The following is a 57671-nucleotide window of genomic DNA, read 5'->3' as shown; positions in this document are numbered from 1 at the left end:
ACGGCACGGTTCCTGTCTGTCACAATCTGGGAAGCCATCCTGTTTTTCAGCTTCTCTTCCAGATCGGCCGCCCGCTGCCTGTTTTCCCTCACCTGACGGCGTGGATCAAAAAGTTGAAAACGGAGCCTGAACTGCTCCGTCTGATAGCGGTAACGTTCTAATTTTCTGGCCACGGATTTCCCCAGGGCGTCCCGGTATAATTCCACCTGGCCTTCGAACTGGCTGTAATCGAACACCGCCAGTTCCGCCGCCGCGGACGGTGTCGGCGCTCTCATATCCGCCACATAATCTGCGATCGTCACATCGGTCTCATGTCCCACCGCCGAGATCACAGGCGTCTTACAGGCAAAGATGGCGCGCGCCACGATTTCCTCATTAAACGCCCACAAATCCTCGATGGAGCCGCCGCCTCTTCCCACGATGATCACATCCAGTCCCAGGCGGTCCAGCGTCTCGATTCCCTTTACAATGCTGAATTTTGCGTTCTCGCCCTGAACAAGGGCCGGATAGAGATAGAGCTGAACATACGGATTCCTTCGTGCGGAAATGTTCATAATGTCCCGGATCGCCGCGCCTGTCGGGGCTGTTATGATCCCGACCGTCCTGGCGTAGCGCGGGATGGGCTGCTTGTACTCCGGAGAAAACATCCCCATCTCCTCAAGCTCGTCCCTCAGCTTCTGGAACCGTTCGAATAAATCTCCGACGCCCTCCTTTGTAATCTCCTGAGCGTAAAGCTGGTAACGGCCATCCCGCTCATAGACCTCGACGCTGCCCTTTGCAATCACCTTCTGGCCTTCCTCCAGCTTAAACGTAAGCCCTTTCCGCTGACCGGCAAACATCACACACGCAATCGCCGCGCCCCTGTCCTTCAGGGTAAAATAAATATGGCCGGACGTATGATACTTACAGTTGGACACCTCGCCCTTAATGGATATGCGGTTCAATGCAAAATCCTGGGCAAACATATTCTTAATATAAGCATTGACCTGTGAAACGGAATATACACTCGCCATAGGCCATTACACCATTTTCGCCAGAACTCCGTTGATAAACGCCGGGGATTCATTCCCGCCGAACCGTTTCGCCAGTTCTACCGCCTCATTGATCGCTACCTTTTCCGGTACCTCTTCGTCGTATAAAATCTCATATAACGCAAGGCGCAGAATCGTCAGCTCCGCCTTGCCCATTCTCTTCGTCTTCCATCCTTCGGCCACAGCATCGATCTTCTCATCCAGCTCCGGAATCTTCCGCATAACGGCTTCCGTCTTGGCTTTTAAATAGCTTTCATCTTCCGGACTCATCTCTACATCATGAATAATCTCATCTACCCCTTCCGGAGTCGTCTCATCTTCCTTCGGCTCGTCAAAATACCGTTCTATCTGCTCCTCTTTTTCTTCTGCCGGATAAAAATCGGCACAGAAAAGCATCTTAAAGCAGTGCTCACGCAGTTTACTCCTGGTCATGGGTTATGGTCCTCCTGTATAATAATTCGTTCGTTATTTCTTACTATCTTACCGCGTTCAAAGTTCACAATCCCCGCCCAAAGCGGGAATTCATTCCTTAGCGTATTGGGTTCATTATACCTTAATGCGCATTTTTCTACAATACTTTTCGGGGATTTTATCCCCGGGGGAATCGACGCTCTAATCAGTTTTCCGGCAATTACTTCCATTCTCAGTTTTTATCAGAAAAATTATACATAAAAAGCGCATAAAAAAGACAGGCGGAATGCCTGCCTTTACTTTAACTCAAAATACCAAAACGGGGTTTAGAGGCAAATACCAAAGTATCCGCCCCTTTTAATAATGAAGTATTTGCAAAAACAGTCCTTCGTCCTGACGAAATGGAAGTCTATCCATCTCCGCTTTGTTTCTGTAATTATCATTATAGTTTAAATTCCCATAAATAACTATTTCATTTCCGCCCTTTTATATCACAATCCTGCCAATCAGCTACCGTTCACTGCCCGTCACTGCCACAGCTTACAGGTCTTGTTCCGTCCACCATATACTCTTTGATATTATCCAGCACCTTTTCACTCAGAAGGCCGAATGCCTGTTTCGTCCTGCCTGCGGAATAGTTGACGCAGAATACTCTCGGATGGTTTAAAAGCGCTCCCGTCGGATCGCCGATGGCTCCGGCCGTATCACAGGCAAAGTAGTTATCTCCACTATCCAGCCAGTTCTTTAAATCTTCCGCTTCAAAGGCAGGCCCGATGGATGTGTTGAACAGGATCTTTCCATCGCCCAGCGCTTTGAATTCCTCCTCGTGCATGAGAATCACGTTCTTATTTAAGCAGGCAAATACCACCTCGGACTGCTCCAGCAGCTCGGTAAGCGGACGGTATACCATGCCCTCTGCGTCGTAAGCCGGCTTTCTGCTCCTGCTGTAATAGGAAACCTCGGCGCCCATAAATTTCATGGCCTCGGCGATCATTCCACCGGACACGCCCATTCCCACCATGCCGACCTTGAGTCCCGCGATCTCCACCGGCATCTCCCTCCACATAGGGCGGTCATAGCCATGAAGAAAGCGCACCAGCTCGCAGATCACGTATTCCACGACTCCTCTGTCGCCATAGTCCCGGATTCCTTTCACGGTAACGCCGTGCTCCTCCGCCCAGGCGATGTCCACGTTGGCGCTCTCTTTGGAATACAGGCTGCAGCACATGCCCACATAACGGACAGCGGGACAATGTTCAAATACATAGCTGTTGATTTTTGATGTATAGCTGAGCAAGACGCCATCCGCATCTCCGATTCTCCTGATAATTTCATCATCATCCGCCGGCACGTCATCGTACATAATGACATTCTCCGCATACTGATGCAGTTCTTTTTCCGCCTCTCCCACCAGGCTTACCGGCTCGATGGCCACTAATTTCTTAAACATATCCTCATCCTCCTTATTTCGTTAAAATACGATCGGTGATACCAGATTGCGAAGAACGGCCACGACACTCCAGCCCGCGATCGCACTGGTGTCGGAGTAGATATCCACGACCGCTTTTACCCCTTTAATCTCCGCCGTAATCTTATGGTCATCACCCACAAATCCGGGGATGCTGTGAATATTTACCTTCGTGTGTTCCGGACCTGTTGTAGCCAAAGAAGCCGCCACTGCCACATTGACCTTGGTCGGCAGAAGAGCGATCGCTTCCTTCGCATTGCCCGCGAATACCTCTGTGCCCTCTGTGTCTGTCATCAAATGGTCTTCAAACAGAGGCGTATTCTTCAGCGATTTCGGCCCCTTCCTCGTCTCAATACCGGAAACCGCATCCCCCATCAGAGAAACTGTCCGAAGCACATCAAAACCGCCCACCGCGCCGGACGCAATATGTACCTTTGTCCCATGCTCCAGGGCTGTACGCTTTACTTCCTCATAGAAATCCGCGTCCGCAAATGCACCGATCGACAGCACAATGATGCTGGTTCCTGCACAAAGAGCCTTGACGGCCATCCCTTTTACCGCGGCAACAGAGGCCGCCTCGGCTATGTAATCCGGTTTCAGCGCCAGAAGCTCGTCCACATCCGCGCACGGCCTGCATCCTGTTTTTTCCGCCAGAGACTTCGTCTTCTCCTCACTGCGGCCCGCGATTCCCACCAGCTCGTACTCGTCCAAATAACCGTTTTTCCACGCGTCTGCAATAATTCCGCCCAGATACCCACTACCCAGGATTCCAAGTTTTAATCTGCTCATGATAAACTCCCTTCGGCCGCCTGCTCGGGCGGCAGTCTTTACCAGCCCAGTATACCATGAAATTCCAGTTCAAGGAACCTCTCTTTTCCTGAGATGACCCAAATAAAGGAAGCTTACACGCCCTCTCCGTCCGTCTTCACAAGTCCCTCCGGCGTCAGCTGATAAACGGCAGTACAGACCTCTTCGATATATTTCCTGTCATGAGAAGTGCTTAATATGGCTCCCTGATACTGGCGCAGTATCTTTCGAATTACCGGCCCCGACAGCGGGGAGAAATTGCGCGTCGGTTCATCCAGGATCAGGACATCGGCCCCTGACAGGCTCATTTTCAGAAGAAGTACCTTTGCCTTCTGGCCGCCGGACAGCTCCGACATCGGATGATTCATTTCATCGACGGTGTATTTCATCGAGCCCAGATACGTCCGGATGCGTGTCGTCTCTTCCTTGTCACCGGTCACGGACAGAAATTCCACAGGCGTACGGTCCAGCTCCAGAAGGTCCTCATAATTCTGCGGCATATAGCAGGCCCGGATATCGGTCCGGCTTAAAAGCTCCTCCATCATCTGTTTCAGCAGCGTCGTCTTGCCAGCGCCGTTTTTTCCGGTAATACAGACCCGCTCTCCGCCTTTTATCCGCAGAAATACATGTTCCGCCAGAAGACGCGGTTCCTCTTCTCCCGAGGATGGCGTAAGGAGCCGGTCCAGGGAATATTCCAGAACGGTTTTTCCAGCGGGCATTTTTACCTTTTCACCCAGCTTAAAAAAGATCGCATCCTCAGTCTCCGGTATCTCCGTTTTGTCTAGAGCCTCCCGTTCATACCTCTTTTCCAGAGATTTCACCGCTTTCATCTTCTTTTTCAGCAGGTATCCGCCGTGTGGGTTCTGACGGCTTATGCTGTTCAAATCGTGATCCACCGCCTGCTCGATTCTGCGGAATTTCTCCTGCCGTTTCTTCTCTTCCCTGCGCTCACTTAACGCCTGCTGTTCCTGACTGGCCAGCTGCGCCGCACGGTTTGCCGCATACTGGCGGTAGCTGGTTTTTGCTATGCTGTAGCGGCTTTCCGTTTTACGCTTCAGCTGTTCGATATGGATTACCACATTGGCGGTCCGCTCAATCAGCGTCTCATCGTGGGAGATAAATAACACGGGCTGTACCGCTTCGAGAATCAGCTTTTCCAGCCATTCCAGCGTCTCGATGTCAATGTCATTGGACGGCTCATCCAGAAGCAGGACGGTGGGCTGTGCCATGAGAAGCCGCGCCATCTGCGCTTTTACCTTTTCACCGCCGGAAAGCGTGCTCATCTTCTGGTCCCGGTAGAAGAAATCCGTGGGCAGCTTCAGCTGTCCGGCCAGATGGGTCAGCTCTCTGGGCGTCTGCATCCCAAAGCCATCCTCCCCGCAAAAATATTCATAGACTGTCTTTTCTTTCTCCTCTGCTGGCAGTTCCTGGGGCAGATAGCCCGGATGCTCTCCCGTACAGATCCGTTCGCCCTGTGCCTCCGCATAGCCTTCGATCAGTTCGGGATCGTAAATCCATTTTAACAGGGTGCTCTTTCCATTTCCCTCTTCCCCGATCAAAACTACCTTATCCCCGGGGTTCAGCACAAAGCTGAAATCCTTTAATATGACTCTGAAATCCTTTTTATGCGTTATTGTCAATTGTTTTATCTGTAACATAAAAATCCCTCCCGGCCAATCGTCCGGAAGGGATTAAAGATTCTATACGTATGAGGAAACGCGCGCAGAACAAAGCCTGCACAAACTCATGTCTGTACGGAATTTTCCCTGATGACCGGACGAAATGGCATAGAATACATGGCACCGTCTCCGCACTTACGCGGGGGAGCATGCCTGTTACCTCAGTGTTTCTCAGCCTTTTCTTCGTCATTATTTTGTCATCATCTTCCGACAGAGCCTTCTTTCCTGTTTTTATTTTTTAATTGATGCTATCCGCAGTATACGATAGGGTGGAGAATTTGTCAAGGGGGAGTGATGGAAAGTTACACTCCTGGGCCTGCGGAGAGGGTAAACGAGTGGAAACTGATATTTTTTGTCCCTCTGTACCGAAAGTATAACGCATGGACTCCATCCGGGATTCGGAGATCGGCTTTGTGGGTTTTCCATTCGTTGGAGCTGGTTACCGGGATTTCTCCGAGGGGATTTCCGTCCCAGAATGTTAAGAGTTCAAGGGCTCCGTTTCCCATGGCGCGGGTGGTTACGGAAATTTGTTTTACGGCGTCGCAGGAAAAATATTTAAAGCCTGCGGCGGCGCCGTCCCGCAGGTTGGCTATGTAGCCCTGTGCTTCGGAACCGCCGCATCCGTCCTGGGTGATTTTGGGGAAGCGGCAGTCCATCCAGTCACCGGGGAGGGCGGTGAAGGCGGACTCAGCCCGGCAGTATAGGTTGCAGGCGATGTATGCCGGGTACGTACCGTTTCCCGGGAGAGGGCCCTGGTTGGGGCCGCAGGAGGTCATCTCAGCCTGCGGTATGGAGCCGTCGCCGCGGAATGTGATCGGTTCTATACAGCCCTGTCTGGAGAAATTGGTTCCGTTGGTGTGACGGTGGTAAAAGACGTACCACTGGTCCTGAATTTCTACGATGCTTCCGTGATTATTGCCGCCGTAGTACATGGGACGTTCTGCAGGCTTATAGGTACTGATATAGGAATCGTTGTTGCTCACGATTACACCGCCGTATGTGAAATCGCGGTTGGGGAATCGGCTGACAGCATAGCAGAGTTCGTGACCCAGGATCGAGGAATAGATCAGGTAATAAAGACCGTTCCGCTTTCTGATGGAGGAAGCCTCGAAGAACTCATGGCCTTCAAAGCCGGTCCCCTGGCTGTGGAAGGCGTCGGGGATCAGGAAGTCCGGCCCCTCTTTGACTGTGACCATGTCAGGCTCCAAGGCACATACCATGGAACCGATGCGTGACGGATCATTTTTCCTGCAGAATCCGGTGTAAAGCCAGGTGGTCTCTCCTTCTGTCAGGACTCCCGGATCAAACTGAGGCTGGTCACCGGGGCGTTTTCCCAGAAGTGTGCCGTCCGGGTAGTGAACGTATCCGTAAAACCGATAGGTTCCGGCAGGCGTGTCACAGACTGCCGCCGAGACTATGGGGAGACGGTCCAGTACGTAATAAAGATAGTACCTTCCGTCCGGGCCTTGTGTGACGTCCGGGGCGTAGAGACACATTTCACCGTCGCCGTTTTCCGGGTCGTCAGTCCGTTTGTAGATCACTCCCTCACAGGTCCAGTCCGTCAGGTCGCAGACAGGGGCCGACCAGCAGACGTAATCGCCGGGACAGTAGACGTATCCGTTAAAATGGTCATGGGAGCCGTAGACGTAAACGCGGTCGCCAAAGACGTGCGGCTCGCCATCCGGTACGTATTCCCATGATGGAAGATATGGGTTAAATCCTGGTTTCTTCATAGTATGTATACTCTCCTTTTACTTGGACGGTTTTAACCCTTTAATCCGCTGGTGGCAATGCCTTCGACAAAGTATTTCTGCGCCATGAAGAACAGGAGGATCAGGGGCAGTACGACTATGAAGGAGGTGGCCATGATTTTGCCCCAGTTGATCACGGATTCGGAATCCAGGGATAAGCGGAGCGCCAGGGATACGGTATATTTCTTCCCTGAATTGATAAAAATCAGGGAATTGAAGTAGTCGTTGTACGTCCACATGAACTGGAATAATGCCGCAGAAAACAGGGACGGCTTCATGAGGGGCAGGATAATCTGCATCAGCGTGCGGAATGTGCCGCATCCGTCTATGTAGGCCGACTCATCCAGATCCCGCGGGATTCCGCGTAAAAACTGCACCAGCATGAAGATAAAAAACGGATAGCAGGCCAGAGCCGCCAGTGCGTAAAAGGGGATATACGTATCAATCCAGCCAAATTTGGCAAACAGCGTGTAACGCGGAATAATAATGACCGCATTGGGAAGCATCAGCGTCGCAATCAGAAGGGAAAACAGCGCCTTCTTGAATGGAAAATTGAATCTGGCAAAGCCGTAGGCCACAAGGGTGCTGGACACCAGCGTCAGCAGAGTGACCGGAATCACCAGCCGGAATGTATTCCAGAAATAGACGGCGTATGTCATGGTGCCGCTTCCTCTCCAACCGTCTATAAAATTCTGAAAGCTGTAATGGGTGGCCAGCAGTTTCGTGGAGCCAAATATTTCATCGTTGGTCTTGAATGCCGCAAAAAACATCCAGAGAATCGGATACAGCAGCACCAGTCCGATCACCGCAATTACAAGATAGGACAATATGGTATTCACAGTCTTTTTCGTCGTTTTTCTATTCATATTCATCCCTCTTCCATCAGAAACTTCCCTCGTCGTCATAGTGAACCCAGACAGACGAGGATCGGAACAACAACATGGTAACTGCCACGATCATGACAAAGATCGCCCAGGAAATGGCGGAGGCATACCCCATTTTAAAATAGGAAAAGCCCTCCTTGTACAGCTTCATACCCAGCACATACGTGGATTTCACCGGGCCGCCCTTGGTGATGACAAAGGCGGAGGTGAAGTTCTGCAGCGCCTGAATCGTCTGCATAATCAGGTTAAAAAATATGATCGGAGTGATCTGGGGAAGCGTGATCCGGAAGAAACTCTGAAGCTTTCCCGCTCCATCGATGGAGGCGGCCTCGTAAAGCGACGTGGGAACCTGCTTTAAGGCAGCGAGAAACATCACCATGGAGGAACCGAACTGCCAGATTTCCAGGGCGCAGATGGTCTTTAGTGCATATCTCGGATCGCCCCAGAACTGGATGGCCGGCAGACTTAAGCCTGTAAGCAGGGCGTTGATCACGCCGTTGTCGATGAAAAGCGCCTTCCACAGGACAGAGACTGCCACGCTTCCGCCAAACAGCGACGGTATGTAGTAGAGCGTCCGGATCAGGTTAATCCCCTTGATATTGCGATTTAAAAATACAGCGACCGCCAGGGCCATCACCAGCTTGCCGGGTACGGTATACAGGGTATAGACCACAGTTACCTTCACCGAATTCCAGAACTCGGTGTCCCTGGTAAATAGATAGCTGTAATTATCCAGGCCGCTCCAGATTGGACTGGAGCTGACCTGATAATTGGTAAATGAATAATAGAAAGAACATAAAAACGGATAAATCTGAAGGATAAGCATTCCCAAAATCCAGGGCATCAGGTAGAGAAATGCCTGATAGTCCCGCTTCTTATATCGTTTGGTTTTTATTGCTGTCTGGTTTGCTGCCATAATAGTTTCCCCCGCCGCCGTTTACTGAATGCCGGAAATGTAATTATTCAGCAGGCTGATGGTCTCCTCGGAAGCGCTTTCCGGAGTTGCCACTCCGAATCCAACCGCCTCCACCTCATCGGTCAATATCTGCTTTGCCTCCGCAGCCGAAAAATACTTGTCGTCAACCATTCCGCTGTAGCTGCCGGCTACATCCGCTGCCTCCGCCAACAGCTTGCTCAAAGAACCGTCCGCCGTACAGATTTCTCTGGCCTTTGCAGTTGGAGGAACACTTCTGGTGCATCCCAGTGTCTCCATGGCCTTCTCATTGTTAAAGAAATAATCTAAAAATTCCACTGCCGCTTCCGGATTTTTGGATTTGGCGTTGATCGCTATGATCTGCGGGCAGTTTGCATTCCATGCATCCACATCGGAGCCCTGATAGAGAGGGAAGAGACCGGCTGTGTATTCTGCATCCGCATTGGCAGCTGCCAGAGTTTCCATGGTGGACATGTAGGTAAAGCTGCAGACGTATTTTCCGGCAATCCAGTTTGGATCGGACTGCATATTGTCTCCGGAGTATGCGGCCGAATAGGAAGCCGGAGCGATCACTTCCTCATCGTACAGGCGTTTCACAAAGGTGTAGACCTTCTGCCACTGCTCGGAGGTTAAGTTAATCTCCTTCGTTTCCTCGTTGATAAACGTCTTGCCGCTTAACTGCTTCGCATAGTTGTTGGCCAGGATATTGGCCACATAATCCTTGTTGGAGCAGATTAAGTACATGGAATCGTCGTACTCTCTCACCTTTTTCGCCCAATCAAAGATGTCGTCCCAGGTATACTGTGTGTGGAAATCGATACCGATCTGATCCGCCAGTCCCTGATTTACCAGAACCGCGCCGCCGGATATTCCGGTCGGGATTCCGAGCTGCTTTCCATCATAGAAGCCGTTGATTCTCAGCTTATAGTAGTTTTCGTCAAAATTGGAAAAATCGAAGCTGGAAGTATTTAAATCCAGAAAGTAATTGGTCTCATTAGAAACCAGCGCCGGCATGAGGCCCGGATCAATCTGGATGATGTCGGGAGCCGTTCCGCTTGCGAGCTGTGTTGCCAGTTTGTCCGCATAGCCGTCGGAGCTTCCGTATTCCGGTTCGATCTTAATATTGGGATTCACCTCTTCAAACTGCTTAATCACATCGAGCGTGGCCGCAAGGCGTTCCTCACCGCCCCACCAGGAAAACCGCAGTGTAATCTGTTCCGATCCGCCATCCGCTGTTTTGGCGGTTTCTTTTTCCGCCGCCGCGGTCTGGCCCTGTTCTGCCTTCGTATCCGCAGCGGTCGTCTCACCTTTTCCGCCCCCACAGGCTGTTAATAAACTTGCTGCCAGACAGAGCGCCGCTGGTATTGCTAAATATTTTTTCATGAAACCTTCCTCCATTTTCTTGTTTGGACGTCCGGACCGTCTCTCCTTTTGATACTCCTATTTTATAATGAAACCAGGAGAAATAAAAGGCGCCCGTCTTTCTAAAATTCTTCTTAAATTGCGATATCTGCAAAAAATGGTATCATTCCTTTTGATAACCGAAAGGAATGATACCATCTCTTACACTTTCATCTTTTCACAGGGAATATAGAAGCTGACCGCGGTTCCCATCCCCTTTTTCGACCAGACACGCAGGGCGCTATCCTCTCCATACCGGAGCACGAGTCTCCGGTACAGATTAGCCAGTCCGATTCCACCCGCGCCATCACTCGAAAAGCGGCTCTCCAGACCGGCCTTCTCTTCTCCGGTCATCCCCGCTCCGGTGTCCATCACACAGCAGCGCAGGCGTTCTCCCCGTTTCTGAATGGATACCTTGACGTAGCCCTTCTGCTTCGATCCGCGTATCCCATGGAGCAGGCTGTTCTCCACCAGCGGCTGTAAGAACAGCCGGAATACCGCGGCGTCCATCACCTCATCATCCACCTCATAGTAGATGATAAACTGGTCGCCGAACCGGAATTTCTGAATGGCCGCGTATTTTTTTAAGTACTGGATCTCCTCCTCCACCGTGACCGGCTCCCCGGGGTCGCTCAGCGCATATTTTAAGATATCCGAGACGCAGCGGATTACCGTGCTGATCTCCTCGGGACTGGCCTCCTGCTTCCGCACCTCCATGTCCACGGTCTGAAGCGTATTGAACAGGAAATGGGGATTGATCTGAAGCTGGAGCGCCATCATTTCCGCGTGTTCTCTCTTGTATTCATTTTCCTTTAGCTGGGCGTTTAAATGGTTTGTGTTCAGGAACAGATAGATGATATTATTCATGATCACATCGTATTCGTCCCGGTTGCTGTTTTCCGGCTTCGCCACCGGCAGCCCCTTTTCCGCCTCATTAAACACAGAAATCATATAGGAAATCTGGTCAAAGGACCGCTTCGTCGTCAAATACGCCAGGAACACCACCACACAGAGATCCAGGACCAGAAACGCCAGAAATGACTGCAGCATAGCGAAAATACTCTCGGTTCTGGCCTTTGAGGAGATCGCCGACACGTAATACACTTCCATCGCATCGTAGCTTCCCACACTCAGGAGGCAGGTGCCGTTCTGAGTCCTGACCCAGGTCCCGTCCATCCCCTTTAAACGCTCCTGCCAGCCTTCCCCATACTGTTCCTTCAGCCGTGCAAAATACTCCCGGTCCCCGTTCTTACCGCTTCCCGCCGACTGTTCTGCCAGGACATCGCCGTCCCTGTTTACCAGATAGACCGTCTCCTCATGGCCGGAAATCTGCTTTGCCAGAATCTCCTCCAGCTTCGCCACATCAATGTTTACCACAATGCATCCCTTTTGTAAAAGAAGGCGTTTGTAAATACTCAAAACAGGAACCACCTGATCCGCTCCCATGGATATCTCCCGCGGCGCAATGTAACTGCTGCTGTCCTTTGCAATCTCCCGGTAGACATCGAGCCAGGAGGAATCCGTACTCTCATCTATGGTATGAATCCCCTTGTCCGAGGAAAAATATCGGGCCGCGCCGTCGGTGTAGAGATAGATGGACTCCACATACTCATGGGAATCCTTGATACTCCGCAGAATGGCCAGAAGGCTGTCGATGTTGACCGCGTCGCCGTAAGCCATTTCGCTCTGGGACAGAATTCTCTTTAGCGACAGATTCATCCGGGTCGTGCTGGTCAGCAGATCGTTCTGGTAGAGGACATTGCTCAGGACCAGATCAAAGTTCACATCCACCGCATCCACGGTCTGTCTCCCCTGTCTCTTTAAGTCCCGGTCTATCGTCCGCAAATTCAGGACGCAGAACGCCGTAAACAGGAGCGTCATCGGCAGGAGCATCATGCCCAGATAAATCGCCACACGCTTGAAAAAGAACTTTTTCTTCACTGCCCTTCCTCCGTCTTTGATTTCCGGTATTCCATCGGAGTCATTCCATAGTATGACTTAAACGCCCTGGAGAAGTTCTTCGGATTGTCGTACCCGATATAGTAGGCAATGTCATAGCTCTTATACCGAATGTCCTCCAGCATCTCCTTCGCCTTCTCCATCCGAATGGAAAGAAGCGTATCCGAAAAGCTGGTCCCATTTTTCTCTTTGAAAATCTTAGATAAGTAAGCAGGGCTTAAATTCACCGTCTCGGCCGCCCTCTCCAGGGAGGCATCCTGATAATGCTTCCTCAGATACTCCCTGACGCCGGACACGATCTTGTCGTAATACCCTTTTGGAAGCTCCACCTTCTTCTGGCTTCTGGCATCCAGCTGCTCCTTCACCCGTCCCAGACATTCCAGAAGCATGGCGTAATCCACTGGCTTCAGCAAAAAGTCCTCCACACGGTTCTGAATCGCCGCCCGGAAATAGTCGTAATCCTGGTGACTGCTGAATAAAACCACCTTCACATCTTCCTTCTCTAACAATCTGCGGCTGAGCTCGATGCCATCCATATCCGGCATCTCAATATCGCTGAGCACCACGTCCACCTGATTGTTCTCCATAAATTCCAGCGCTTCCACCGCGCTGGTGAAGAGGCCCTCCACGGAAAATCCTATGGTCTTCCACGGAAAAAGCCTCCCCATCCCTTCTACGATTTTTTCCTCGTCATCGATAATAATCAATCGGTACATATCCCTTTACCCCCCGTTAAAATCAGCCTTACGGCTTCCCGCTTCACCAGCTGGAAGCGTTATTTCACACGCACCGCCACCTTCACAACGTAATCCGCGGTATCCCTGACCGTCAGTTCATCGAGGAGAAGGTCCTCATACCACATCTCATCCAGACGGATCCCCTGTTGTTCAGCGAAATCCCGAATAACCGGATACGCCTTCCCCATGTCTCCGTCGTACCCCCGGTAATAAAGTTCCACGTAGGTTCCCGCCGGCTTCACATACGGTTTCAGTGCCGAAATGCGCTTATCCAGCCGCGTATAGACACTCCGGTAGCGGTCGTATTTCCCCGCCTCTAAGTCTCTGCCCAGACAGACTGCGCCCACGGCGTTCATGCTGATATGGTACTGCTCACAGACCCTGACATGGTGTGCAATCTCCTCCGCCAGCTTCCGTTCCCCCGTGATATTCACCTCGGAAGAAAATAAGTATTCCTGGCCTCTCTCCGCCAGCTTCGGCTTATCCACCTCGGCCTCCAGCGCCTCCTTAATCGTCGTTCTCTCCCACTCCATAAAACGCTTCATATTTTTCAGACGTTCAATCTCCTGGTCGATCTCCGCATCCTTCTGATCCACCAGCGCCAGAAAATGCTCCGGCGACCGGGTCTCCATATACTCCCTGATCTCACTGAGAGGCATACCCAGCTTCTGCAATGCCCGAATCACCTCAAACGTATCCATCTGCCACACAAAATAATACCGGTAATTATTCTCCTCATCCTTCACCGCCGGCGAAAACAGACCAATCTCATCATAGTGAAACAGCGTATGCTTCTTAACCCCTAAAATCTTCGCAAACTCACCTGTTGTAAAATATAACTCCGACTGTTTTTCCATATTTTGATTCCTCTGTTACAGTTCACAGGCCTGCAACATTCCTTTCTATATCCAAAGTTTTTCTGCTTGACTATCGGCCTACCCTATACCCTATGATAATCCATGCGGCTGAAATTTACAAGAAAATCAGGAGAAATAGTATGAATTATTCACTGGCAAAAAAATTTACATTTGGTTCCCTCATGATGTTTGCACTGCCGACGACCATCATGATGATTTTTACCTCCCTTTATACGATTATTGACGGAGTCTTTGTATCGCGTTTCGTCGGGACCAATGCGCTTTCATCCATCAATATCGTCTATCCCGCCATTAACATCGTGCTCGGCATCGCGGTCATGTTCTCAACCGGCAGCTGCGCCATCGTTGCAAAAAAGATGGGCGAAGGAAAAGCAGAGGAAGCACGGGCTGCCTTTACTTCTATTATATATTTGAATATCATCGTCGGAGCCGTAACGGCGGTTCTCGGCACTCTCTTTGCTACACCGATCGTACGGCTCCTGGGAGCCAGCGACTTACTCGTGAGCGACTGTATTACTTATATGAGATGGCAGATGGCCTTCGCTCCGGCGCTGATGCTTCAAATTCTGTTTCAGATGTATTTTATCACGGAGGGACGGCCCGGACTGGGACTTTTTCTCACGATTCTGGCCGGCTTAAGCAACGCGGTTCTGGATTATATTCTCATCGTCCCGCTAAAGCTGGGCGTGGCTGGCGCGGCTATTGCAACCGTTACCGGCTACATGATCCCTGCGGTATTTGGTCTGATCTACTTTGCTGTTTCCCGCAAGGCACTGTGGCTCGTAAAGCCCCGTCTTTCTGCGGCAGAATTAAAGGAAACACTGATTAATGGTTCCTCGGAAATGGTAACCAATTTATCCTCCGGCATTATCACCTTCCTGTTCAACCTCCTGATGATGCACTACGCAGGAGAAGACGGCGTCGCGGCCATTACCATTATCCAGTACTCCCAGTTCCTGTTAAATGCATTGTACATGGGATTTTCACAGGGCGTCTCACCTGTCATCAGCTACAATTACGGCAGCCGCAATACGAAGCAGCTGAAGCAGGTATTTAAGACCTCCCTGATCTTTACAGGCATCACTTCGTTCCTCGTATTTGCCACAGCGCAGCTGGCTGGCGGAATTATCGTAACAATTTTCGCACACCCCGGCACAGCCGTATACGATCTGGCCCGCCACGGCTTCATGGTGTTCTCTTTCGGCTACTTATTTTCCGGAGTCAACATCTTTTCGTCGGCCCTGTTCACCGCTTTATCTAACGGCAGGGTATCGGCTGTGATTTCCTTCGTGCGCACGCTCTGCCTGATCGTCCTATGCTTACTGCTCCTTCCTCTTATTATGGGGCTTGACGGAGTCTGGCTTGCCGTTCCGGCAGCAGAAGCGGGAGGGTTCCTTCTCTGCCTTTTCTTCCTGAAGAGGCATTCAAAAACATACAGTTATATTTGATTTATGCATACTGCGCTCATACAAAACAGGCCAGCATTTTCGAAGTTGAAAAACAACTGAAAATGCTGGCCTGTTTACATTACGATCAGTCTCTTCCTATCCCTCCGTTCTTTCAATCCCGCGCTTGTCCTACGGTCAGTTTATACCACCCGATCAGAAGGACTCCCACAAGCACCACTGCGTCCGCAGTCAGAATCGTGGTCACATTTTGCATCATTCCATTCACGTAAAAGATTGTAAATGCTTCTACTGATAATATAACAAAACACAGGCAGTTGGTCACGTAATCGCAGATGGTATCACTGAAGCAGAACAGACGGAGTGTCAGCCATCTCCAAATAAACTGACGCAAAAAAAATCTTATGATGATACAGGCGGCAGGATATACAAAAATAAATGCTTTTCCAATCTGACGGCTTATTTCGCCGTTATTCCACTGTATCGGCACCTGGGACGGCAAATTCGGATATGCAAGCAGCGCAAGCAGGAAGCACACCGCTGTGATTCCGCCCCATGCCAGCAATCCCCCCCACAGATACAGGAAACCGACCGAATCCATCCGAAAGACCTTACTGTTATTTTTCCAGTAATCTTCCAGCTCTGTCACGTATGCTTCCACCTCTAAATCTTCATACGTCATTTCCTTTTCGGTCAGCATCTTTTTACATATATAATGGTATTTCTCCAGATCTGCGATTTGGCTCTCCAGCGCATCCGCTTGTCTTTCAAGGACCACCTGCAGGGATACCTCGTGATCGATTATGCGGTGAATATTTTCCAGTGAAATTCCCAAGGTCCGTAAGTATGCTATTTTTTTGATGTTCTGTACATCCTCTTCCGTATACTCACGGTATCCATTCCTGTTATTTCTGACAGGATGGATCAGTTTTTCTTTTTCGTAGAAACGGACACTGGAACGTACAATCCCTGTTTTTTCTTCCACTTCCTTAATTGTCATGTCGTCTTTTCTCCCTTTTTTGCTGTTTACTATAAGGTATAAACAGGGTTTACAGTCAATAGCTTATGCATAAATTGTTTGAAATACTTATATTTGACGAAAAAAGGAGCCTTCTACTCCTGCCCGGTATGGTCAGGCATGGAAAGCAGAAGACTTCCCGTTATGATGATCAGCGCAGCCGCGCTTGCCGAACAGAACACGGAGGCAGCAAACGCGCGTATCATCTCCACATCCCACCGGGTCTTTGGCAGCATGGCTATGTCAAAGAGATTCTCTTTTACCTGTGTGAATTTTTCCGCATAGAAGGAAAAATCCGACCACCGGGATGGAATAAACTCTCCCGGAAAACGGAAGCCATACCAGAGCAGAGCTGCCGCACCTCCGGCCATCACCGCAAAGAATAAAACTTTCCACAGCCAGTTTCGGTATTTTGCATGTTTTTCCGTTTTACCTCTCCGCCCAGCCTGCTGCATATCAAATTTTTTCAAACGCCGCGAACGCCGCATCAAAATCCAGAACCAGATAAGCAGGGCCCATCCGGGCAGCGTGCAGCAAAACCTTACCATGGCATAGTAAATACTCCCATTAATTCTGATTTCATGTCCCGGCAGTCCGAAGCGCATGATCATCTCTTCCGCCTGCCCCTCAAGCCCCTCCTGACCGGAGTAAGAAAAGGAGACGTTGGGAAAAAACTCCGTCTCCAGCCGTTTTGCCGGAAGCATTACCATGGGATAGGAGGCGGCCGTCACTCCCCGAATGACAAAGCGTTTCCCCTTTACGGAGATCCAGCTGCCGGTCACATCGGTGGAGCCGAACAGTTCCCATGCCGTTTTACTGCTGACGACACAGCCCTCCTCATCATCTCCAAAGCCATACGTGCCTGCCACCAGCCGGTCCTTCACGATCTGATCCATCTCTCCCCGAATCATGATGCAGGTGACATCCTGCTTAAAGTTCAACACCGGATTCCTGGCCTCCACATAGTACTCCACATTCCATGCCGCGGTCTCCGGGAAGCTCTCATCTTCAGGCTTTAACCCGGCTTCTTTTATTTGCTCCAAAGCCTGCCGGGACACCCCCTGTCCGTGGTAACGGATCTGGATATCACCGGCGTATGGCTCTATCTTCTCTCCCTGCCACAGGGAAATTCCCCACAGAACCGCCGACAGAAGCACTGCCAGAAACACGGTTTTTACTCTGGCTGCTCTGCCCGTTCTGATCCATGTCTTAAACCTGTTCATCTTTCTCTCACTCTCCGGATATTCTGACACGGTCGCCTGCCTCGATGATCCTGCTGCTGGATACGATCAGCTGGTCCGTATTGCTGAATGCACCCTGTACGGCCGCCTGGGTGCTGCTCTTTTCCAGTAATTCCACGGGAATCTTTTCCGCGGTCAGTTCTTCGCCGAGTATCGTCTTCTGCGGTTTCACCACCAGGATGTAGTAACCATCCGATTCCTGCCTGAGCCCTGCGATGGGAATGACCTGAGTGTACTGCCGGGATGTCAGATTAAGCGAAAATGCGGCCGTTGCCCCCAGAACCCCCGTGTCCTCCTGGACCGATGCGGTAAAATGCGCCTGTTCTTCCTCCGATAAGAAGTCCACGCTGTCCACCACCGCCTCATACGTTCGCCTGGACTCTCCGTACTGCAGGTTTATCTTCGTTCCCGCCGTAATCAGTTCGCCCAGCTTTTTTTCTACCGTTCCCTCGAATTTCAGCCTTCCGTCACCTATGGCCACAAGCTCATCACCCGTCACGGTCTTTCCCGGGACGACGGCCAGCTCTGTCACCACACCGGATACCGGAGCCGTCACTTCACCGGATGCTGCCTCCAGGGCTTCCAGGGCTTTTAACTGCTCCTCCGCCTTTGTAATATCCAGCTGCTTCACCTGGCGGTCCAGGCCGGAGGCGGTCTGCTCCTTTTGATTTTCGGCGGCCGTCACCGCATCCCTGGCCCGCGCGTTGGATACCGCGAGTTCAGCCTGGCTGAGCGCTTCTTCCAAATTCCTCACGCTCTTCTCTCCGGCCTTGATCTGCGCCTCCACCGCTTCCACCGAGGACTCATAGCTGCTCTTTAGCGCTTCCGCCGCGGTTCTCCTACCGGCACTGACATCGCCGTAATCTTCCTCCGCGCTGTTTAAGGCCGCTTTCGCCTCCTCCACGTTAAGCGACTGCTCTTCCCGCACCTCTTCCAGATCCTCATTTGCCCGGTCCAGAGCTTTTCTGGCTTTCAGGATCTCCTCGTCTGAAGCCCCTTCTTCTTCCAGGCGGTCAAGCTTCTCCTCGCAGTCGGTCACCTCGCGCTCCGCTTTCTTGACCGCGCTCTCCTTCTTCGCCACAGCCGCATCGTAGGCCCGCTCGGCGGTCCGGTACTGCCGTCTCGTCTCCTCCTCCATCTCTTCCTCGGACTGGGTCATGTTCTGATTGTAGTCCCGTTTGAGCTTTGCAAGCTTTTCGTCGCTCTCCCGCCTCAATTCCTCCAAGTCCTGATATCCGAAATCCAGGGCCCGTTTTGCCGCCTCCAGCGACTGAATGGCCAGCGTCTCCTCCGATATGCCCGGTATCTGTTTCGAGCGGACCTCGGACTGGTTCAGCTCCAGCTTCATCTTTTCGATGGAAAGAGCCAGTTCCTCCTTTTTCTTCTGAATTCCCTCCAGCTGATAGGCGAAAAGCACCTCTCCCGCCTCCACCTTCTGCCCGGCCGTTTTTCCGACGGACTGGACCTTTAACCCTTCCTCGGGATTTAAGTATGTGATTCCGGAGGCGAGAAATTTCCCGTCCCCTTTGATTTCATAATTTACATTTCCCATCTTGCCGTAAGAGGTGCCGACCTGCGGCACCGTCAGGGAATCCAGGCTTCTGGAAAGAACGGTAAAGACCGCCATGGCTCCAAGAAACATAAGGAAACCATCTCTGCACCATTTTCGTATTTTTTTCCTCTCCATCTGTCTACTCCTTTATCCCCGATACCATAATTCCCTGCTCCAAAAAACTCTGTCCGGCCAGAAACAGAAAGAGCGGGGGTGCCATAGCCGCCACGGATGCCACCCACGCCACACTGACCTTATCCGCCGTAATATCCGGAAGATAGAGGGACAGCGGCCAGAGCGTCCGGTTCTTCAAAAATGCCATCGGCGCCTCGATGGCATTCCAGCTTTCTAAAAAGCCCAGGATTCCTGCCGACATGATTCCCGGGAACCCCATCGGTATACCGATCCGAAAGAACACCGCCCCTTCTCCCGCCCCATCCAGACGCGCCGCTTCCAGCAGAGACGGTGGGATCGAGGAAAAGAACTGTGTCATGATAAATACCGGAAATGTGGAAAATATCCCCGGAAGGATGACCGCCAGATGGGTATCTAAAATATGCATCTGGTTCAGCACAAAGTAATCCGGGGTCATCAGAACCTGAAACGGGAGTATCATCAGTATGATATATCCCATAAACAACACCTTTTTACCCGGAAATGAATACATGGCAAACGCCCACGCCGCCGGAACGGCCACCAGCATCTGGCCGAACAGCACAGCCCCGGTCTGGAGGCAGGAGTTCCAGAACATCACGAAAAATCCCGGGGAATCCAGAAGCAGCTCCACAAAGGGACTTAAGGTCGGAAAGTCCGGAAACAGGGTAACTTTCACCGCTCCGGTTCCGCCGTTTAACACAGGACCGAACCGGGACAGCATTTCCCCCCTGGACAGGAAGGAATTTCCCGCCATCATGAGCAGGGGAAGCCAGATAAACAGGCAGATTACCGACAGGATAAGCCTTCTGACGTGCGGGAGAATCTTTTTCTCCGGCATCCGTTCTCTCAACCATTTCATGTTTCACCTCTCCTCGAAGCCAGCCCTTTCGTGATAACCGGCAGTGCCACCACCAGCAAAAGAAGGACGGAGGCCGCACTCATCTTCTGGATATCCAGGGTCACAAACCAGTGGTTAAACAGGTGCTGCAGCATATAGATGCTCTCGTGGGGATACTCCCCTGCGATTAAGTACGCTTCCCGGAATACCTTAAAGGAATTGAACACGGAAAGGGATACCACCAGAAATGCCGTCTTGGAAAGGCCCGGCAGCGTCACGTATAAAAACCGTGCCACGATACCCGCTCCGTCCACTCTGGCTGCCTCGTAAAGTTCATCCGATATGGCCGCCAGACCCGCCACCCACAGAACCACATCGTATCCCAGATTCTTCCACACGTAGGTAAAGACCAGCACGCCAAAGGCCGTGTCTCCATTGATCCAGTCTATCCCCGCCATGCCGAAGAGCGCGGTGATCTGGTTGACCATCCCCTGTGGATGGAAAAACAGCTTCCACAGCAGGACGATCGAAGCCACAGGAATGGCAAGCGGAACGAGGAGACTCGTCTTAAAGACGGTCCCCTCCTCCTTTAATCCCGCGATCAGCATGGAGCAAAACAGTGACACCAGCACCAGAAGCGGTACGCAGATCACCAGAAAGCGGAGTGTGTTAAAAGATGCCAATCGAAACGCGCTGTTGCCGACTACCGTCACATAGTTCTGCATGGCGACGAAACGCCCTCCTGCCGCCTCGAAAAATGACCTGCGGACAACATCCACATACGGGAGCAGGACAAACACGGCTGTCCCCGCCAGACTCGGCAGAAGGAACAGATACGCCTTCCGTGCCAGACGGCCCGACTGTGTTTTATTCCGCATAATACAGCTTCGCCTTGTTTTCAAACTGCCCCGCCGCCTCGGCCGCAGTCTGTTTCCCTTCAAAATATCCCTTAGTTTCACTGACTATCATCTCCAGCAGTATATCGTCAACAGAAATGGGCGTATGGAGCTTATCCAGCATTCCCATAATCTCTTCCTTCTTCTTATCATCCGGGTACTCTGCGCTCATCATATCGCCGCCGTCAAAGCTGAAACCGATGCTCACCATGGAAGTCCGTTCTATCCAGGCACCGGAAGCGGTCTTACTCACAGTAAATCCGTCATTTAAATCACCATTCTGAACCTTCGGTGACAGGGCAAACGCGACAAACTCTCTCGCAGTCTCCTTTTCCTTACCAAAGCTGGTGACTCCCAGAAGTCCCTTCGGATAATAGATATCATTAAACTGTTCCATCTGGTAACCATACTTATCAACGATTGCAACAGGTGTCATGACATCCATCATACCCGCCAGTTCCACCAGAGAGATCTCTGCATTTTTCGTCAGCAGGCCATAATCGCTTAAACCAGTAAATCCTCTCGTATCGGCGGCATTGTATACCCGTCCGCGGCCGCCGTCTTCCGATTCATCGAAGACCACCTTGCTTCCGCTGGCGTCTCCCGCCAGCTTCGCGGTCTCCAGAAGGATTCTGACTTTCTCCGTATCCAGCTGTCCGGCGTCTTTTCCTGCCAGCTCCGGATAGTAGAGATAGATCATCTGCCTCAGAATATTTTCATAGATGGTCTTTGGGAAGAGAGCCTTATCCGGATTCGCCTCCTGCCACGCCCGGAGAGAACCGATCGCAGCCATCTGGCTCACCGCCGTTCCGTCTCCGTACATAATCGGAATGGTGACACGGACCGGGTACTGATAGACACTTCCGTCGGAACCGGTGAAGCTCTCCGCTATGTTGGGGTATAGCTCTCCCGCTTTTACCATGGGAGTGATAATATCACTTAAATCCTCCAGAACCCCTTTTTCAATATAGGATTCGATCGGAAGCCCATCCAGCACCAGCACGTCAGCGCCGTTGCCGTTTAACAGTTCCGCGTTTAAGGAACGGATCGTATCGGATTTTAAGGTACTCCCCGACTCGCCGGCTCCGTCGATCAGTTCGACTCTGACATCGGGATGCTCCATCTGGAAGAGGGCGGCCGCCTGTTTCACGGTCTGGTTTTCCGAAAGGTTTAAGCCGTATACCGTAAGGGTTTTCGACGGTATGGTCGGCATTTCCGGATCATACGTATAGCGGGCCAGTTTCTGTTCCTCACTTTCCGAGTACCATAAGTAAAAATCATTGTCATTTCCGACGAGAAGACGTTTTACGTAAGCGCTGGGCATGCTCATGGAATTCAGGGAACCGTCCACGATGGTCTCCCACATCGTTCCCTGATCCGCCATGTGATGAATTCCTTTAGTATTAGCAAGGTAGAAATCATCTCCTTCTCCACGGGCCAGACTTCCGTATACGTCTGACTCGTCGGTCTGGAACGGAATCACTTCCTTCTCCGCCAGCAATTTTAAATCGTACCGGAGAAATCCCCTGTCTCCTGTAGTCATAAAACTATTAGCTGTCAGCGTGTGGCTGTCACAGAAATTGCTGTGGGAATTCCTCTGAGGGAGCTTCTTTTCCACCACGCCATCCGTACCGACGACGATGACCTGGTCACCGGAGGGAATGAACAGAGTGCCGTCTTCGCTTACGTACAGTCCGTTCAGCAGAACCATGGCATCCTGGGTCCCGGCGGAAATCTCCTGCATGGGCTGCCCTTCTGCAAACTTCACCAGATGCGCCTTATAACTCTGATCCGCGTAGATCAGATAAAGCGTCCCATCCGCGCCGTAAGCGGAATACGTTAAATAGTCGCTGTCCTGAAGCTCCTGCACCGGAGAAGCCGTATCTTCGCTCCAGGAGGAACCGTCGTAGCGGTAGGCCTTCTTTTTCCCATCCACTTCCTGGCCGATTAAGGTGAACATCACCAGCTCCCCGTTCTGGTCCTGGATGATATCCACAACACGTTCCGTTCCAGCTTCAAACGGATATGCAACCGCCTGCTCCACGTAACGCCCCTTTGCGACGTCCGCGGTTCCCGGGTCCGCAGTCCCTGCTTGTTTTGTACTGTCCTTTGCCCCCTCTGTGGCGCCCTCCTTCTGTTCCTTTGCGCCGCATCCGGCGGTCATGACTGCCATGACCGCGGCCAGAGCCAGAGCCGCGGCTCTCTGAATCAAGTGACTGTTTTTCATCTTCTTTTATTCCTTTCTCTCAATTCACTCCTGCATAAATCAAACCATATCTTTATTCTGTCTCCGCACCACCCGGCTTCGGGCCGCATCCTGCCGCCATCACAGTTACCGCGGCCAGTATCAAGAGCCATGCGGCGGCTTTCCGTGCGGTCATTCCTTTTTTTCTGTCCATCCCTTTTTGTCCTTTCTGCCTTTCCGGATTTGCTTTTAGAATAATCATACCAGAGAAATCTCTAAAAAAACTGGAAACGGCTGGTTTTTAGATTTTTTAGAGATTTCTCTGCTATAATAGAGGAAACAACTGATATAAATAAGAAAGAAAGCAGGGATCACAGACATGAGAATCTTACTGGTAGAAGATGATAAAATACTGTGCAGCACGGTAGCCATGCAGTTAGAGCAGGCGGGATATCAGGTCGATCAGTGTTACCGGGGCGACGACGCCCTCTACTACGCGACGGAGTATCCCTACGACGTGCTGATTCTGGACCGGATGCTTCCAAGCCTGGATGGTTTAAGCCTCTTACAGGCCATCCGGCAGAAATCCGTCATGACTCCTGTCATCATCACCACCGCGCTCGACGGTGTGGGCGACAGAATCGACGGGCTGGACGCAGGCGCGGACGACTACCTGGTCAAGCCCTTTGCAGTGGAGGAACTCCTGGCACGGATCCGGGCAGTCACCCGCAGACCCGGACGAACCGCGGACACCACGACTCTGACCTTCGGCAGCCTCAGCCTGGACGCGGTCAAGCATGAACTCACCAGAGAAGGCGCCGCCGCCGAGACGGTTACACTTTCCGGCCGGGAGTCGTCGCTTCTGGAGTTTCTGATGAGAAATGCCGGCCGTACGCTTCCGCGAAATGCCATCCTCTCCTACGTGTGGGGACCGGATTCCGAGGTGGAGGCAGGCAATCTGGACAACTACATCTATTTTTTACGCCGGCGTTTAAAGGCGCTTCATGGAAATGCAAAAATCCAGACGGTCCATGGCGTCGGCTACCGGCTGGAGGAATTCCATGATTAAAGAGCTTCGCAAAAAACTGACCCTGTTGTACACCGTAACCACGGGAACCATTCTGACCCTGGTAGTCGCAGGACTCCTCTTCTACAACCTCCGTGTATCGGAAAAGGACGCGCTGCAGACCTTCCAGAATCAGATCGTAGCCGTTGCGTCGCGTATGCAGTACGGTTCCACCATTTCCGGAAGCTGGCTGGCCCAGACCGAGGCTTCAGAAAAGCTGATCATACATATTGAGGAGAACCGGGAACCATTTCTCTATTCCGGGTCCTGGGTTCCGGCCACGGACCGGCAGACGCTCATCGACCGGGCGCGGGAAGAGGCCCTGAAGGAGAAAGTCAATCCGGCGGTGCGCCCTGTCTCCTCCTCGGTCATTCAGAGCTCGGTCTTCACGGTAAAGGGGGATCAGGGAGACTCCTATTACGGCACAATCCTTGTCTTTCCCACCGCCAAAGGATATCAGAGCCTGACGCTTCTGGGGTACCGGACGCCGGGTATCTCTCTGATCAGAAGTCAGGGGCCGCGCTTCCTGCTGTTCGATATTCTGGGGATTGCAGCCCTCTTTTTCGTCAGCTGGTATTTCGTCGGAAAATCCCTGGAACCGGTGGAAATGAGCAGGAAACGCCAGAACGAATTCATCGCTTCGGCCTCCCACGAGCTTCGCTCCCCTTTGGCAGTCATCGAATCCAGTGTCACCGCCATCGACGCAGTAGCGGCAAGTCACTCTCCCTTACAGTCGGCGGACGGTTCGGACAGTCCCTCTCCCCTGCAATCAGCGGAGTGTTCGGAAAAGCAGGCCCAGTATCTGAAAAACATACGGAGTGAATGCAGGCGCATGGCGGCGCTTGTGGGGGATATGCTGCTTCTCGCCTCCACAGACGCCGGCAGCTGGTCCATCAAACAGGAGACAGTGGATATGGATACGCTTCTCATCGAAACCTACGAGCTCTTTGAACCGGTCTGTCAAAACAGCCAGGTCAGGCTTTTCCTGGACCTGCCGGAAGAGACGCTTCCCCATGTAACCGGCGACGCCTCCTGCTTAAAACAGCTGCTCACCATCCTTTTGGACAACGCCGTGTCCTATACACCGGCCAATAAAAAGATCACCATAAGCGCCGCGGTGAAAGGGAAAGAAATGACGATCTCCGTAGCAGACCAGGGATGCGGGATTCCCGCCGACGTCAGGGCGCATATCTTCGACCGCTTTTACCGGGGCGACACCTCCAGGACGGACAAACGCCATTTCGGCCTCGGCCTCTCCATCGCCAAAGAACTGACCACGCTCCACGGCGGCCGGATCTCGGTGGACGAAACGGAAGGCGGCGGCGCAGCCTTCCGGGTGAAGCTGCCTGTCATGGCGGAAAATGAAGGGCAGAGACTGTAAATGCACCCGGCTCATTGACCAGGGAAATAAAAAAGGCAACAGGCCTGATTTTTAACGGGCCTGTTGTCTTAGATTACAAAGGAATCACAATTCTTATCCTATTACCTGTTCAGCGCCTCCCGGTATTCACTGGGAGTCATCCCGGTAAACTGCTTAAATACCTTGCTGAAATACCTTGGATTCTCATATCCGGCCATCATGCTGATATCGGACACCTTCTTTTCCGGGTCGATCAGCATCTCCTTCACCTTCTCCATACGCACCTCTGTCATATACTCCACGAAATTCTTACCGGTTTTTTCCTTAAACAGGCGGCTCAGATAATTGGGATGCAGATAGAACTGGTCGGCCAGCATATTAAGCGTGATTGTCTCATTGTAATGGCGCCGGATAAACAGCTGGACCTCCTTGATCACTCCGCCGCCCAGCTGCACCTCATCGGTATCATTCAGCTTCTGCACCAGCATGCCGGCATAGCCGGTCATACAGTCAATGGTCATCCGGTAATTGTCGCAGAGCAGAATCTTCTCCAGCATCTTATTCAGCTGGCCGTGCAGATCTATGCCGTCCCCCTTCATGCCCTGCAGCAGTCCATTCAGCTCGATCAGACACCGGATACATACGGTCTGAAACTGCATCACGGTCATTTTCTGCGCGCAGATACTCTCCAGTGCGGATTCCAGCTGGGAAACCGCGCAGCCGCGCTCTTCGGGATTGGCCAGGACGCCAACCAGCTCCCGGAGGATCTCCTGAGTCTCCGGCAGGTCCTGGGAAAACAGGGTTTCTATATTTTTATACCAGATCATCCCCCGCTTCTCGCTGGCCCGATGGTAGCGCAGGGCCTTTCCTGACTCCTCATAGGCTTCTCTCAGCGCGCCGATGCCGTGCTTGAACTTGCTGATTCCGCAGGACCACTCCAGCCCCACCTGACAGGTCTGTTCCAGGATATCCACAAAGTGGTCGGCCTCCGCCTCATTTTTGCAGGGAATGATCGCAAACAGCTCATAGACATTGCAGTCCAGCAGGTACGCATCCGGCACAATGGCCATGATCTTCGCCCGGAGAAGCTTCTTTTTCTCGATGATCTCCTCCTCCGACAGTTCACGGCTTAAGAGCTCCATGGACAGTCCATGCCACCATTCCAGGACGGGCAGCTGGTATTTCTCCTGTTCCAGCCTGGAATAGCCCTTTACAGCGGAAAGGAGCAGGCCCTCAATTCGGTTGTTCCGCACCTCCTGGGCACGCCTTTCCTCCATAAAGTCTTTCCCCAGGCGCCCCAGCAGTTCTTCCACCTCTTTTAGGTTTACCGGTTTGTTTAAATAGTCCACCGCACCATACCGTATGGCCTCCCTCGCATAGGAGAATTCGCTGAAACCGCTGAGAATCACGGATTTGACGCCCGGATACGACTTCTGGATGATCTGGAGCATATCCAGCCCCGTCTTCCCCGGCATCCGGATATCCATAAATACCACATCCATGGCGGTTCTCTCCATCAATGCCAGGGCTTCATCCACGCTGTAGGCAATCCCCTCCACCGAGAAACCGTACTCCTGCCATTTGACGAATTTTGCCAGCCCTCTGCATACAATTTCCTCATCATCTACAATTAAAACTTTGTATGCCATCTTCCTCTCCTTTGCTCTTTTCCATATTCTCCGAATGCTTCCGCACAGGCAGGGTGATCCTGATCTCGGTCCCCTCCCCTAAACGGCTGGTGATGCCTATGCCGCACGCATCCCCGTAAAACAGCCGGATCCGCTGATAGACATTGACGAGACCTATGTTCTCATCAGCCAGATCCGTTCTTTCCATGTTGACAGTCAGCTGGTCCACTTCCTCCCTGGGCATGCCTTTCCCGTTGTCCCTTACGGTTATCTGCAGCTCTGCGCCTGTGATACACGCCCGGATCACGATCCGGTATCCGCTGCTGCCGTCGTCGAAGGCGTGCACGACGGCATTTTCCATGATGGGCTGCAGCATAAACTGGGGAATATAGATGGCTTCCTCATCCGCCTGCATATCAATCTCCAGCTGGATTTTCTCTCTGTGCCGGAAATTAATGACGTCCAGATACGTTCTGGCGTGCTCGATTCCCTCTTTCAGTGTGATCGTATTGCCGCCTGTGCGCATCCCCATGCGGCACAGCCTGCTGAATTTCTCAATCATCCGGGTCACGGCGCTTTCCCCCTCCGCCTCGTACATGGCCTCCCACCGGATAATATCCAGGGTGTTGTACAGGAAATGGGGGTTGATCTGCATGAGCAGCGCGTCCAGGCGGGCATTGGCCCAGCTTATGGAAATCTTCTGCCGCTTGATTTCGGACAGGTACACCTGGTCGATCAGCTGGTCCGTCTTGTCCGCCATCTCATTGAACCGGTCTCCCAGTATGGTGATCTCATCGTGACCGGAGTTCTCATACCGGGCGTTCCATTTGCCGTCCCCGGTCTTTTTCATGACCCGGACTAACTGGCTGACCGGCTCCGAAATACTGCAGGTCACGTAATAGGAGATGATAAAGCAGGCGACAACGATCAGGAGAAGTACCAGAATGCACAGGTTTCTGATTCGATACGTCTCCTTATAAAGGACCGCCAGCTCCGCGATATAGGCTACAAACACGCCGGTATTGGGAATCTGCTCATAGGCCAGTATCACCTTTTTTCCGTCGATCTTCTTTTCCCGGATGCCCTGTCCATCCTGCTTCATCTCCTGGAACAGCAGATCGTCCTTGGGAAATGCGGGGGCGTTGAGGCTGGGATTGAACCACATCAAAACGCCGTCCTCCCCGATTAAAAAGGTATTTCCGTCCTTATATGCCTCATAGCCTTCCATGGCACCGGAAAATGCGTTCAGGCTGACATTCATTAACAATACGCCTAAAAACTCCCGGTTTCCCGGCGCGTAGACGCCGATTCCCAGCGTGATGATATTGGGATAGCCGTAGATGCTCTGCTCATTCGGATAGAAGATGTTCGTCTGCTCCGCCATATCAAACCAGACGGGATACCCCTTCTTCTCCTGGGGAATGAGGTAGATATCCGTCTTATAAAACTCTTCAAGGTTGCGGATGCAGCCGCCTCTCCGGTATCCGTCCGGTTCCACCATGTAGTACTGTTCCCGGGGCGTCACAAACTGGACATTGACGATATACTTCTGGTTGTAGCGCATATTGTACAGCCTGCTCTCCACAAAGTAGCGGTTTTCCTCGTACTTATTTTTATCCGCCTCCGTTTTGAAGGGATACAGCTGCGCATTCTCTTTGAGCGCACGGATCACCTTGCTGTCATCATAAAATGTCAGGGCGGACTCTTCGTATTCCTGCATGGTATCCTGAATCTTTAATTCCACGTTCTGGACTAATAAGGAGCTGTACCGGTCGATGTTGGCTCTGATCTCGGCGGAATATTTGTAAAAGCTGAAGAAGGTCAGGAATATGGCAGCCGTCATAATCAACAGCATAAAGGAGAGATTCAGGCGGCGGAAAATACTGACCCGGCGCAGCACGGCCTTAATGCTGTGATCCCATCTTTGTTTCATTTCTTTCAGTTTCTGCATCATGGCCATACATCTCCCCGTCCCTTTCCTGTTACAGTTTTACATCGTAAGTAATTATTATATCATAAGAATGCCAAAAGGCCAAAAAGTGCAGGCTGTTATCCTCGCACTTTTTGGCTGTTCTATGGATCTGTACTGTCGATCTGTTCTGTCTGTTATCTCTTATTTGCCTCATTGAAAGCCTGTAATGCCTCGCTGGCACAGAGATCCTGCGCTGCGCTGAATTCTTTTTCCGGATCGGCATTCGGATCTACTAAAATTTTCTGTACCGCACGGTCAACGTAGGAACCGAAATCAGATTTTCCGTAGAATTCAAGACGGCCTACGGATTTGGCGGCTTCCAGAACCTGATTGTACTCTTCCGGGAACTCGTAGAAATCCGTTACGCTGATGTCATCTCTTGGAATGATAACCGGATTTAACGCGCCCTTGGTAGCCAGATTCTCAAAGAAGGAAGACAGATACGCCCTGCTCGTATAGAAACTGATATATTCCCAGGCGGCGTCCTTCTTCGCCTGATCGGTCTTGGCATTGATGGCATAGCAGGTTCCTGCGATCGCTGTGGTGCGTTCTCCGGATGGTCCTGCCGGAGGAAGACTTAATCCGATGTCGTCGGGATCGATTCCCTTTTCAGCCGCTTCCGCTACCCAGTCACCGGCAAACGGCATCATGCCGATCTTTCCGAGTCCAAAGTTTGTTACAAGATCGCCGAACTTCAGGGTTAAGTCACTTTGAAGCACGCCCTCGCTGCGCAGCTTCTGATAGTATTTTGCAGCCTCGATGACGGCCGGATCGGTAAAGGTAAGCTCTGCCGTTCCATCTGCATTCTCTTTCGTCAGATCTCCGCCGGCCTGCCATACATAATACTGGAAGAACCACTCGGTCCATTCAGCGGCCAGCGTCGCATATCCGGTAATCTGCTTATCCGGATTGTTGATCTTCTTCGCATCCTCGACTGCCTCATCCCAGGTTGCCGGCGGCTCTGCGATTCCCGCCTCTTTAAACAGCGCTTTGTTATATCCGAACAGCATGGGCGCTACCTGATACGGCAGACCGTAGTAGCTGCCGTCCTTTTTAAACATATCGATGTACTCGCTTGTGAAATTGCCCCATTCATCCCAGTTGTCCGTATACTTGTTCAAAGGCTCCAGGATTCCCGCCGCAATGTATGTATTCATCATGGTGAAGGAGGAATCTACCAGATCCGGTGCGTTGCCTGCGGCTACGGCCTGATAGAATTCGTTGCCGGGGTCCCCCTCTTTTACTACTTTATTTAATGTGATCCATGGATGCTCCTCCAAAAACTGATCTTCCATCTGTACGTACCAGTCGTCCTTGTTGCGGCTGGTAAGCCAGATTGTAAGCTCCACGGGTTCTTTCTCAGCAGTATTCTGCGCTTTGGTCGTCTCCGGAGCTTCGGTTTTCCCCGTCTCGGACGCCTGTGGGGCCGCCGTCGTAGCGTTGGTCTCTGCTGGCTTGCTCCCGCAGCCAGTCATCAAGCCTGCTGCCATGGACATGCTTAACGCTATTGCCAATGTTTTTTTCATGAATGATCCTCCTTCTTGCCTGTCACACCTCATCGCTGAAGTGATTATTTTTTAGATGAATTAATCATAACAGATGAACGGTTTCATGAAAAGAATAGAAAATTAACGGATACACAGAAATATGTCATTATTCTTAACCTGTTTTCCGCCCGGAAGCAAAATACTTTAAGAATAGTGACCTCAATGTTTATTGAATCCATTATAAATAAAAATGATTGCTTTTATAATAAAACCAGTGTTTATATAGAAAGAAATCGGAGGTTTTTGTATGAAGAGACATCTATTTTCAGCAAGTTTCGGCAGCTACTCTTTCAGAAAAAAGATAACACCCTGGTGTATCCTGGCTCTGCCCATGATTTTTACGGTCTGGTTAAAATATTACCCGATCCTCAGCGCCTTTTATATTTCCCTGTTTCAATACGATCCTATCCAATCGCCGGGTACTTTTGTGGGCTTGTCCAACTACGTCAGCATGTTTAAGATGCCTTATTATTGGGAAGCGTGGAAAAATACGTTTATCTTTCTGCTGCTGCAGCTGGCCATGTGCTTTTTTATCCCCCTGATCCAGGCGCTTTTCCTCAATGAGCTGACAAAGCTTCAGAAAAGCCTGACCACCCTGTACATACTTCCGGCGCTGATTCCCACATCGGTAAATGTCATTATCTGGAGATGGATCTGGCATCCCGATTACGGCGTCGCCAACCAGATTCTCAAATTCTTCGGCGGCCAGCCCCAGACATGGTTAAGCGATCCCAATCTCGTAAAGTTCTGTATCATTTTCCCCGGAATCTTAGGGGGCGGGCTGACGGTGCTCCTGTATCTCTCGGCCATTCAGGGGATTTCCACCGATATTATGGAATCGGCTTCTCTCGATGGCTGTACCGGATTTGGCCGAATCATCCATATCATACTGCCGAACATATCTTTTATGATCTTTATTCAGTTGATTATGAGCGTTATCACTACCATGCAGCTGCTGGACGCACCTTACATGTATGCTTCCGGAGGGCCCAGCGGCGCTTCCACCACACAGGGCATCTTCATCTATAATGCGTTTAACCAGGACTTGAACTACGGGCGCGGTTCGGCCGCATCGGTGATTCTTCTGCTCGTCATCGCGGCCCTGACCATCATGCAGATGCATTTTGAAAAATCAGAGAAGGAATAGGAGGAGCCAGACAGAATGAAAAAGAACACAACGACGAAAAAGACGAAAATCAAATACGGGGCCGCCGAACGCAGGCTGAAAATCTGCGCCGTCGCGGTATCCCTCCTCTTTGCCGCTTTGATGCTTTATCCGCTGATTTTCGCGGTATCCAGCGCCATGAAGGACAATGCAAAGATCTATGAAGTTCCCCCGAAGCTGCTTCCGGAGAAGGCCAACAGCCTCGCCCTCGTCATCGACTACTCCGGCATGGAGTTTGCAGACGAAGAACAGATGAAGGACACCATGATGCAGGACAATGTTCTGGCAATGTTCGGCATCAATTACAAGCTTTCCGATGATTCCATCATCGAGATCTCCGTATACGGGGTCAGAGACGGCAAGACGCTGTTTTACTCCAGGGCGCATCAGATGAAGCTGCAGCTGGAAAAAGACTATGGCATCTACGCCCATTCCGCGGTGAAAAAGGAAGTGCTGATCCATGGAGACCGCTATACCAGGGCCTGCGATTCCTTCGGCTATGAATTTGACGTAAACGGCTTATCCCGAACAGCGCCAGCCGGCTCCGGTATGGCCCACACATTTCAGACAAAAGTCACGGAAGTCCTGGCTGAGAAGTACCCCTTAAGCGGCAGTCTCACAACCGTGGGAAATAAAACGAAGCATCTGCTTAATCTGGAAAGTTTCAAATATTACTTACAAATGCCCGCATACATCTACCCGAAGAATGAGGTCATCGCCAGGTTCGGTTTTCTGACCTTTGTCATGAACAGCATCCTTGTCATCGGCTTCGCAATGGTGTCCCAGGTCATTCTATGTTCGGTATCAGCCTTCGTCATCAGCCGCATGCTTTCCAGGAAGGCCGGAAACCTGGTACTCCTGTTCTTTATGGGCGGCATGATGATTCCCTTTGCCAGCATCATGCTTCCGCAGTTAATTATGTATCAGAAAATGGGGGCCTACAACAATTATGCCGCGCTTCTGCTGCCATTTTTGTATCCCTTTGGTTTTTACGTCTATCTATACAAGGGCTTCTTTGACCAGATTCCAGGCAGCTACTTCGAGGCGGCTTCCTTAGACGGCGCCAGCCCATTTTACCTCTATAAGGCCATCTGCATGCCGCTGTCCAAGCCCATTATCTCCCTGATTGCTCTGCAGACCTTTATCGGCAACTGGAATGACTTCTTCTGGGCCTGGCTGGTCACGGAGGATCAGAAGCTGTGGACGCTGAACGTGGCCCTGTATAATATATCCAACAATTCCGGGACGAAGCAGAATGCCCTGATGGGGCTGGCGGTGGTCACGATCACCCCTGTCATCCTGCTGTCGATTCTCTTCTCCAAACAGTTAAAACAAAGTATTATGGCATCTGGTGTAAAAGGATAAACAATAATGACGATTTGAAAGGAACAAGGCATATGAATCAGACAGATATCTCTGTATTTGAACAATTGGAACAGGAACTGGCAGCTCTTCGGATTGAACTGCCGTCCGAAGGCCGCAGCGTCACGGTCACCGACTTTGGCGCGAGGGCGGACAGCAATTTCTGCAACACGGAGGCCTTTAACCAGGCGCTTATGTACTGCCGGAGGGAAAAGGCAGAAAAACTGATTATTCCAAAAGGCGTTTACCGCTTTAAAGAGTGCAGTCAGAACGCGCATCTCATCCTTGACGACATGGAAAACTTCACGCTGGATGGCCAGGGCAGCGAACTGATCTTCGAATCACTGAGTTCCTACTTATCCATTTGCCGCTCCAGCCGCATTCTGGTTCGCGATCTGATTCTGGACTGGAACTGGGAGAAGGCCCCGCTCTCCAGCGTGGGCGTTGTCTCTGAAGCGGCGGAGGACGGCAGTTATATCGAATGTGTCTTTCCAGCTTACGAGGAGATTCCAGAGGATATGACATTTTCCATCGTCGGCCCCTTCGATCCATGCCGCTATACGCCTGGCTGTCCGGGCGGCATGGAATTCCGGCCCTATCAGAATGAACATGTGAAGAAAAGCGGCGATGAAAAGACCGATGCGCAGATGCAGGAGCTGGTTCGTGAGCTGTCCAATGTCTTCCTTCCCAGGCAGGAAAAGACTGCCGCCAACAGGCTGCGTTTTTATACCTCAGACCCGGACTTTACGAGGAGGCATTTCCACGTTGGAAACTGCTTTAACTTCCGCCATTATGAGTATGACATCCTGACCATCCCCATCCAGGATACCCGGGACTGCACGCTGGACAACGTCGTGATCTACTCCTCGCCGGGAAGCGGCTTCGTAGGCAACGGCGATATCCACGGGCTCCATTTAAAGGGCTGCCGCGTCACGGTCCGTCCGGGTACCTCCCGTAGTGTATCGACGGCTACGGACTGCCTCCATGTCTGCAACTCACAGGGAAGCTTCATCATTGAAGACTGCGATTTCGGCTATGCCGGAGACGACTGCATCAACATTCACGATAATTCCTCCATGGGAATCCAGCTTCTCGATTCCCATACCCTGCTGGCCAGGAGGGTCACGAAGGAATCGGTCCTGTTTGAGACCGGCTACCCGGTAGAGCTTCGGAATCCGGATCTGTCCCCCACCGGCTTCTCCTCCCTGCTCACCGCCGTGCAGTACTCGCCCGAGACGAAAACCTGCCGCCTTACCTTTGCGGACGCCCTTCCCGAGGGGCTTTCCACGGATACCGTCCTATGGAACAAACGCTTCTCCACGCAGAACTATATCATACGCGGCTGCCGCTTCACCAACAACCGGGCGCGGGGCGTCCTGCTTCAGGGATCGAACGGCATGCTAATCAACAACGTCTTTGAAAATATTCAGGGCGCGGCCATCCAGATCGAAACCGGATGTGAATCCCGGTGGAGCGAGGGCCATGGCGTCAGAAACCTGATTATCCGCGGCAATGTCATCCGCCGCTGTGACTTAAACGCCTGGCAGATGGCCGTGCTTTATATGGGAGTCTATCTCCCGGGAGGCCGGACGGAGGAACCAGTCTTCCAGAATATCCTGATCGAGCAGAATTCCTTTATCGACTGTCCGAGACAGGCCATGTTCCTGTCCTCCTGCCGGAATGTCATCGTCCGCGGCAATACAGTCATCAATGCGCTGAAGCTGGATTTAGAAGCACCGTGCTACGGCTCCAGCACAATGGAAAAACCGCTTTATGGAGAACACTATGAAGGCGTGATCCAGTTTGAAAAGGCGTCGGACTGGATCGAGGAGAATAACCATATCTTTTCCACACGGATATAAGGAAGCAGTCATGCTTCCTTATACGGTTTTCCTTAGCCGTATTCCTCAGCCGTTTTCCTTGGCAAACTGGCTGTTATACAGCTTTGCATAAAGCCCATCCCGGACCATCAGCTCCCTGTGGTTTCCCACCTCCCTGATATCTCCGCCCTCCATATACAGTATCATGTCCGCGTCCTTGATGGTGGAGAGTCTGTGGGCAATCACGAAGCTGGTGCGGCCCCTCATGAGAACCGCCATGGCCTCCTGAATCAGGACCTCTGTACGCGTATCGACGGAGCTGGTCGCCTCATCGAGAATCATGATCGGGCTGTCCGAGAGGATGGCCCTGGCAATGGTCAGAAGCTGCCGCTCCCCCTGGGCCAGATTCGTCGCACCCTCCTGCAGCCTGAAATGATACCCGCCCGGCAAGGTGTGAATAAAGGAGTCTGCTCTGGCCGCCCTGGCCGCTTCCATCACCTCTTCATCTCCTGCCCCCAGTCTTCCGTAACGGATATTTTCCATGATGCTGCCGGTAAACAGCCACGTATCCTGAAGAACCAGGCCGAATACGGCCCGGAGGTCTTTCCGCGTCATCTCCCTGATATTTATGCCGCTTACGCGGATTTCACCGTCGTTCACATCATAGAAGCGCAGCAGCAGATTGATCAGGGTGGTTTTTCCTGCACCGGTGGGACCGACGATAGCCACCTTGCTTCCTGGCTTCACTTCCAGGCTCACATCGTGCATCAGGGTGTGGTACGGCAGATACCCAAATTTTACATGGTTGAATTCCACTGAACCATCCACAGGCTCCGGGACCACAGGATGTTCCGGATCCGGACTCTCCTCCTTCTCATCGATGAACTCGAATACCCTGGCCGCTGCCGCCGCAGTGGACTGAAGGATGTTGGCGATCTGCACCGTCTGGTTGATAGGCTGTGAAAACTGTCTTAAATACTGGATAAAGGACTGAATCATACCGATGGTCATCCGGTTGTCGATGACGAAGGAGCCGCCCACGATCACGACGAACACGTACCCCAGATTCGCCATCCCTTGGGTAACCGGCATCATGGTGCTGGACATAAACTGGGACTTCCATCCGCTGTCATACAGGGTCCTGTTGGTCTCTGAAAACTCATCGATGGTCTCTTCCTCCGTACCGTAGGCACTGACAATGGTATGGCCCGTATACATTTCCTCCACGTATCCATTCATCTCCCCCAGCGTCTCCTGCTGGGTCTTAAAGTACTTCTGCGAGGCCCCTGCTATCTTCATGGAAAACACGAGCGCGAGGGGGACGGTCACGATACCGATCAGCGTCAGCATGGGGCTGATATAGAGCATCATGGCCAGAATGAAGATGACGGAGGTCACCGCCGTCACGATCTGCTCCAGACTCTGCTGGAGGCTGTTGGAGATGGTGTCCACATCGTTGGTGATGCGGCTGAGCACATCCCCGTAGGAGTTCGTATCAAAGTAGTTCAGGGGAAGCTTCTGAAACTTCCGGTCGATATCATTTCTCAAGTCACGGATTGTTTTCTGGGAGACCCGGACAAGGATAACCGTGCTGATATACTTGAAAAATGCATACAAAATATAAATGGAGGCTAACAGAATCAGTATGGTGATGAATCTGCGTATCTCGCTGTAAACCGGCTCCCCGCCTGTCACAAGCCCTGCCAGCGCATCCGTCGCCCGCCCCAGCACGAACGGCCCGAAGCTGTTGAAGAGGGATGAGAGGATGATGCAGATTACGGAGACCGTCAGGCCTTTGCGATAGGGGCCCATAAACCGGAGCAGACGCCGGAAAACGGTGCCGGAATCCGCTTTTTGATTGTGGGTACTAGACTTCATCTTTCTCTGCCTCCTCCTGGGTAAGCTGGGAATACACGATCTCCCGGTATACCTCACAGCTCTTCATCAGTTCCTCGTGCCTGCCCTGGCCAACACAGCGGCCATCTTCCAGCACCAGGATTCTGTCCGCATTTTTAATGGTGCTGACTCTCTGCGCCACCAGAATCACGGTGGCCTCCTTCGCTTCTGACAGCAGGGCCTTTCTCAGCGCCGCGTCTGTCTTATAATCCAGCGCGGAAAAGCTGTCGTCAAAAATATAGATTTCCGGTTTTCTGGCAATCGCCCTTGCGATGGCGAGACGCTGACGCTGGCCTCCCGATACATTGGCTCCGCCCTGGGATATGGGCGCGTCAAAGCCGCCCTCCTTGGCAGTCACAAAATCATAGGACTGCGCAGTCATCACGGCGTGCTCCACATTTGCCTGGTTCGGCTCTTCCTGACCATATCCCACATTTTCAGCAATGGTGCCCCGGAAGAGAAACGCCTTCTGAGGCACCAGTCCGATCTTTCCCCGGAGAGTTTCCAGGCTCATCTCCTTCACATTTACCCCGTCTACCAGAATCTCTCCTTCCTGTACGTCGTAAAACCGGGGAATCAAGTTGATCAGGGTGGATTTGCCGCTTCCCGTGGAGCCGATCACGGCCGTAACTTCCCCCGGAGAAGAATCAAAGGATATGTGCTCAAGCGCCGGCGCCTCCGCGTTGGGAAAGGTAAATGTCACATCCCGGAAGGAAACGTATCCCTTTATTCCCGTCTCTGTCACCGCTCCGTCACAGTCTGCCACGACAGGGACCGTGTCCAGCACTTCATTGATTCTTCCTGCGGATACGGCTGCCCTGGGATACATGACAAATATCATGGACAGCATCATCACCGACATCATAATCTGCATCACGTACTGGATGACGGCAATGATATCGCCAATAGGGATCGCCGTATGAACATTTATGATCTGGTAGCCGCCAAAGGCAATTAAGGCAACCATGGTTGCATACAGAATCAGGCTCAGCCCGGGAATCATGATCCCCATGACGCTGTTCATGCGGACGGTATTGACCATGAACTCGTCATTAACCCGGCGAAACCGCTCTTCCTCAAACTGCTCTGTTCCAAAGGCTCTGGCCACACGGATTCCCGTCAGCTTCTCCCTGGTGACCAGATTGATCTCATCCAGCTTTTCCTGCATTTTCCGGGACAGCGGGGAGGCCAGCCGGGCAATGATCAGGACAAATGCGATCATGACCGGAAGGGACACGATCAGGATCATCGACATGGTTACGCTCTTGGCCAGGGCCAGCACCACTCCGCCGATACACATAATAGGCGCCATCAGACAGACCTTCAGAAGCATGTTCATAAAAGTCTGAACCTGGACGACATCATTATTCGTTCTGGTAATCAGGGATGAGGTGGAGAATCCGTCAAATTCCGTCTGGGAATAATACTGCACCTTTCGGAATATCCGGCTCCTCACATTTCTTCCAAATCCAACCGATGCCAGGGACGCAAAAAAGCCGGTTCCCACGCTGCACAGGACCCCAAGCAGTACAAACAGCAGCATGGTTCCCCCGATGGACACGATCCGGACTTTATCTCCCGCCGGGATTGCAGTGTTGATCACCTCGGAAAGATACATGGGCAGCGCTAGATTCGCGGCCACGGAACCAATCACGGTCAGGATCAGCAGCAAAAGCGCCCATTTAAACAAAAACAATTCCTTGTACATTTTTTTCATGCCAGACCTCCATTTTCTATCTGGTCACATTATGCGCGGTTTTATGGTGTTAAATACCTTTATTGGGGAAAGGCAGAGGAGAAGAGACAAAAAAACGGTGAATAATCAGCCTGTGAGCATTGCTCCATCCGGTCACCAGATAGCCTTTCTTCATTGAAGTAATACCACTGTCCGGCGATATCACACCACCCGGCCGCCGCTCTTCTTCTGGAACCACCAGCGGCGGGCATCCTGCTTCCAGGTGCCCTGTAATCCATAAGCTACAGATTGGATCTGGAATCGGCGTAATCGTTTCTTTCAGGATTCCGCAATGGCAGCGCAGCACGCGGAACGCTTTCCCTTAGGTTCTCTTTAAGGTGATCTCCACCTGTAGGACGGTGTCGTATTTGTCCCCATCGACCACTGCTTCTTTTCAGGCGTTGAAATCCGATACTGAGTCCCGCGTCCAGGGGATCTTTTCTGGCAGGTCCGTTGATATCATGCACCATCAGTCCCGCGCCCTCCTGAAGGTTCGGCGCTTTGCCGTTTTCTGGTCCCATGTGCTCTGCCGTTACATCGACGGACAGCACAAAATTCTTGTCGGTCGGACTTCCGTATAATAGAAGGTCAGTCCGTCGTGGCCTGACTGAATCTTTCCGCCTCTACACGGAAGGTGTGATATTCTGGCACCTCCAGCCCCGCACGGTATAGTTGGTGTTCTTCATCGTATAAGCGCCGTTTACATGGTTAAAATAATCACTTTCAGACATCAAAAATACCGCTGCAAAAACAGAACAATGCTTTTGCAGCGGTATTCCCGGTGCCCCGGTCACTCATATCCGGTTTCCTTCATCCAGAGAGGAAGCAGGCGGCTGACTACCTCGAACAGCAGGCGGTCCTCCTCTCTCTGCAGGTCACAGCCCCACAAATTCTCCATCAGGCTGATCCGGTAACGGATGGTGTTGACGTGGGCGTACATGGCGTCCGCCGTCTTCTGGTAATTAAAATGGTTCTGCACAAAGCAGCACATGGTATCCGACAGCGCATCCCGCTTCTCTTTCGGGTATTCCATCAGCTTGTCCGTCATCTGTTCCAGGATCCGGTTTACCGGACTTCCCGGCTTCGGATACTCCAATATCCGAAAAATCCCCAGCTCACTGTGAAAGAACACGCGCCTGTCCGTATCGGTCAGGTTTCCTACTTCTGCGGCATGACGCGCTTCCCCGAGGGCCTGGTCCATCTCAGATGCACGGTACCTGCCGCTGATCCCCATTATCATATCGTCATCGCCAATCCCGATTATCCCTTCCAGCTGCTCCGTCACCTTCATAACATTGTCCGTGGAGACAAACAGCAGCAGATGGATCTCGTCCAGGAAACAGTAGCGCAGGCTCTTTCGAAAGCTGCGGTGAAGCCGGTATCCCAGATACCCCTGCTGCTTTAAAATACCCTTGTCTCCCTGTTCCAGCACCACGATTCCGTATCCGTCTTCCGGAAATATCCCGTCTGGGATTGTCACCGGCCGTTTGCCTTCATAGGACTGCCTCATAATAGCGCTGATGCCCTCAGATGCCGCTGGCAGATCCTGCGTATACCATAAAAGAAGGCAGGCGTAGTCAAGCAGTACATGGTCCTCCTCCGTAAACGCCTCTTCTCCCCGTATCTGAAGCAAATGGCGCACCTCTCCGCCCAGAGTCATGGAGCTGTGTATAAAATGAAAACTCCCTCCTTCCTCCCAACTGAATTCCTGAATCCCCGGAAAGGCCGCCTTCACCGGCCCGCGCTTCCACCACTCCGGATAGAAAAACGCTTCGCTCAGCTCAGGCGTGTCCGGATAGACCTCATAATCCTGACGAACGCTGTAGACCCACTGGCCGCCGCAGCGCTCATTCAGCGCCTTCAGAAGCTTCAATATGTCCCCATCACACGCCAGGTTACGCAGTCTGTACTGAAAACAGGTAATCGACTCCCTTTCCATAAGCAGTCCCCCTTCCGCTGTCACAGATATCCCATCACGCTCCATTGCGCAATCGTATTATCCTAAGCATAGCGCTCCGGGGACAAAGAGTCAACCTCCGCGCTTCCAAAACAAAAGGTTCTTTCTCCTCCGTTCTTTCTTCGTGGAAATGGGTCCTGTTTCGGAAAACGCTCTCCGGAACAGAACCCACAGACCACCCTTACAGGTTACCACCTCCTGCAATCAATTTTTATTTTCTCAGATGCGCACTGCCGTTTTATATGCAGTATGGAACGCGTCCAGAATCTTGCCAGCCTTCGTACAGTCTCCTATTTCATAGACCTCCAGATCGGGCTCTCCCGCAAGCGTATCGTAGAATGCGTGGCGCGGTTTTAAGCCTACTGCAATCACAATGCTGTCCGCCGGAAGCTCCGTTCTGCGCCCAGTCCTGTCATTCACTCCGCACACGCCCTGTTCTGTGATCTCCGTCACCCGCATCCCCGGAATGACCGCGATCCGGTTTCTTCCGATCTTTTCAAAATAGGCAATAATATCGGTCACGGCGCAGTCGGCCATGATCGCATCCTTCATCTCCACAATCGTCACTTCATGGCCCTTTTCAGCAAGATCCACAGCCGTCTCCGTACCGATCATTCCGCCGCCTACGACCACAACCTTTTTGCCGATTTCCGGATGACTGTCCAGAATAGTGAGTGCATTGATCACATTTCCCCCATCGATTCCGGGAACCGCCGGAATCACCGGTTCTGCGCCAACCGCCGAGATCACCACATCGTATCCCCCTGCCTTCGCCATCTCCGGCGTCAGTTCCTCACAGATAACCGGAATCTCCAGTTTCTCGATCTGGTGAATTTGATAGTCAATCAGATGCCGGATGTCTTCCTTAAATTCAGGTGCAGAAGCCTCATGGAGATAGCCTCCCAGTTTCCTCTTTTCATAGATGGTGACGTCATGACCTTTCAGTTTTAAGACGCGGGCCGCCTCCATTCCTGCGGGGCCGCCTCCTGCAATAACGACTTTTTTCTTTGTTTCCGCCGGTTTAATCGCCAAATCTTCTTCGAAGCCCAGAACCGGATTTACCGCACACATGACGGTACGGCCCAGGAAGGAACTTCTCTGCAGGCAGCCTTCATTACAGCGGATACATGGCCGTATATCCTCGGGATGGTCTTCCATCGCCTTCTTTACCCAGTCATTGTCCGCCCACAGCGGCCGTCCCAGTGTGATGAAATCTGCCTTCCCCTGCTCCAGAATATCCTCCGCGTACTGGGGAAGCGTAATGGAACCGGAGGCCATGACAGGAACATGCACTTCTTTTTTTACTGCCTCGGCCGCCCATACATTGTAGCAGACAGGCATTGCCATCGGGCTTACCTGATGGATCATGGTATGATGATCCCCTCCAGAAATATGGAAAGCGTCGATTCCCAGTCTCTCCAGCTCTTTCGCATAGTAAATGGTATCTTCGATGGTCATTCCATCCGGCTCATAATCCGTACCCGATAAGCGGACGGTCAAAGGAAAATCAGGTCCCACCTTCTTCCGGCAGTTCTCCACCACCTGCCCCAGGAAACGGAAACGGTTTTCTCTCGATCCGCCGTACCAGTCGCCTCTTTTATTCGTAAAAGGAGAAAGGAAATTGGTAATTAAATAACCGTGAGCTGCATGAATTTCCACCAGATCAAAACCGGCGTCCACAGCTCGTTTCGCCGCGTCTCCAAACGCCTCGATAAGAATCTGGATTTCATCGATGGTCAATTCTTCCGGAATCGCATGGAACTGGTCATAAAGCATGGGCCACGGAACCGGAGAAGCGGATTTCATAGGCGGTCCCAGGAACCTCTGGCGTCCGCAGTGTTCGATCTGGATTCCCGCTTTTGCACCGTGGTTCTTAATACTGTCCGCCAGCCATCCCAGACCGGCAATATGCTCATGGCTGCTGATTCCAACCTGACAATGGCATGACTTGCTGGCTATGTCATCAATATATGCATACTCCACGATTACCAGGCCGGCGCCGCCGTCGGCCAGATGGGTGTAATGATCGACCAGTCTCTGAGTTACCGTGCCATCCTTGTTGCTGAGTCCCGTCGTCTGAGGCGCTTTAACCAGACGGTTCTTCACTCTCAGGGTTCCGATCTGTCCCGGTTCAAACAGCTTTGGAAACATTTTTTTCATAGCAATTTACTCCTTTTCATTCTTTTTTATTGCATCTAACATCTTTTCTTCTGTTATGGGAATCTCATGGAACCGTATTCCCGTCGCATGGTAAACCGCATTGGCGATGGCTGCGGCAGTGGGCACCAGGCCGCATTCCCCGACACCCTTCGCCCCAAACGGCCCGCTTGGTTCGTTGGTCTCCACAAGAATCACATCGATATCCGGCGTCTCCAGCATAGTTGGAAGATAATACTTATGAAAGCTGTCCTGAGCCTGCCTTCCCTTTTTGTCGTAGACAATCTGCTCGCTTAAGGCATAGCCGATTCCCTGCAGCACAGAACCGTGAATCTGACCTTCCACGATATCCGGATTAATGGCCCGGCCCACATCGTGAGCCGCCGACAGATGAAGAACTTCGATCTGTCCAGTCTCTAAATCCACCTCTACCTCGGCAAAATGGGCATGCCATGGAGGTGCGTTAAACGGCACGGTCTGGCCTATTCCAATAATCTGCCGGTTGGCCCGATGAATCAGATGGGCCGCCTCCCCGATTGTCATGCAGGGTTCCCCCCTTACAGAAATCATCCCATTTTCCAATGTCAGAGTTTCCGGCTCCGCCTTCAGCTGCTCCGCAGCAAATTCCAAAATCTTCTGCTTTGCATCCCTCCCCGCGGCCTCCACAGCAGTTCCTGCCGAATAGAGCGTCCTGCTGGCATGACTGCCGATGTCGTAGGGAGTGCTGGCCGTATCGCCAAAAACGATACTCACCTGATCCATGGGAACCCCCAGTGATGAGGCTGCTACCTGCGACAGCGTGGTGGCAATTCCCTGTCCCATATCGGGAACGCCAACCGCTAAATTGGCGGAACCATCCTCCATCACCGCCAGGTATGCATTGTCAAACTCCACTGCAAAAGGCCAGGAATTGCTCAGATGAGTTCCCGCTGCCATTCCGATGCCCCGCACTTTTTTATTGTTCTTGTTCTTATTGCAACTGTCTCGATCAATCCATCCGATCTTTTCCGCCCCTTTTTCCATACACTCTGCCAAACCGCATGTGGCGCAGGGATACGGCGGAAGCCAGGGAGCGTAAGGGGTCATGACATTTTTAAGCCGGAGTTCCAGCGGATCCATACCCAGCCGCTCAGCCATTATATCGACCGTGGACTCTACCGCAAAGTTTCCCTGTGGATTGCCGAAGCCTCTCATGGCCCCTGCCGTGGTTGTATTGGTATAGACGCAGAGACCGTCGTAACAGACATTGGGAATCTGGTAAATGCTTATATTGGTCACGCCCAGAACCGCCGTCACGTCTGGACCTGCACTGGCATAGGCTCCTGTGTTTAAAACGGCTTTCAGATACAGTGCCTGGAAGCTTCCGTCTCTCTTCGCCCCCAGCTTTACCGTTATATATCCGGAATGCCTGGTGGTCGAAGCGATAAAATCCTCTTTTCTGTCATAGACAAAACGCACCGGCTTACCCGCAAGCATCGACAACGCAGCGGCAACGGGTTCCGCCTTGCCGCTCATTCCCACATGAGAACCGAACGCACCTCCGATATAGGGAGGATTCAGCACACGCACCCGGCTGGCCGGAATTCCAAACATCTTTGCCAGAAGATTCTTCAGCGGATGGGGACTCTGGGTCGTGGACCACACCGTTAGATGTCCCGATGCAGAGTAGTCTGCTACCGCGGCCTGAGTCTCCAGCTGACAGTGCTTTACAACAGGGAGTTTAAACTGTTCTTCCAGTATCACATCGCTCTCTTCAAAACCTTTGTCCAAATCTCCCATGGGGAGCTTGGCCATACCAGCAATATTGTTTCCAATAAAGCAGGGATGAATGGGAGGCGCCTCCGGGTTCATGGCCTGCAGCGGATCAAAGACCGCAGGCAGCTCCTCGTATTCCACCCGGATCAGTTCCAGGGCCTGCTTTGCCGTCTCCTCCGTGTCCGCGGCGACGGCCGCCACCTCGTCTCCCACATAGCGCAGCTCCCGATTAAAGATTTGCTCATCTTCCACCGGGACTGCAGGCGGGTTTGCTTCGCTGCAGGAACTGTTAAAACGGCACTCCGTTGTATTTTTATATGTAGCTACGGCACGTACTCCAGGCAGTTTTTCCGCTTCCGCCGTATCGATGGACACGATTCTGGCATGTGGATACGGGCTTCGAAGCACCTTAGCGTGCAGCATTCCGGGAAGCTTTAAATCTGTAGTAAATGCAGCAACTCCAGTCGCTTTTTCCAGGGCGTCAATTCTTGGCAACGGTTTTCCTACTTCACCTTCCGCCTTCATCCGCTTCACCTCCTTCTGTAAGGGCCAACGCGCAGGCCGCAAGCTCCACGGCCTGTTCTATCTTCACATATCCGGTACAGCGGCAAATATTACCGGCCAGAGCTGTCCTGATCTCTTCTTTCGTCGGATGCTGCTTCTCATCGAGCAGCGCCTTGGCCGACAAGATCATCCCAGGCGTGCAGAAACCGCACTGAATGGCTCCCGCGTCAATAAATGCCTGCTGGATAGGATGGGGTTTTCCCGCTGTCTTCAAACCTTCTATAGTAACAACGCGGCTGCCTTCCACACGGGCAGCCGGAACCATACAGGAATTGACTGCTTTTCCATCCAATATCACGGTACATGCCCCGCATTCGCCCTGCCCGCATCCTTTCTTCGTTCCGGTAAGTCCCAGCCGGTCCCGCAGAACATCCGCCAGTAAGTCAGCCGGTTCAATTTCCACGGTAACCGGAACATCATTTAATATAAAGGACAGCTTCATCTCTGCTCCACCTCCTTGTCCCTGCCTTCGGCATCAATACATGCCTCCGATAAAGCCCGTTCCACCATCACCGGGAGTACTTCCTCCCTGTAGCGCTTCGAACCGCGGATCAGGCTGTCCCTGGGATTCGCGTTATTTAGCGCAAACCTTCCTGCCTCTGAAAATACTTCCTTTGCCGCCGCTTTTCCCATTAAAAAGCATTCCGCCTCCGTCGCCCGCACCGGCCCCACGCCGACCGGGGCCATGGCTATGCGGCACCGTTCCACCACGCCGTTCCTTATTCCGAGAAATGCCGCCACACAAACCATGGGGAGGGCCAGAGCCTTCCTCTGTTCCAGTCTGGCGTAGCCGCTTCCCTCGCCGGGCCCCGCTGCCGGAACGAGAATCTTCGTGACGAGACTCTTCGTGCTGTCAACCGTGCTCTTTCCAAATCCGGCATAAAGACGGTCCATGGTCAGCAGCTCGGCTCCGTCCCCATACATCACCTCTACCGATGCCCCCAGAGCCGCCAGAGCCACCGCACTGTCCGCCGCCGGCTGGCCGTTCACGATATTGCCGCCGATGGTGCTGCAGTTTCGAATCTGATTGGAGCCAACCGAATGAGACGCCTTTGCCAGCGCGTGCGCGTACCGTCTGATCAATGGACTCTCTGCCGCCTGATTATGGGTAACTGCCGCGCCGACTTCCAGAACCTGACCGCACAGCTTCGTCTCAGCCAGCCCTGGAATTCCCGTGATATCCACGAGGCAGTCCGCCTGATACTTTCCACTCTGTAAATCCAGTACCAGATCGGTTCCGCCCGCTATGATCCTTCCGCGCCCCTCATATCCGGCCAGCAGATTCAGCGCCTCTTTGGCCTCCTTTGCCATAACGTAATTCTGTACCATAAGGAAATCAATCCTCCCTTCGTATTACTGTTTTCCGTTCCATTCGCACAGTTATATTATAACAGCTTCCAATGGCTGCCATCTCCAAAAAGCAGTCGGGCATTTTTGTAGTTCCTATGGGAATCGTAACAGAATTTTCATAAATCCTTAAAGTCTTTTTTCCGCTTCGATGGTAGAATCATCCATTATAAGGAGGAGAGTCTATGAATAAGAAAGCAGTATGGACCGCATCTGTCCTGGGAGCCGCGGCATTACTGGCGTCATTCTGTCTGTTGGTGCCGCGCCGCTATCCGGTTCCCGCAGATACGACCATCGGAACCCGCAGCATCCGATACGAAGACCGGCCCAAAACCGCCGCCGAGATCACCGTAGCCCGTTACTTCCTTAACCAGATAACGGGAGATTTTATAGAAATGAAGAAACTTCTTCCCAATACGGAACTTGACAGGATCACGCTGGAGAATGAGAAGGGAGCGTTCTTAAAGGGCGAATCCATAGAAACCTATATTATACGCTCCATCACAACCCTGGAACGTGAACAGTACGCCGGAGACAACGAGGCATTTTCCTATCCAGACGCCGAAATTCGGGCGCGGCAGGAGAACCTGAAGGATTATGCAGTCATTCATGTGGAATTCTATCAGAAATGGAATGATAAGGCAGAGTCGCGTGCACCGCAGTGGAACTCTGGAGAATGCGGCAGGAATTTCCTGGTGGGCAAAAAAGCCCTGGATAAAAATTATAAAATATATGATTTTGGAATGATGATGTAAGGAGGAACTGCAGACTGCTTCCTTCCGTCCGCTTCTGGAGAAATACAAGGATTACGCTACCAGTCCCGGCGCGGAGACGAAGGACCGCACACTTCAGCGGCTGAAGGATCCTTTTTCCGATTACTATTTTATCTGTTTAGACGGTAAGCATATCGGTGCTATCCGCATCTGCCATTTTGAAACATTATGTAAACTCAAGCAGCTGTTCATCCTTCCTGAGTTCCAGGGAGACGGATATGCATAGATATGGGAAATCAGCGATTATAATATATAACGGCTGATTTCCCATACTGGTTTTTTATTCCAATACTGATTTTTATTGCGGTGAGTCCCCCGTCTCCCTTCCAGCCGGCACTGCCCATGGCTGGAGCACTGACAGAAGCTCTGCATCATAGTCCAGACCGATGCTGTAGCTGTATTTCTGGCTGGGGAGCGTTCCCTGTGGATAGGAAATCTCCAGGTGTTCAGGGAAAAGAAGGATATACTCTGGCCGCAGAGCTGCCTCCATCTCTTTACGCAGTGCCGGACTGCCCGTGCCAGAGGCATCTAATAGCCATTGCCGAGCCGCCTCCTCCGACAGGCTGAATAAATCCCAGTTGCTGAATACGGCCCCTGTCTCCCGATTGAACACGGCCCCGAGCCGAAGCTCTTTAGCCTCCTGGCCGTTTACCGGGAGCGTGACCGTTGTGATAAAGCTTACGGCTGTATCATTGGACGCGGAGGGCATGATCTCCTGACGTACATGGCGTTCCTGATACTCAGTCCCGTTCTCCCGGCAGGTCTGGTAATCCCTGTAGGCCTTCTGAAGCTCTGCCTCAGTGTCGTAGAGCAGTCCCTGTTTCTCGTAGTAATCGTCTATTCCCCTCCGCGCAGATTCATTTAAATCATTGTAGCTAACCGTTCCGGCCACATAGCAGTTGGCCGGTCCAACGGTCTTATAAATGGTCAGAAGGCTGGTTCCATCTGGCAGTCTGTAGCTGTCGAAGGTATTGTGTTCATCCTGCCACAGGTCCGCGCGCTCATCTCCGGGAAGGGAGGCGGCATTTTCCTGGATCAGATGCAGCGTCTCTTCCTCCGGAACGGGAGTTTTCGAGCAGCCCGCCAGGAATACAAGGGACAGGATCAGTACTGATGCGTAAATTTTCCTCACTTTCATAGGTCATCCTCCTTTATAATTCTGAAGCACTCTCAGAAATGCCTTGTGCTCTTCTGATCGTCTGGAGTACTGGAGCGTGTCTGTAAGCAGCTTTTTCAGAAACACTCTAACACTATGTTATACTCAAAACGGGAAAATGTCCACTGTTGTTACTGCAGGGAGGCCGTTTAAGTTACTGTTTAGCTCATTTCCGGATCCCTTATACCAGCGGCCGGATCTCGTAGTCCTCCATATTCACTTCTTTAAATTTCGATCTCTGGAACCGTTCCTTCAGGCCGTATGGTACAGTGCAGTCGAAGATGGTTTTACAGCTGATTCCCCGGTCCTTAAGCATTGGATTGTATTCCGGCCCCTCGGTGGGGTCCAGCGGATGGCAGCGGACTCCCGGAATCGTGATGGTATCCACGTCTCCCTGATAACGGGTGTTGAGCGCCCACAGAACATCGTCCGAATCAAAGATATCCACATCCTCATCCACCACGATCACATGCTTCAGCTCAGGAAATGCGGTGAGCGCGATGAGCGCCGCCTGACGCTGCCTTCCCTCGTCGCTGGGAACCTGTTTTGCGAACTGTATGACCGCCATGTACTTACCGCCGCCGGAGCGGTGGGCGTAAACATTTTTCACGCGACCGGCAAGCGCCTTCTCTTCCATGGTCAGGATACTGGCCTCCGTCGGGATTCCCGCCATGCTCACGTGTTCCTCGCTGGGTCCGATGCACGTCTGGATGATCGGATTTTTCCGATGGGTAACCGCTTTGATCTTTATTACCGGAAGCTCTCCCGACACGTGGCCGGTATATCCCGGGAACTCCGGCATGGCCTTTCCCGTATTGGTGTTGATATCTTCCCGCATCCGCTTTCCGGCCACCAGCTCGCCCTCGATGACAAACTCCGCGTTGGCAATAGCGTACTCGTCAATGGTCCGGCATTTTGCCATGCGGACTGGCTTTTTGCGGAGCGCGCCTGCGATGGACAGCTCATTGAACCCCAAAGGTGTTGTGGGCGGTTCGAAGCAGGAAGCGATCTCAATGGCCGGATCCACGCCGATGCTGATGCTGATCGGCAGATTCACGCCTTCCCGTTCCGCCTTTTCCCGAAATGCGTCCAGGTGGCGCACCCCGGGAGTGAAAAACATGGTCATCTCGTCCGCCGACTGCAGGCAAAGACGGTGAATGGTCACATCCCCTTCTCCCGTAACCGGATCGGAGGCGTAGCACATTCCCATGGTGATATAAGGTCCGGCATCCTCCTCCGTATTCTGAGGGGCCGGGAGAAGCTTCCGAATATCGAAGCCTTCCTCCGATGCATAATGGATTTCCTCCTGGCACGGCACGTCTCCGCCTGCCGTAAACTCCGGCATAATGGGATTCGCGGCCGCCTCCTTTAAGAGAAAGCCCAGCTTATCCGGAGGACAGTCCAGCAGGCAGCCCACCCGTTTTCTGGAAGCCAGAAGGCCGATCAGCACCTGTTTGTCCGGGAAGCCTTTGATATTACGGAAGAGGAGCGCCGGTCCCTCCTTTGTGGGACGCTTTACCGTACCACCCGCCCCGACATAGCGGTAAATCCCCGCGACTTCCGCGTAAGAATCTACCTCTGTATCTGTACATGCAATCTGATTCTCATACTTTTTCAGTTCCTCCACCGCACTCCGTAAATCTTCAACCATTCTGATTTCCTCCTATTTCTTCCTTCTGCTCTTGCTGATACTCTCTCAAACCGGCGGCGATCCGGTGAGCGCCTTCTTCGCACAGCGCTACGACGCCGGTGATCTGTTCCTTCGTTATTCCGTCCACATGGATGCCGGCCAGCACGGCCAGTCCCCCGGAAACCACGGATTTCAGTTCCCGGTAAATCAGCTCCGTCACCACGCCTTCCCTGTGGCCCTCTCTGGCATTTGACAGGCATCCGCCTCTGTCCCCGAAGGCAACGGCTCCGATATGTCCCGTATCACCGCCCGCTGCCAGCACCAGACAGTCGGTTCCCATCCGGAGCACCTTAAACTGCACGGAGACTCCGTGGCCTGTCATGGTAAAATCCATCAGTTCCTCAAACACGGTCCTGCACCTTCTCTCCCCATCGTTTCGCACCTTCACAGGGAATCCTGAACTGATCCAGAATCTTCATAATCTGGTGATTTACAATGTCCTCCACGGTCTCCGGATGGTTATAAAATGCCGGCATAGGCGGCGCTATGACAGCTCCCATCTGCGAAAGCTCATACATGTGTTTTAAATGAATGGTATTAAGCGGCGTCTCCCGGGGACAGATCACCAGCCTCCGCCGTTCCTTTAAGGCGACGTCACAGACGCGGGTGATTAAGTTGTCCGCGTATCCATTAGCGATTCCCGACAGCGTCTTCATGCTGCACGGCAGGATAATCACGCCATCCGCCGGATAGGAGCCGCTGGAGATGCAGGCCGCCAAGTCGCGGTTATCATAGCTGTGGTCCGCCAAAGATAGGACGTCTCCTTTCGTATATCCTGTTTCAATCTCCAGATTTACCCAGGCGTAATCGCTGAATATCACATGGGTCGTCACTGACTCTGTCTTTTTTAATGCCTCCAGCAGCCTTACCGCGTATATGGTTCCGCTGGCTCCTGTCACTCCGATAATCAGATCCATGAGAGTTCCTCCTTTCCCTTCACTGTACCGGATATCGCCTGTACAATCAATTCATTTTATGGTATCATTGTTTCCATAACGGAATGATTGAACGGAGGCAGAATATGACATTGGAACAACTGCAGTACTTTGTGGCGATCGTGGAAAGCGCCACATTCTTTGACGCGGCGGAAAGCCTTCATATCGCCCAGTCCACCCTGTCCAAACAGATACGGAATCTGGAACTGGAGCTGGATGTCCAGCTGTTTGACAGAAGCCGCCGCCACGCCTCCTTAACGGATGCCGGGCGCGTCCTCTATCCCGATGCGGTAAAGCTGTTAAAAGGCGTTCAGGGAATGAAGCAGCATCTTGCTCCATATCAGGACAGCCGGAGATCCGTCATACATTTGGGAGTCCTTCCCATCCTGCATCAGTACCGTTTGAATCCCGTTCTGAGGCAGTTTGCCGAGTCTCACCCGGAGACCACCCTCATGATCGACGAGGTGGAGGATGAACCGCTGCGGCAGGGCTTCCGCCAGGGCAGCTACGATCTGATCATCGGCCGCCCGGAACTGCTTACCGGCGTGCAGAGCACATGCCATCTGCTGGCTCACGACCGGCTGGTGCTTCTGACTCCCGCAGGCCATCCGCTGGCAGGCAGACCAGCCGTTCCCTTAGAAGAGCTGTCCGGAGAATCGTTTATTCTGATGCATCCCAGCAGCAGCATCTACCGCCTGTGCCTCACGGCCTGCCAAAAAAAAGGATTCCAGCCCGCTGTCACCCGGACAGCCAAGATAGAATCCATTGTCAGCGCAGTCGCCGCCGGAGAGGCGGTGAGCCTGCTTCCTTACAGTAATCTCGATGTATTTCGCCATGAAAATGTCGCAGTGATCCCGCTGCAGGAGCCAGTCGCCGCCGATGTCGTCCTGGCCTGCCAGTCCCCGAAGAAACTGTCGCTCTGCGGCAGGACACTCTGGAAATACTTTTCCGCCTGAACTATTTTAACGAAAAAGGAAGCTGTGCAGAATTCTCACTCTGCGTAGCTTCCTCTCTCTTTTTCACGTTCTTACCGGTTTTCTTCCATCGACACGCCGGCAATCTTGATATTCACATCCAGCACGGTAAGTCCTGTCATGTTCTCAATCGCACTCTTTACCTTGTCCTGCACCTTTTCACATACTTCCGGAATGCTGAAGCCGTACTTGATGTTTAAGGATAAGTCAACGGATACGTGCTCTTCCGTTACTTCGACTTTAACGCCCTTGGATAAATTCTTCATGCCCAGCTTTCCAACCAGTTCATTGGTAATGTTGCCGGCCATGGAATCCACGCCGTCTACTTCCGTCGCCGCAAGGCCTGCGATGATGGCTACTACTTCATCCGCAATCTGTACTTCGCCGATTTTATCTTTTTCATATACTTTATGAGTATTTCTGTTCTCTGTCTCTGCCACAATGATTCCCTCCTGTTTTCAATTCGATGTATTACTTGGATTATAGACTATTATAACAAAGACAGCCACAGTTTGCAAAACATTTTTCTATTCCTGGCCCAGAATACCCGCTTCTAAGTCACTTAACATCACATCAGCAGCCGTAATGCCGCCTTCCGCCAGGTACCATACGGTTGGTGTCAGGTAGACAATGCGACCGTTTTTGTATGCTTCCGTCTTCTTCACCAGTTCATTATCCATCACTTCCGCCGCGAGCTTGGCGCCTTCCGTGTTGATTGCGGAATCGCGGTCCAGGACAAAGATGTAATCCGGGTTTAAGGAAACGAGAAGCTCGAAGGAGGATTCATTACCATGCGTGGAATCCACGTCGTTTGCCAGATTGGTGAAGCCGACTTCATTGCCGATCAGGGAGCAGCGGCTTCCGTCACCCAATGTGTTGAAATTGCTGCTGGTCACCATTCCGATGACTGCTGTCTTTCCCTCGGCCGCCTGGCGGAGCGTCTCCACACGTGCATCGAATCCGGCCAGTTCTTCCGCCGCCCGCTCTTCCTCACCGAAGATGGAAGCGATCATGGCAGCATTATTTTTCACACTCTGAATCACGCCTTCCTCATAATCCACCGCGGTGTATACGACAGGAGCAATCTTCGACAGTTCGTCATACTGCGCGCTTAAACGTCCTCCGATGAAGATCACATCCGGCTCACTGGCCATGAGCGCCTCCATGTCCACTTCCTTCAAGGTGCCGAGGTTTACAATATCCTCGTTGTTGTTATACTCCATCAGATAATCGATTTTGGAGGATTTCGGCATTCCCACGATCTGGCCGCCCAGATCCCAGTTATCCATCATGTCAAGCACCGCCATATCCAGAATAGCCACGCGCTCCGGATTATAGGGCACCTCCAGCTCCACCTTTTCGCCGTTTCCATTCAGCGTCGTCACGGTGACGGATTCCGGTGTCTCCGAGGCCTGTGCATCTTCATTTTCGCCTTCCCAGGAGCCGGACTGGGACTCTGTATCTGTGGACACGGCTTCGGAAGAAGTCGTCTCGCCGGCCTGTCCGCCTGTTGTTCCGGCCTGTCCGGCGCTCTGCCCGCAGGCTGTCAGGGAAAGGGCTGCTGCCATTGCAAGTGTCAGTAATGTCATTTTTTTCATAGATAGTATCTCCTTTTTTGGGGTTAGTAATAGATCGACAGTGGTTTTCCTTCTATTTCCAGTATCTCGAAGTCCACGCGGTAGATTTCGGAGAGGTTTTCTTTTGTCATCACTTCCTCCACCGTACCGAATTTTGATATTTTTCCATCCACGAATGCGCAGATGTAATCGGAATAAAATGCGGCGTAATTGATTTCATGCAGCACGAGAATCACGGTTTTTCCCAGTTCATCACACAGCCTCCGGACGATTTTCATCATGTTGGTGGCATGGTAAATATCCAGGTTATTGGTCGGCTCATCTAACAGGACGTATTCCGTATCCTGCGCAATGACCATGGCTATGTAGGCGCGCTGGCGCTGGCCGCCGGACAGTTCGTCGATGAACCTGTCCTCAAATTCCTCCAGTTCCATGTAGGCGATGGCCTTTTCGATGATTTCCTCATCCTCCGCCGTAATCCGATTGCCGCTGTAGGGAAAGCGGCCGTAGGCCACCAGCTCCCGGACTGTCAGTTTCATCTGGACGTGGTTGCTCTGAGTCAGAATGGCCAGCCGCCTGGCCAGATCCCGGCTCTTCCATTTGGACATGTCCTTTCCCTCGAAATCCACCGAACCGTCATCCTGTGCGATCAGCCTGGAGATCATTCCCATAACCGTTGATTTTCCGGCTCCGTTGGGGCCGATCAGCGAGATCACCTTTCCCTTCGGCAGTTCGAAGGAGACGCCGTCCACCACGGTTTTTCCATTGTATTTTTTTAAAAGTTCTTTGACAAACATCGTTATGGCCTCCTTGTATTATTTTTTCACATCCTATGTGGAACGGCTCCTTCGCAGCAGCAGATAGAGAAAATAGATTCCGCCTCCGACAGTAATAAATACGCTGACCGGGACGCTGTAGGCAAATACCTGCTCCACAAGCAATTGGCCGCCTGCCAGTATCACCATACCGATTAATGCCGAGCCGGCGATCAAATAGCTGTGGCGGAACGTCTTAAACAGCTGTCTCGATAAATTGGCAATAATCAGGCCCAGGAAGGATATCGGGCCTACCATGGCGGTCGCTATGGCGATAAACAGTGTCACCCCCAGAAGCAGTCTGCGCACGGTGCGGTCATAGTCCACCCCCAGATTAATCGCCTGCGCCTTTCCCAGTGTAATGACGTCCAGCAGCGCCAGTTCCCGGCGCAGGACAAAGAGCAGAGCTGCAATCAGGATCAGGGAAAAGAATATGATTTCCGTGTTTACATTCGTAAAGCTGGCGACCAGCGACGCCAGAAGGCTGTCGTACTCGTTGGGATCCATGATGCGCGTAAGTGTCGTCTGCATACTGGTGAAAAAGGTGGACAACACCGTTCCGGCCAGCAGGACGTACAGCACATTATGGCTTGTCTTCTTAAATAAGTAGCTGTAAATGATGGTGGCGATGATCGCCATAAGTACCAGATCCACCGCGAAGGAAAGGTTCGCATTGCGGGCCAGAAGGCTGGTGGAGCCGAAAAAGAACACAACCGCCGTATGGATCAGTGTATAGAGGGAGTTCATCCCCAGCAGACACGGCGTCACGATGGTATTGTTGATCACCGACTGGAAGATGACGGAAGCCCCGCCGATGCAGAACGCCGTGATCAGCATGACAGCCAGCTTTGGAATCCGCAGGCTCATGGCATAGCTGAAATATTTCATATTCACATTCAGAAAGAGATAGAGCACGGCGGCGGCCGCTGCCAGCAGCGATAGGATCACCAGCTTCTTTCCGTTGATATTTCCGGTCCTTCCGCTCATTTTTTCCTGCTTCATGCCTCCGTTCCTCCCGTCTGCGGCGATGGTACCGCCGCGGCTCTCCTTTTCCCAAAGGAAAGGGTGATGCTTTTCCGGCCGTGATTTAACCGGTAGATCAGCATACCTACGAAAATCACACTTCCTATGACACCGATAATCAATTCAATCGGCAGCTCATAGGGGGTGATCACAGTCCGGCCGATCATGTCGCAGACCAGAACGAACAGTGCTCCAAACAGGGCGGTATCCAGCAGAGTCCCCCGTATCCGGTCGCCTTTAAACATCGCCACCAGGTTGGGCACGATCAGTCCGATATAGGAAACGCTTCCGACGACTACCACAATGCTGGCTGTAATCATGGCGGCGATGCTCAGTCCCAGAAAGAGCACGACATTGTAGTTGACACCCAGATTTTTCGAGAAATTCCTCCCCATTCCAACAATATTGAAATGATTGGCAAATAAAAAGGCCAGAAGCACCAGTGGAAGCGTTAAATACACCAGTTCATAGCGTCCTCTGATTACCAGGGAAAAATGTCCCACCAGCCAGGAGGAAAGGGCCTGTGTCATGTCGTATTTATAGGCCAAATAACTGGTCATACCTCCGATCACATTGCCGAACATGATTCCCACTAACGGAACCATGACCACGTCCTTAAACTGGATTCTCTGAATGAAGCAGACGAAGATCCACGTCCCCGCGATCGCCGCGATAAAAGCGAAGACGGCCCGTCCCCACAGCGAGGATGACGGCATAAACAAAAGCGCCAGCAGAATACCGAACTGCGCCGAGGAAATCGTCGCGCCTGTGGTCGGGGAGACGAATTTATTCATACAGAGCTGCTGCATGATCAAGCCGGAAATACTCATACCGACTCCGGTACAGAGTATCGCCAAAAGACGGGGCAGCCGGGATATCAACAGGATCTCCACCTGTTCAAAATCCCCGCGCAGCACGCCTCCGGGGCTTATATCCATGACCCCCAGAAACAGTGATACCACCGACAGAATGACCAGTGATGCTGCCAGAAGTAGGGTTAGAGTCTTTGGTTTCATTTTGGGTTTCTCCTCTCAAATCAAATGATGTACAACATTTAAGTTAGTTTCAGCTAACCAAAAGGCAAAAAAATACAACTCGCAAGATATCACATCACATGCATACTGGACTTACATGTATCTCACACCGCGCGCTGCCCTGGAGTGTGTTTAAAAATTCATTTCCGCCATCTGCACGCCCCACTTCGTGGCAGATGACGAAAAGTAATTTTCAAGCATACTCCAATATCATAACACAGGGAGTTAGTCATAGGCAACTCCATAAAATGCACAAACTTTTCTCAATAGGGGACAGAAAAAACAGCGAAATCCGGAGTCTGGGAATGGATGGAAAAAGAAACAAGGACGCGAAAAAGCCATATGCGGCTTTTTCGCATCCTTGTTCATTCTTTCAGATTTATTCGCGCCTGGGTGCTTCATTTCCTCTATTCTTCCAGCTTCATCAGTGTGATCACGATATTCTCTGCTCCCACTTCCGTTTTGCGCTTTACGATGTCCTCAATCTGGGCGCGCTGCGGATCGGTAATGCTGGAAGCGTTGATGACGACGTCAACCTTGCCGCTGGTAATGCTGACAACCGGATCGGAGAAGCCTTTTGCCATCAGAAGAGTCTCTGCGGCATTCTCTTTCTCGGATACTGCGGTCATGTCTATCATTTCCTGAATCGCTTCCTGTTTGGCGGCTTCTTCGATGTTCTCATTGTTGATTAAATTCATCAGAGTCTCTTTGTTCTTGGCACGGACCTGCTCTCTGCTCAGCTGCACGTTCGCTATGTAGTCGGATACATTCATACCGCTGGTTAAGACCGCTTCACCCGGATTTTCCAGACCGGTTTCCAAATCGCCTGTCGTCTCATTGGCTGCCAGCTGTCCGCCTTCCGCCGCCGAATTGTCGGCTACATTGGTGGTGTCCGCTGCCGCGTCTCCTGCCACGCCTTCCTGATTGCTGGCCACTGCGCTGCCGGAGCCATCTGTCTCCTGAGCCGCCAGACTCTCGTCGTTAGGGTCATTGTCAAGGCTTGCAATCTCCTGGTAATTTCCCGGGTCGCCTGTCAGCGCCTGGTTTTCAGCCAGAATGTCCTCATCGGAAATATCCGTCACACCGGCCTCGTACACATCAGTTCCCGACGCCATTTCCTGCTTCCCGGCG

The 57671-nt window shown here is 52.1% G+C and carries 49 protein-coding genes (2 of these 49 cut by a window edge); 9 read left to right on the top strand and 40 right to left on the bottom strand.

The window, feature by feature from the left end:
- From xseA to M1L66_RS07840, 12 genes are all read right to left on the bottom strand, one after another.
- On the bottom strand, positions 1-1013 hold the 5' portion of the coding sequence (xseA, locus tag M1L66_RS07895; protein ID WP_187022278.1) for an exodeoxyribonuclease VII large subunit. It extends 268 nt beyond the left edge of the window; 1013 of the gene's 1281 nt are visible here — the first part of the coding sequence; its start codon is at positions 1011-1013; its stop codon lies off the left edge, out of view.
- A gap of 6 nt (positions 1014-1019) precedes the next feature.
- Positions 1020-1463, bottom strand: a complete 444-nt coding sequence (gene nusB / locus M1L66_RS07890) for a transcription antitermination factor NusB (RefSeq protein WP_187022279.1) — start codon at positions 1461-1463, stop codon at positions 1020-1022.
- Positions 1464-1959: 496 nt separating this feature from the next.
- On the bottom strand, positions 1960-2892 hold the full coding sequence (locus tag M1L66_RS07885; RefSeq protein ID WP_434692038.1) for an NAD(P)-dependent oxidoreductase: 933 nt from the start codon (positions 2890-2892) through the stop codon (positions 1960-1962).
- A 21-nt stretch (positions 2893-2913) separates the two neighbouring features.
- Positions 2914-3699 (bottom strand): aspartate dehydrogenase domain-containing protein, encoded by a 786-nt coding sequence (locus M1L66_RS07880; RefSeq protein WP_434692035.1) that lies wholly within the window; start codon positions 3697-3699, stop codon positions 2914-2916.
- Positions 3700-3812: 113 nt separating this feature from the next.
- Positions 3813-5375, bottom strand: coding sequence for an ATP-binding cassette domain-containing protein (locus M1L66_RS07875; protein WP_434692032.1), 1563 nt, complete (start codon positions 5373-5375; stop codon positions 3813-3815).
- 323 nt (positions 5376-5698) lie between these two features.
- Positions 5699-7129: a family 43 glycosylhydrolase gene (locus tag M1L66_RS07870; protein ID WP_434692029.1), complete on the bottom strand. Its 1431-nt coding sequence runs from the start codon at positions 7127-7129 to the stop codon at positions 5699-5701.
- 32 nt (positions 7130-7161) lie between these two features.
- Entirely contained in the window at positions 7162-8013 is an 852-nt protein-coding gene (locus M1L66_RS07865) for a carbohydrate ABC transporter permease (RefSeq protein ID WP_434692028.1), read from the bottom strand.
- A gap of 16 nt (positions 8014-8029) precedes the next feature.
- On the bottom strand, positions 8030-8947 hold the full coding sequence (locus M1L66_RS07860; RefSeq protein ID WP_187022285.1) for a carbohydrate ABC transporter permease: 918 nt from the start codon (positions 8945-8947) through the stop codon (positions 8030-8032).
- Between the two features lie 21 nt (positions 8948-8968).
- Positions 8969-10348: an ABC transporter substrate-binding protein gene (locus M1L66_RS07855; protein ID WP_434692025.1), complete on the bottom strand. Its 1380-nt coding sequence runs from the start codon at positions 10346-10348 to the stop codon at positions 8969-8971.
- 180 nt (positions 10349-10528) lie between these two features.
- The gene (locus M1L66_RS07850) at positions 10529-12307 is read right to left on the bottom strand and encodes a cache domain-containing sensor histidine kinase (protein WP_434692023.1); all 1779 of its coding nucleotides are present in this window, start codon (positions 12305-12307) and stop codon (positions 10529-10531) included.
- On the bottom strand, positions 12304-13041 hold the full coding sequence (locus M1L66_RS07845) for a response regulator transcription factor (protein WP_434692020.1): 738 nt from the start codon (positions 13039-13041) through the stop codon (positions 12304-12306). The genes M1L66_RS07850 and M1L66_RS07845 overlap by 4 nt, the downstream gene beginning before the upstream one ends.
- Positions 13042-13100: 59 nt before the next feature.
- Positions 13101-13919, bottom strand: coding sequence for a MerR family transcriptional regulator (locus M1L66_RS07840; protein ID WP_002601027.1), 819 nt, complete (start codon positions 13917-13919; stop codon positions 13101-13103).
- A 140-nt stretch (positions 13920-14059) separates the two neighbouring features.
- On the opposite strand from M1L66_RS07840, the gene M1L66_RS07835 reads away from it, so the two are divergent.
- The gene (locus M1L66_RS07835) at positions 14060-15388 is read left to right on the top strand and encodes an MATE family efflux transporter (protein ID WP_434692016.1); all 1329 of its coding nucleotides are present in this window, start codon (positions 14060-14062) and stop codon (positions 15386-15388) included.
- A gap of 112 nt (positions 15389-15500) precedes the next feature.
- Here M1L66_RS07835 and M1L66_RS07830 read toward each other — a convergent pair whose 3' ends face one another.
- The 6 genes from M1L66_RS07830 to M1L66_RS07805 all read right to left on the bottom strand — a co-directional run bounded on the left by M1L66_RS07830 (position 15501) and on the right by M1L66_RS07805 (position 23274).
- Positions 15501-16346 (bottom strand): MerR family transcriptional regulator, encoded by an 846-nt coding sequence (locus M1L66_RS07830; RefSeq protein WP_187022290.1) that lies wholly within the window; start codon positions 16344-16346, stop codon positions 15501-15503.
- Between the two features lie 113 nt (positions 16347-16459).
- Positions 16460-17587 (bottom strand): ABC transporter permease, encoded by a 1128-nt coding sequence (locus M1L66_RS07825; protein ID WP_187022291.1) that lies wholly within the window; start codon positions 17585-17587, stop codon positions 16460-16462.
- Between the two features lie 7 nt (positions 17588-17594).
- Positions 17595-19292, bottom strand: coding sequence for an HlyD family efflux transporter periplasmic adaptor subunit (locus M1L66_RS07820; RefSeq protein WP_187022292.1), 1698 nt, complete (start codon positions 19290-19292; stop codon positions 17595-17597).
- Positions 19293-19296: 4 nt separating this feature from the next.
- On the bottom strand, positions 19297-20172 hold the full coding sequence (locus M1L66_RS07815; protein ID WP_081034263.1) for a carbohydrate ABC transporter permease: 876 nt from the start codon (positions 20170-20172) through the stop codon (positions 19297-19299).
- Complete coding sequence (locus M1L66_RS07810; RefSeq protein WP_320961676.1) at positions 20169-21029, bottom strand: carbohydrate ABC transporter permease; 861 nt, start codon at positions 21027-21029, stop codon at positions 20169-20171. Before M1L66_RS07810 ends, M1L66_RS07815 begins: the two co-directional genes overlap by 4 nt.
- Positions 21019-23274, bottom strand: a complete 2256-nt coding sequence (locus tag M1L66_RS07805) for an extracellular solute-binding protein (protein ID WP_434692010.1) — start codon at positions 23272-23274, stop codon at positions 21019-21021. Before M1L66_RS07805 ends, M1L66_RS07810 begins: the two co-directional genes overlap by 11 nt.
- Before the next feature lie 337 nt (positions 23275-23611).
- Between M1L66_RS07805 and M1L66_RS07800 the strand changes: the two genes are divergently transcribed.
- Entirely contained in the window at positions 23612-24301 is a 690-nt protein-coding gene (locus tag M1L66_RS07800; protein WP_434692007.1) for a response regulator transcription factor, read from the top strand.
- A complete protein-coding gene (locus M1L66_RS07795; protein WP_434694220.1) occupies positions 24294-25679 on the top strand; it encodes a sensor histidine kinase in 1386 nt (461 codons plus the stop codon). The genes M1L66_RS07800 and M1L66_RS07795 overlap by 8 nt, the downstream gene beginning before the upstream one ends.
- A gap of 101 nt (positions 25680-25780) precedes the next feature.
- Here M1L66_RS07795 and M1L66_RS07790 read toward each other — a convergent pair whose 3' ends face one another.
- The 3 genes from M1L66_RS07790 to M1L66_RS07780 form a co-directional block, all read right to left on the bottom strand.
- Positions 25781-27307: a helix-turn-helix domain-containing protein gene (locus tag M1L66_RS07790; RefSeq protein ID WP_434692004.1), complete on the bottom strand. Its 1527-nt coding sequence runs from the start codon at positions 27305-27307 to the stop codon at positions 25781-25783.
- Positions 27279-29240: a cache domain-containing sensor histidine kinase gene (locus tag M1L66_RS07785; protein WP_434692001.1), complete on the bottom strand. Its 1962-nt coding sequence runs from the start codon at positions 29238-29240 to the stop codon at positions 27279-27281. Before M1L66_RS07785 ends, M1L66_RS07790 begins: the two co-directional genes overlap by 29 nt.
- Before the next feature lie 152 nt (positions 29241-29392).
- The gene (locus M1L66_RS07780; RefSeq protein WP_187022298.1) at positions 29393-30784 is read right to left on the bottom strand and encodes an extracellular solute-binding protein; all 1392 of its coding nucleotides are present in this window, start codon (positions 30782-30784) and stop codon (positions 29393-29395) included.
- Positions 30785-31052: 268 nt separating this feature from the next.
- Between M1L66_RS07780 and M1L66_RS07775 the strand changes: the two genes are divergently transcribed.
- From M1L66_RS07775 to M1L66_RS07765, 3 genes are read left to right on the top strand one after another with little or no spacing between them, the layout of a single operon-like run.
- Positions 31053-31952: a carbohydrate ABC transporter permease gene (locus tag M1L66_RS07775; RefSeq protein WP_117621366.1), complete on the top strand. Its 900-nt coding sequence runs from the start codon at positions 31053-31055 to the stop codon at positions 31950-31952.
- Positions 31953-31967: 15 nt separating this feature from the next.
- The gene (locus M1L66_RS07770) at positions 31968-33335 is read left to right on the top strand and encodes a carbohydrate ABC transporter permease (protein ID WP_434691997.1); all 1368 of its coding nucleotides are present in this window, start codon (positions 31968-31970) and stop codon (positions 33333-33335) included.
- A gap of 32 nt (positions 33336-33367) precedes the next feature.
- Positions 33368-35194 (top strand): right-handed parallel beta-helix repeat-containing protein, encoded by a 1827-nt coding sequence (locus M1L66_RS07765; RefSeq protein WP_434691994.1) that lies wholly within the window; start codon positions 33368-33370, stop codon positions 35192-35194.
- A gap of 45 nt (positions 35195-35239) precedes the next feature.
- Here the strand turns inward: M1L66_RS07765 and M1L66_RS07760 are convergent, their stop codons facing one another.
- From M1L66_RS07760 to M1L66_RS07725, 8 genes are all read right to left on the bottom strand, one after another.
- The gene (locus tag M1L66_RS07760) at positions 35240-37030 is read right to left on the bottom strand and encodes an ABC transporter ATP-binding protein (RefSeq protein ID WP_187022301.1); all 1791 of its coding nucleotides are present in this window, start codon (positions 37028-37030) and stop codon (positions 35240-35242) included.
- Positions 37020-38765 (bottom strand): ABC transporter ATP-binding protein, encoded by a 1746-nt coding sequence (locus tag M1L66_RS07755; RefSeq protein ID WP_434691991.1) that lies wholly within the window; start codon positions 38763-38765, stop codon positions 37020-37022. Before M1L66_RS07755 ends, M1L66_RS07760 begins: the two co-directional genes overlap by 11 nt.
- Positions 38766-38814: 49 nt before the next feature.
- Positions 38815-38982, bottom strand: a complete 168-nt coding sequence (locus M1L66_RS07750; RefSeq protein WP_434691988.1) for a hypothetical protein — start codon at positions 38980-38982, stop codon at positions 38815-38817.
- Positions 38983-39573: 591 nt separating this feature from the next.
- Positions 39574-40722: a PucR family transcriptional regulator gene (locus M1L66_RS07745; protein ID WP_434691985.1), complete on the bottom strand. Its 1149-nt coding sequence runs from the start codon at positions 40720-40722 to the stop codon at positions 39574-39576.
- A gap of 237 nt (positions 40723-40959) precedes the next feature.
- Positions 40960-42900 carry an FAD-dependent oxidoreductase gene (locus tag M1L66_RS07740; protein WP_434691982.1) on the bottom strand — a complete coding sequence of 647 codons (1941 nt, stop codon included), beginning with the start codon at positions 42898-42900 and terminating at the stop codon, positions 40960-40962.
- A 6-nt stretch (positions 42901-42906) separates the two neighbouring features.
- Positions 42907-45177 (bottom strand): xanthine dehydrogenase family protein molybdopterin-binding subunit, encoded by a 2271-nt coding sequence (locus M1L66_RS07735; protein WP_187022306.1) that lies wholly within the window; start codon positions 45175-45177, stop codon positions 42907-42909.
- Positions 45161-45658 carry a (2Fe-2S)-binding protein gene (locus M1L66_RS07730; RefSeq protein ID WP_187022307.1) on the bottom strand — a complete coding sequence of 166 codons (498 nt, stop codon included), beginning with the start codon at positions 45656-45658 and terminating at the stop codon, positions 45161-45163. The genes M1L66_RS07735 and M1L66_RS07730 overlap by 17 nt, the downstream gene beginning before the upstream one ends.
- A complete protein-coding gene (locus tag M1L66_RS07725; RefSeq protein WP_187022308.1) occupies positions 45655-46545 on the bottom strand; it encodes an FAD binding domain-containing protein in 891 nt (296 codons plus the stop codon). Before M1L66_RS07725 ends, M1L66_RS07730 begins: the two co-directional genes overlap by 4 nt.
- A gap of 203 nt (positions 46546-46748) precedes the next feature.
- Between M1L66_RS07725 and M1L66_RS07720 the strand changes: the two genes are divergently transcribed.
- Positions 46749-47318 carry a hypothetical protein gene (locus M1L66_RS07720; protein ID WP_434691977.1) on the top strand — a complete coding sequence of 190 codons (570 nt, stop codon included), beginning with the start codon at positions 46749-46751 and terminating at the stop codon, positions 47316-47318.
- Positions 47319-47325: 7 nt separating this feature from the next.
- On the top strand, positions 47326-47562 hold the full coding sequence (locus tag M1L66_RS07715; protein WP_434694219.1) for a GNAT family N-acetyltransferase: 237 nt from the start codon (positions 47326-47328) through the stop codon (positions 47560-47562).
- 72 nt (positions 47563-47634) lie between these two features.
- Here the strand turns inward: M1L66_RS07715 and M1L66_RS07710 are convergent, their stop codons facing one another.
- The 4 genes from M1L66_RS07710 to M1L66_RS07695 all read right to left on the bottom strand — a co-directional run bounded on the left by M1L66_RS07710 (position 47635) and on the right by M1L66_RS07695 (position 51099).
- Entirely contained in the window at positions 47635-48474 is an 840-nt protein-coding gene (locus M1L66_RS07710; protein WP_434691974.1) for a hypothetical protein, read from the bottom strand.
- 199 nt (positions 48475-48673) lie between these two features.
- Positions 48674-50143, bottom strand: a complete 1470-nt coding sequence (locus tag M1L66_RS07705) for a UbiD family decarboxylase (protein ID WP_187022311.1) — start codon at positions 50141-50143, stop codon at positions 48674-48676.
- Entirely contained in the window at positions 50136-50531 is a 396-nt protein-coding gene (locus tag M1L66_RS07700) for a hypothetical protein (protein WP_434691972.1), read from the bottom strand. Before M1L66_RS07700 ends, M1L66_RS07705 begins: the two co-directional genes overlap by 8 nt.
- On the bottom strand, positions 50524-51099 hold the full coding sequence (locus tag M1L66_RS07695; RefSeq protein WP_434691969.1) for a UbiX family flavin prenyltransferase: 576 nt from the start codon (positions 51097-51099) through the stop codon (positions 50524-50526). The genes M1L66_RS07700 and M1L66_RS07695 overlap by 8 nt, the downstream gene beginning before the upstream one ends.
- A gap of 104 nt (positions 51100-51203) precedes the next feature.
- On the opposite strand from M1L66_RS07695, the gene M1L66_RS07690 reads away from it, so the two are divergent.
- Complete coding sequence (locus tag M1L66_RS07690; protein WP_434691968.1) at positions 51204-52073, top strand: LysR family transcriptional regulator; 870 nt, start codon at positions 51204-51206, stop codon at positions 52071-52073.
- A gap of 71 nt (positions 52074-52144) precedes the next feature.
- Here M1L66_RS07690 and M1L66_RS07685 read toward each other — a convergent pair whose 3' ends face one another.
- The 7 genes from M1L66_RS07685 to M1L66_RS07655 form a co-directional block, all read right to left on the bottom strand.
- The gene (locus M1L66_RS07685; RefSeq protein WP_002601061.1) at positions 52145-52531 is read right to left on the bottom strand and encodes an Asp23/Gls24 family envelope stress response protein; all 387 of its coding nucleotides are present in this window, start codon (positions 52529-52531) and stop codon (positions 52145-52147) included.
- 87 nt (positions 52532-52618) lie between these two features.
- Entirely contained in the window at positions 52619-53689 is a 1071-nt protein-coding gene (locus M1L66_RS07680; RefSeq protein WP_187022314.1) for a siderophore ABC transporter substrate-binding protein, read from the bottom strand.
- A 23-nt stretch (positions 53690-53712) separates the two neighbouring features.
- Entirely contained in the window at positions 53713-54465 is a 753-nt protein-coding gene (locus M1L66_RS07675) for an iron ABC transporter ATP-binding protein (RefSeq protein WP_434691964.1), read from the bottom strand.
- Positions 54466-54498: 33 nt separating this feature from the next.
- A complete protein-coding gene (locus M1L66_RS07670) occupies positions 54499-55485 on the bottom strand; it encodes an iron chelate uptake ABC transporter family permease subunit (protein WP_187022315.1) in 987 nt (328 codons plus the stop codon).
- Positions 55482-56522, bottom strand: a complete 1041-nt coding sequence (locus M1L66_RS07665; RefSeq protein ID WP_434691961.1) for an ABC transporter permease — start codon at positions 56520-56522, stop codon at positions 55482-55484. The genes M1L66_RS07670 and M1L66_RS07665 overlap by 4 nt, the downstream gene beginning before the upstream one ends.
- A gap of 150 nt (positions 56523-56672) precedes the next feature.
- Positions 56673-56741: a DUF6783 domain-containing protein gene (locus M1L66_RS07660; RefSeq protein ID WP_432764188.1), complete on the bottom strand. Its 69-nt coding sequence runs from the start codon at positions 56739-56741 to the stop codon at positions 56673-56675.
- Between the two features lie 206 nt (positions 56742-56947).
- On the bottom strand, positions 56948-57671 hold the 3' portion of the coding sequence (locus tag M1L66_RS07655) for a SpoIIIAH-like family protein (protein WP_002601066.1). Its footprint extends 140 nt past the window's final position; 724 of the gene's 864 nt are visible here — the last part of the coding sequence; its start codon lies beyond the right edge, outside the window — the gene reads right to left on this strand; the stop codon is at positions 56948-56950.

This window comes from Hungatella sp. SB206 (genome assembly GCF_051132295.1).
Classification (GTDB): Bacteria; Bacillota; Clostridia; order Lachnospirales; family Lachnospiraceae; genus Hungatella; species Hungatella effluvii.
This window is presented reverse-complemented; position numbering and strand designations above follow the sequence as displayed.

What these genes read in the sequence shown, in the direction of transcription:
- M1L66_RS07855 (WP_434692025.1), bottom strand. Translation starts at nt 10,348, where the DNA reads ATGAAAAAATATTTAGCAATACCAGCGGCGCTCTGTCTGGCAGCAAGT.
- M1L66_RS07665 (WP_434691961.1), bottom strand. Translation starts at nt 56,522, where the DNA reads ATGAAACCAAAGACTCTAACCCTACTTCTGGCAGCATCACTGGTCATT.
- M1L66_RS07785 (WP_434692001.1), bottom strand. Translation starts at nt 29,240, where the DNA reads ATGATGCAGAAACTGAAAGAAATGAAACAAAGATGGGATCACAGCATT.
- M1L66_RS07720 (WP_434691977.1), top strand. Translation starts at nt 46,749, where the DNA reads ATGAATAAGAAAGCAGTATGGACCGCATCTGTCCTGGGAGCCGCGGCA.
- M1L66_RS07810 (WP_320961676.1), bottom strand. Translation starts at nt 21,029, where the DNA reads ATGCGGAATAAAACACAGTCGGGCCGTCTGGCACGGAAGGCGTATCTG.
- M1L66_RS07695 (WP_434691969.1), bottom strand. Translation starts at nt 51,099, where the DNA reads ATGGATCTGATTATCGGAGTGACAGGAGCCAGCGGAACCATATACGCG.
- M1L66_RS07755 (WP_434691991.1), bottom strand. Translation starts at nt 38,765, where the DNA reads ATGAAAAAAATGTACAAGGAATTGTTTTTGTTTAAATGGGCGCTTTTG.
- M1L66_RS07710 (WP_434691974.1), bottom strand. Translation starts at nt 48,474, where the DNA reads ATGAAAGTGAGGAAAATTTACGCATCAGTACTGATCCTGTCCCTTGTA.
- M1L66_RS07765 (WP_434691994.1), top strand. Translation starts at nt 33,368, where the DNA reads ATGAATCAGACAGATATCTCTGTATTTGAACAATTGGAACAGGAACTG.
- M1L66_RS07675 (WP_434691964.1), bottom strand. Translation starts at nt 54,465, where the DNA reads ATGTTTGTCAAAGAACTTTTAAAAAAATACAATGGAAAAACCGTGGTG.
- M1L66_RS07875 (WP_434692032.1), bottom strand. Translation starts at nt 5,375, where the DNA reads ATGTTACAGATAAAACAATTGACAATAACGCATAAAAAGGATTTCAGA.
- M1L66_RS07825 (WP_187022291.1), bottom strand. Translation starts at nt 17,587, where the DNA reads ATGAACAGGTTTAAGACATGGATCAGAACGGGCAGAGCAGCCAGAGTA.
- M1L66_RS07735 (WP_187022306.1), bottom strand. Translation starts at nt 45,177, where the DNA reads ATGAAGGCGGAAGGTGAAGTAGGAAAACCGTTGCCAAGAATTGACGCC.
- M1L66_RS07830 (WP_187022290.1), bottom strand. Translation starts at nt 16,346, where the DNA reads ATGACAATTAAGGAAGTGGAAGAAAAAACAGGGATTGTACGTTCCAGT.
- M1L66_RS07725 (WP_187022308.1), bottom strand. Translation starts at nt 46,545, where the DNA reads ATGGTACAGAATTACGTTATGGCAAAGGAGGCCAAAGAGGCGCTGAAT.
- M1L66_RS07815 (WP_081034263.1), bottom strand. Translation starts at nt 20,172, where the DNA reads ATGAAATGGTTGAGAGAACGGATGCCGGAGAAAAAGATTCTCCCGCAC.
- M1L66_RS07760 (WP_187022301.1), bottom strand. Translation starts at nt 37,030, where the DNA reads ATGAAGTCTAGTACCCACAATCAAAAAGCGGATTCCGGCACCGTTTTC.
- nusB (WP_187022279.1), bottom strand. Translation starts at nt 1,463, where the DNA reads ATGACCAGGAGTAAACTGCGTGAGCACTGCTTTAAGATGCTTTTCTGT.
- M1L66_RS07670 (WP_187022315.1), bottom strand. Translation starts at nt 55,485, where the DNA reads ATGAAGCAGGAAAAAATGAGCGGAAGGACCGGAAATATCAACGGAAAG.
- M1L66_RS07770 (WP_434691997.1), top strand. Translation starts at nt 31,968, where the DNA reads ATGAAAAAGAACACAACGACGAAAAAGACGAAAATCAAATACGGGGCC.
- M1L66_RS07745 (WP_434691985.1), bottom strand. Translation starts at nt 40,722, where the DNA reads ATGGAAAGGGAGTCGATTACCTGTTTTCAGTACAGACTGCGTAACCTG.
- M1L66_RS07705 (WP_187022311.1), bottom strand. Translation starts at nt 50,143, where the DNA reads ATGGTTGAAGATTTACGGAGTGCGGTGGAGGAACTGAAAAAGTATGAG.
- M1L66_RS07885 (WP_434692038.1), bottom strand. Translation starts at nt 2,892, where the DNA reads ATGTTTAAGAAATTAGTGGCCATCGAGCCGGTAAGCCTGGTGGGAGAG.
- M1L66_RS07740 (WP_434691982.1), bottom strand. Translation starts at nt 42,900, where the DNA reads ATGAAAAAAATGTTTCCAAAGCTGTTTGAACCGGGACAGATCGGAACC.
- M1L66_RS07805 (WP_434692010.1), bottom strand. Translation starts at nt 23,274, where the DNA reads ATGAAAAACAGTCACTTGATTCAGAGAGCCGCGGCTCTGGCTCTGGCC.
- M1L66_RS07865 (WP_434692028.1), bottom strand. Translation starts at nt 8,013, where the DNA reads ATGAATAGAAAAACGACGAAAAAGACTGTGAATACCATATTGTCCTAT.
- M1L66_RS07845 (WP_434692020.1), bottom strand. Translation starts at nt 13,041, where the DNA reads ATGTACCGATTGATTATTATCGATGACGAGGAAAAAATCGTAGAAGGG.
- M1L66_RS07775 (WP_117621366.1), top strand. Translation starts at nt 31,053, where the DNA reads ATGAAGAGACATCTATTTTCAGCAAGTTTCGGCAGCTACTCTTTCAGA.
- M1L66_RS07680 (WP_187022314.1), bottom strand. Translation starts at nt 53,689, where the DNA reads ATGAAAAAAATGACATTACTGACACTTGCAATGGCAGCAGCCCTTTCC.
- M1L66_RS07690 (WP_434691968.1), top strand. Translation starts at nt 51,204, where the DNA reads ATGACATTGGAACAACTGCAGTACTTTGTGGCGATCGTGGAAAGCGCC.
- M1L66_RS07835 (WP_434692016.1), top strand. Translation starts at nt 14,060, where the DNA reads ATGAATTATTCACTGGCAAAAAAATTTACATTTGGTTCCCTCATGATG.
- M1L66_RS07880 (WP_434692035.1), bottom strand. Translation starts at nt 3,699, where the DNA reads ATGAGCAGATTAAAACTTGGAATCCTGGGTAGTGGGTATCTGGGCGGA.
- M1L66_RS07790 (WP_434692004.1), bottom strand. Translation starts at nt 27,307, where the DNA reads ATGGCATACAAAGTTTTAATTGTAGATGATGAGGAAATTGTATGCAGA.
- M1L66_RS07730 (WP_187022307.1), bottom strand. Translation starts at nt 45,658, where the DNA reads ATGAAGCTGTCCTTTATATTAAATGATGTTCCGGTTACCGTGGAAATT.
- M1L66_RS07795 (WP_434694220.1), top strand. Translation starts at nt 24,294, where the DNA reads ATGATTAAAGAGCTTCGCAAAAAACTGACCCTGTTGTACACCGTAACC.
- M1L66_RS07780 (WP_187022298.1), bottom strand. Translation starts at nt 30,784, where the DNA reads ATGAAAAAAACATTGGCAATAGCGTTAAGCATGTCCATGGCAGCAGGC.
- M1L66_RS07870 (WP_434692029.1), bottom strand. Translation starts at nt 7,129, where the DNA reads ATGAAGAAACCAGGATTTAACCCATATCTTCCATCATGGGAATACGTA.
- M1L66_RS07860 (WP_187022285.1), bottom strand. Translation starts at nt 8,947, where the DNA reads ATGGCAGCAAACCAGACAGCAATAAAAACCAAACGATATAAGAAGCGG.
- M1L66_RS07800 (WP_434692007.1), top strand. Translation starts at nt 23,612, where the DNA reads ATGAGAATCTTACTGGTAGAAGATGATAAAATACTGTGCAGCACGGTA.
- M1L66_RS07820 (WP_187022292.1), bottom strand. Translation starts at nt 19,292, where the DNA reads ATGGAGAGGAAAAAAATACGAAAATGGTGCAGAGATGGTTTCCTTATG.
- M1L66_RS07840 (WP_002601027.1), bottom strand. Translation starts at nt 13,919, where the DNA reads ATGGAAAAACAGTCGGAGTTATATTTTACAACAGGTGAGTTTGCGAAG.